Source organism: Sphingomonas sp. GC_Shp_5, from assembly GCF_026540855.1.
Lineage (GTDB): Bacteria > Pseudomonadota > Alphaproteobacteria > Sphingomonadales > Sphingomonadaceae > Sphingomonas.
The window spans coordinates 112,117-160,972 of record NZ_JALNUP010000008.1; the positions used below are offsets into that span (position 1 = coordinate 112,117).

Sequence of the window (48,856 nt, forward strand, 5' to 3'; positions counted from 1 at the left end):
TCGGCCCACCGGGCGCGGCGGCGGCCGGCGTCGCCCAGGCGCAGCTGCTCAACGCGGTGCAGGCCGACCTGCTTGCCCAGGACCGCGCGTCGCGGCCGCTGATCATGGTGCCGACCGAATATTATGATGCCAAGGAAAGCCCGTACAAGGCGGCGCTGCGCGCGCATCTCGATCCGCGGATTGTGGTGCAATGGACCGGCACCGACGTGGTGCCGCCCGCGATCTCGGTGCCCGATGCCAAGGCCGCGACCAAGGCGTTCGGGCGCAAGACGCTGCTGTGGGACAATTATCCGGTCAACGATTACACCCAGTCAGCCGGCCGATTGCTGGTCGCGCCCTATGCGCGGCGCGAGGCGGGCCTGTCGGGCGAACTGACCGGCATCCTGGCGAACCCGATGAACCAGGAAGCGCCAAGCCGCATCGCGGTGACCGGGGTCGCGGCGTTCGCCTGGAACGATCAGGGCTATGATGCCGATCGCACCTGGCGAGCCGCGGCACGGACGATGGCGGGCGGCGACGCGCGGGCGACCGCCGCGCTGCTCACCCTGTTCGATACCCAGCATCTCGCGCCGACCTTCGGCAGCCAGCCGTGGCAGGAACAGGCCCCCGAGCTGAAGGCGCTGCTCGACCGTGTCCGTGGCACGCTTGCCGATGGCGACGAGACCGCGCGCCACGACGCGCTCGCGGCGCTGGGCACCCGCGCCGACGAGATCGCCGGTGCGCCGGACGTCATCCGCGCCGGCGCAGTCGACCCCGCCTTTGCCGACCAGTCACGGCCTTGGCTCGACGCGATGCAGCTGTGGGGCCGCGCGCTGCAGTTGACCGTGGCGGGACTTGGAGCGGCCAATGACGGCAGCCCCGCCGCGACGCGCTATCTCGCCGATGCCCGGCAGCTCGCGGCCAAGGCCGCAGCGGTCCAGACCATCCCCGGCGCGACCCGGTTCGGCGGCCCGGTCAAGCTCGCCGACGGCGTGCTCGACCGGTTCATCGCCGACGCCCCGACGCTGATCGCGGTGGAACACCGCTGAGCCTGGAGCTTTCGCCCATGGAGGCCCGGCGGATCGCGCTGACCGCCGCCGGCTTCAACGGTCGCGAGCGCGAGCGGCCGGTCGATCCGGCACGGCTGCACCGCGCGATCACGCAGCTCGGGCTGCTCCAGATCGACAGCGTCAACGTGCTGGTCCGCGCCCATTACTTGCCGCTGTTCTCGCGGCTCGGCGGCTATGATCGCACGCTGCTCGACGAGATCATGGCCGAGCGGCCGAAGCGGTTCTTCGAATATTGGGGGCATGAGGCATCGCTGTTGCCGGTCACCAGCCAGCCGCTGCTGCGCTGGCGCATGGCCCAGGCCCGCGCCGGCCTGGGGATTTGGCGACAACTCGCGCCCTTTGCCGGCCCTCGCCGCGCCGAAGCCGATGCGCTGCTCGCCCGCATCGCCGCGGACGGGCCGATCGCCGCCTCCGATCTCGCCGGCGCCAGGGCGGCCAAGGGCATGTGGGTGTGGAGCGAGGGCAAGCATGCGCTCGAATGGCTGTTCTGGGCCGGCCTCATTGCCTCGCCGCATCGGCGCAGCACGTTCGAGCGGGTATACGACCTGCCCGAACGGGTGCTGCCGCGCGCCGTCCTCGACACGCCGACGCCGAGCGACAACGATGCCCGTCGCGCGCTACTCGGCCTGGCGGCGGGGGCGCTCGGCATCGCCACCGCCGGCGACCTGCGCGACTATTACCGGCTGTCGCCCGCCGAGGTGCCGCGCCTGATCGAACAGCTCGTCGAGGCCGGGACGATCGTCCCCGCGCGCGTGCGCGGCTGGCGCCAGCCGGCCTATCTGCACCGCGACGCGCGCGCCGGCCGCCGGATCACCGGCGCGGCGCTGCTATCGCCATTCGATCCGTTGGTGTGGCACCGGGAGCGCACCGAGCGGCTGTTCGGCTTCCGCTACCGGCTCGAAATCTACACGCCCGCGGCACAGCGCGAGCACGGCTATTACGTCCTCCCCTTCCTGCTCGACGGGGCGCTGGTGGCGAGGGTCGATCTCAAGGCGGATCGCAAGAGCGCGACGCTGATCGTGCAGCAGGCCAGCATCGAGCCGACCGCGCCGAGCCATACGATAGCGGCGCTCGGCGAGGAACTAGCGCGGATGGCGGGCTGGCTCGGCCTGGTGCTGGACCCGCTATGGGAGCGGAGCCTCGGCAGCTGATCGGCGCCGAGTTGCATCCGCCAGCCTCCACGCGCTAGACAGACGCGCGGCTGCGGCGCTTCACGGCGTTGCTGCCGATAGATCGCGCTGGTGCCCCTGACGGGGCTTAAAAGGGAATGCGGTGCGGGCCTCCATGGCCCAATGCCGCGGCTGTCCCTGCAACTGTAAGCGGTGAGTGCGATACGGATCGCCTGCCTCCAACCGAGAGGCAGGCAGCCACTGGGCCGGACGTCGAATCGGACGAGGCCTGGGAAGGCCCTGTATCGTCATGTCGACCCGTGAGCCAGGAGACCTGCCGGCGTCTGGTCGCTCTTGCTTTGACCCAGGGGATGGTCGGGGCACGGTTTGGCCGTCTGAGCGACGAACGAGCGGCGGGGGTCGCATCGGTTCGTGTCGGCGGGCGCTGAGAGGCGTCGGCCCGCTGACGTGCGCCGGCCGCTAGCAGCGGAGAGCCCTGTCCATGATCGCATGACGCCGGACGGGAACGACCATGAACAATGTAACGATACTACTGGCTTGCCTGGCGGCGAACGGCATCGCCGGGGCCGCGCAGGCGCAAACCACCGACAAGACGCCGCCGCCGGCCGACGACATCGTCGTATTCGGCCGAGGCGAGGCCAAGATCGGCGTCGCCCATGCCGCCAGCGAGGGTACGGTGGCCGGTGCCGACCTGCTGGTGCGACCGCTGCTGCGCGTCGCCGAGCTGATCGAGGCGGTGCCGGGCCTGGTCGCCGCGCAGCATTCGGGCAGCGGCAAGGCCAATCAATATTTCCTACGCGGGTTCAACCTCGATCACGGAACGGACTTCACCACCTATGTCGACGGCGTGCAGATGAACCTGCGCACCCATGGCCATGGCCAGGGCTACCTCGATCTCAACGGACTCATCCCCGAGATCGTCGCCCGCGAGGATTTCCGCAAAGGCCCCTACCGCGCCGACGGCGGAGACTTCGCGCTGGCCGGCGCCGCCTATATGACCACCATCGACCGCTTCGACGCGCCATGGCTGTCGATCGAGGGCGGCTCCTACCATTATGGCCGGATCGCCGCTGGCGGCACGATCGATGGCGTCGGCGACGGCACGCTGACCCTGGTCGGGCAGGCCAAGACCTATGACGGCCCCTGGCAGGAACCGGAGCATCTGCGCCATCTGTCGGGCTTCGCCAAATACACTAGGCCCGCCGGCACCGGGCAGATCGAGGCGTCGCTCAATGCCTATCGCGCGACTTGGCGGCCCACCGAGCAGATTCCCGAGCGGATCATCGGCACGGCGATCTGCCCGGACGTGTTCTGCTCGCCCGATCCGAGCGCGCGCGGCGAGACGACGCGGCTGATAGGCAACCTCTTGGTGCGCCAGCCGAGCTGGACGGCGAATGTCTATGGCCAGTTCTACGACTGGTCGATGTATTCGAACCCCACCTACACCGATCCCGACGGCACCAGTGCGCAGATCCGCCAGTTCGACCGGCGCTGGATCATCGGCGCGCGTGGCGACAAGCAGTGGACGCTGTCGCCGGCGCTGGCGTTCTCGGTCGGTACCGAGGAACGCTATGACCATATCGGCAGCGTCGGCGTCGCGCGGACCAGCGACCGGACGTTCCTCACCTCGCTCGGCCGCTACCATGTCGAGGAAGCCTCGGCGGCGCTGTACGGCGAAGCGACCTGGACGCCGCTCGCCGGGCTTCGCCTGACCGGCGGCGCGCGCGCCGATTATTATCATTATGCGGTGCGCGCGCGGGACGCGGCCGCCGCCGCGGCGGGCACCGGCAGCGGCGGCGACGCCATCCTCTCGCCCAAGGCCTCGGTCGCCTACACGCCGGCGCCGTGGCTCGAGCTGTACGGCAATTGGGGCCGCGGCTTTCATTCCAACGACGTGCGCGGTGCAGTCAACGTCGACACGCCGGTGCCGGTGCTGGTCCGCGGCGACGCCCGGGAGCTTGGCGCGCGCTGGCAGTGGCACGGGCTGTCGCTCACCGCGACCTATTGGTGGCTGGATGTCGACAGCGAGTTGCGCTTCGTCGGCGATTCCAACGCGGTGGAACCGACCGGCGCGAGCAAGCGCCACGGCTACGAGTTGGTGGCGTTCTGGCGACCGCTTCCCTGGCTGGCGCTCGACGGCAATTACACGGCCAGCCACTCGCGCTACGATAATGGCGATCGCATCCCCAATGCATTTGAGAACGCCGCCTCGGCGGGTGTCGCGCTGGTGCAGGGTCCTTGGCAGGCGAGCCTGCGCGTCCGTCATCTCGGCCCCTATCCGCTGATCGAGGACAATAGCGTGCGCGATCCCGGCAGCACCGTCGTCAACCTGCGTGGCGCGCGCAAGATCGGCCGGTTCGAGCTTTACGGCGAAGTGCTCAACCTGCTCGACAGCCGCGACAAGGATATCGCTTATTACTACGAATCCTACATCCCCTCCGTCGACACGGCGGGCCCTGTCGACGGGCGCCTCAGCCGCGTCGTCGAACCGCGCACGGTGCGCGTGGGGGCCCGAGTGAACTTCTAGCCCGAGAGCGGCTGCCGGGCTCGGCATTGGCGATGCCGGCAGCCGCTATTCCGAGCAATGGTTCGTCACAAAACCCGAGGGTGTGCGTTGTTGTTGCTCATCATCAGAGTACCCCCCAATCGTGCCCAGCCCGACCATCGCCGATCGTTCTTCCGTGCTCGAAGCCAACCGTACCCTCAAGATGGCAAGATCAGCCCACGCCTATGTGCGCGGCAACACTGCCCTGTTCTACCAGTGGCTAGCCGCCTCACCGGCGGCGCGCCGGGTGCCGGAGGGGCCACCGATCTGGATCTGCGGCGATTGCCACCTCGGCAATCTCGGGCCGCTGGCGGATGGCGACGGCCGGGTCGAGATCCAGATCCGCGACCTCGATCAGGCCGTGATCGGCAATCCGGCGCATGATCTCATCCGGCTCGGCCTGTCGCTGGCGACCGCGGCGCGCGGCTCGGATCTGCCCGGCGTCACCACCGCGCACATGATCGAGGAGATGGTCGACGGCTATGCCGCGGCGATGATCGATCCGGACGGCGGCACCGGGCCCGAACCCGACGCCGTCAGGGCGGTGCGCCGACGCGCGCTCGGCCGGCGCTGGCGCCACCTGGCGCGCGAGCGGTTGGACGCCGTCGATCCGCGGATCAAGATCGGCCGCAAGTTCTGGGCACTGAGCGAGGACGAGCGCGAGCAGCTCGGCGCGATCTTCGCGGACGCCGAGGTTGGCAGGATGATCCTGTCACTCGATCACAAGGACGCATCCCGCACTGTCCGCCTCGCCGACGCGGCCTATTGGATGAAGGGGTGCAGCTCGCTCGGGCTGCTACGCTATGCCGCGATCGCCCGGCTCGAGAATGCCAAGGGCAGATCCGATTACGCACTGATCGATCTCAAGCAGGCGGTGGCGCCGATCGCACCGAGCGCCAAGGGCGCCGACATGCCCACTGACGGCGCCGAACGCGTGGTCGCGGCGGCGCGAGCGCTGTCGCCGCATCTTGGCGAGCGGATGATGGCGGTGAAGATGCTCGACCGGTCATTGTTCATCCGCGAGCTCGCCCCGCAGGATCTCAAGCTCGAGATCGATCAGTTCAGCGAGAAGCAGGCGGTGCGCGCCGCGCGCTATCTCGCCTTCGTGGTCGGCAAGGCGCACGCCCGGCAGATGGACGACAGCGATCGCCGCGCCTGGGCCGCGGTGCTGGACACCGATCGCCGCGGCCTCATCGATGCCCCGACTTGGCTGTGGGAGAGCGTGGTCTCGCTCGCCGGCAGCCATGAGGCAGGCTATCTCGATCACTGCCGCCGCTATGCGCTGGCCAGCGCCGCGGCCTGATCTCTACCGCGTTGATCGAACGGCAACCGCGCCACTCGGGGGCAAAGCGGAACCGAATGGGTGCTGGGTCGATATAGCCGGGGCGCTGATAGAGCGCATGGGGCCCGATCCATGGGTTGGGCCAAGCAAAGGTGGAGCGAACAATGGCACGATCAGCGGAAAAGCGCGGCAAGGACGAGACCGCCGCGGCGGAGAAGAAGGTCAAGGCGACCGGCAAGCCCGCCGCCGGGGCCCGCGGCGGCATCACCGCACCAGTGACGCCATCGGCCGAGCTTTCCGAAATCGTCGGCAAGAAGGACCTGCCGCGCAGCGAGGTCGTGAAGAAGGTGTGGGAATACATCAAGAAGCATGACCTGCAGGACGCCAAGGACCGCCGCCAGATCAACGCGGACGACAATCTCGAGAAGATCTTTGGCAAGAAGTCGGCGAGCATGTTCGAGATGAACAAGTATCTCAGCGCGCATCTCACCGCCAAGAAGGACTGATCACCTTCGCCCCGCCGCAAGGCGGGACGATGGCGGGGCGCGTGGCGCCTATTGCGGCCGCAGGGCGCCGGGCAACAGCTCGGCGCCCGCTGTCGTGAGTACTATTCACCGCTTCCCGCAGCGGTCGCCAAACCGTGCTAACCTACGGCAACCTCAGGAACTCCGCCCGACTCTGGTGCTTGTAGGACACAGGCAGGGCCGTGGCCGGCGACAAAGCGCTTGTCGTCGCTGCGTGGCCGTCATGATCAGGGAGCGGCACGCATGCTGGCGATGAATTACCGAGGGCCCTATCGCGTTCGGGTGGAGGCGAAGCCGATGCCCACGGTGCAGCATCCCGAAGATGCCATCATCCGCGTGACGCGCTCGTGCATCTGCGGCTCCGACCTGCATCTATACCACGGCATGGTGCCCGATACGCGGGTGGGGACGACCTTCGGCCACGAGTTCTGCGGCATCGTCGAACAGGTCGGCGCCGAGGTGCGCAACCTCAAGCCCGGCGATCACGTGCTGGTGCCGTTCAACATCGCCTGCGGCAAATGTCATTTCTGCCAGCAGGGCCTGTTCGGCAACTGCCATGAATCGAACGCGCAGGCGACCGCGGTGGGCGGCATCTTCGGCTATTCGCACACCGCGGGCGGCTATGACGGCGGCCAGGCGCAATATGTGCGCGTGCCCTATGCCGATGTCGGGCCGATGGTGATCCCCGACTGGATGGACCATGACGATGCGGTGCTGCTTACCGACGTCGTGCCGACCGGCTATCAGGCGGCCGAGATGGGCGGCATCCAGCGCGGCGACACGGTGGTGGTGTTCGGCGCCGGCCCGGTGGGGCTGATGGCGGCGCGCTCGGCCTGGCTGTTCGGCGCCGGCCGGGTAATTGTGATTGACCATATCGATTATCGGCTCGAGTTCGCGCGGACCTTCGGCCCGGCCGAGGTCTACAACTTCCGCGAGATCGACGACATGGTCGTGTTCCTCAAGAAGCAGACCGATGCGCTCGGCCCCGACGTGTGCATCGACGCGGTCGGCGGCGATGCCGCCGGGAGTGCCCTCCAGACGCTGATCGGCACCAAGCTCAAGCTCGAGGCCGGCAACGCGATCGCGCTCCACTGGGCGATCAACTCGGTGAAGAAGGGCGGGATCGTCTCGATCGTCGGCGTCTACGGCCCGACCGGCAACATCATCCCGATCGGCAACGTCGTCAACAAGGGCATCACCATCCGCGCCAACCAGGCCTCGGTGAAGCGCCTGCTGCCGCGCCTGATCGATCACATCAAGGCCGGCCACATCAACCCCAAGGCGATGATCACTCACCGCGTGCCGCTCGCCGATATCGCCGACGCCTATCATCTGTTCTCGGCAAAGCTCGACGGCTGCATCAAGCCGGTGCTGCTGCCCAACGGCGCTTGAAGGAGCAACGACCATGAGCAACCAACTGGTCGATCCCGCCGCCGTCCCCGGCTGGGGCGTCGACGCCGACGCGGGCAACAACCCGACCTATCCGATGCGGCATATCGAGGACCAGACCCGCGGGATGAGCTGGGAGCGCCCGGCGCTGCAGCAGCCCGATGTCGAGATCCTGCGCTCGATCGAATACAACCGGCTGCCCGCGGTGGTCGGCACCTCGACGCCGCCCAAAGGGCTGAGCGGCATGATCCGCCGCTATGCGTTCCGGCGCAGCGAATCCGACTGGTGGCATTGGCTGCTGCTGATGGGTGCGGACCGGATCAACGTGGTGGAAGGCGTGGTGGAGGATCTCGCCGGCGGAACGCTGCCCAACATCCCCGCCGAAATGGGCATCCGGGCCGAGTGGCAGCATAACAAGCAGGGGCTCGCAAAGAAGATCGGCGTCGCCGCTGCGGTGTCGCTCGGCGCCTATCTGCTGCTCCGCCGCAGGCAGCCCGCGACGGTCGAGGCCCCGCAGCCGCTGCTCCGCGGCCCGACCACGACCCGCGGGGTCAGCGAGACCGCGCTCAGCGAACGGTTGCGCGGCGCCGCGCGCGGCCGGACGACCCCGACCACCTTGCCTGGCCGCTGAGCGTAGCGGCGGGCGGGGGCGGCGGGCGAGTCGCGTCGCGCGCGACGACGCGCTACATCGGCGGCCCCATGGCCCCGGCACGTTCGCGACACTCCCGCCCCCGAGGCCGCCATCGCCGCGCGCGCGGGCGAGCATCATCCGAGCATTGGCTGTTGCTGCTCGGGGCGACGATCGCCGCCGCGCTGGTCGCAGGCTCGATCACCCGCCTGCCATGGTCGCCGCATACCGCCGAACGCCACCGCCCGCTGACCATGGCGGAGGCGCGCGCATCCAACGCCCTGGTGCCGATCGTCGCCGATGCGCTCACGCCGGCGAAGCGCTTCCGGTTCGACGGCGGCCACGCGTCACGCGAACAGGCGATCGAGTGCCTCGCGCTCGTCGCCAAATATGAGGCGGGCGACGATCGGGACGGCCAACGCGCGGTGATCCAGGTGGTGCTCAACCGCGTCCGCAGCCCAGGCTTTCCCAAGACGGTGTGCGGCGTGGTCTATCAGGGTTCTGACCGCACCACCGGCTGCCAATTCTCCTTCACCTGCGACGGCTCGTTGGCGCGGCGTCCCGAGCATGACGGCTGGACCCAGGCGCGCCAGGCGGCACGGCGCGCGATCAACGGCTATGTCTATGCGCCGGTAGGACAGGCGACACATTACCACACCGACTGGATGGTGCCCTATTGGCGCCCGTCGCTCGACAAGGTCGCGCAGATCGACTCGCACATCTTCTACCAGCGCCCCGCGTCGCATCCGGCCGCCCCGGCGGCGGCGCCGGGCGGCTCCTGAGCGACCAAGACGATCGCGGCAGCGTCAGCCTACCTTGGGCGGGGTCGGCGGGCGGAAGAAGCGGGGCGGGAATGGCGCCTGCGCGCTGCCCTTGGCGGAGCGTAGCTGGTTGGGATCGCCGGCATCGACGCTCAGCGGGATCTGCATGCCGTCCGACGCCTTGAGCAGCTCGAACAGCTTGGTGCTCAACCGCGCGGCCAGCTCTTCGTGCCCGGGTGTCGCGAGCAGATTGTCGCTCTCATGCGGGTCCGCGGCAAGATCGTAGAGCTCGTCGAGATCCCAGATGCCGTGGAAGTGCATGTATTTGTAGCGATTCTCACGCAGCGCGTGGACGGTGGGGGTTTGCGGGAAATTCCGTTCCCAATAATATTCGTAGAGCAGTTCTTGGCGCCATGGCGTCGCCCCCGGCGTGGCAAGCGGCAGCATGTTGGCGCCCGCCATGGTCGCCGGCGCCTTCAATCCGGCCGCCGCCAGCATCGTCGGCGCGATGTCGATGTTCGCCACCACCTGCTCGATCACCGATCCCGCCGGGAACAGCGACGGGCAGCGCGCCAGCAACGGCACCCGCATCGATTCCTCGTAAGCGGCGCGCTTGTCGATCAGCCCGTGCTCGCCGAACATGAAGCCATTGTCGCCCATGTAGACGATCAGCGTGTCATCGAGCTCGCCACGCTGCTCAAGCAGATCGAGGATCCGCGCGAGGCCTTCGTCGACCGCAAGCAGCGTCTCCATGTAGCGCTTGTAATAGTCGCCGATGTCGAGCGTGCCATGATAGGGATAGTCGACGCCGTGCCAGCTGTTGCGCTGGTTCTCGACCCACATCGGCCGACCGGCGACATCGGCCTTCATGCTCGCGGGGTAGCGGAAGGTTTCCTTGGCATAGCGGCCGGCGTGGCGCGCGGCGGGGATGAATTCGGCGTGCACCGCCTTGTGCGCGAGGTGCATCATCCACGGCCGCTTGCCGTCACGCTGCGCGAGCCAGTCGATCGCATAATCGGTCAGTTCGTCGGTGATATAACCCTTCTGCAGCACGTGCCGGCCATCGACATTGAGCCCGTCGGCGCTCGGCAGGTAGGTCCCCTGCCCCTTGAAGCTCACCCAGCGGTCGAACCCCGGCTGCGGCGCATCGCCTTCCTCGCCCATGTGCCATTTGCCGATGGACGCGGTCTCATAGCCGGCCGCCTGGAGATATTCGGGATAGAAGGTCAGCCCCGGCGGGATCGGGTGGTTGTTGTCGACCACGCGGTGCTGGTGGGCATAGAGGCCGGTGAGGATCGAGGCGCGGCTGGGCGAGCAGAGCGCCGTCGTCACGAAGGCGTTGCGGAAATGGGCGCCTTCTCGTGCCAGCCGATCGAGCGTCGGCGTCTTGCCGAAGCTTTGCGGCTTGAGGAACCCCATCGCGTCGTAGCGATGGTCGTCGGTGAGCACGAACAGGATGTTCTTGCGGCGGGTGGTGGCGAGGTGAGGCAGCTTGAGCGACGTGGGCTTCGCCACCGCTGCGGCACCGGCCGCCCCCGAGTACAGGCCGAAGGCGCCGCCGGTGCCCGCGAGCAAGACGCCGCGGCGATCGATCTGGTCTGTCATGGCTCGCCCTGCATCCTTCAGAAGTCCTTGCGCAGCAGCAGCCCGGCATAGCGCCTGTCGTCACGCGGCACGAAGCGGACGGTGCCCGCGAAGGTACCGGGCGTGAGGAAGCTCGCGTAGGAGGTGTTGGCGATGTTCTTCACATAGGCGCGCAGCTGCCAGCCGTCGCCGGGCCGGATCACCGCGACACTGGCGTTCCAGATCGCATAGGCAGGCTGCACCGTGTTGGGCGTCTCGCTCAGCGAATATTGCACCTTGCTGCTGAAGCTGACGTCGCTCTGCAGCTCCAGCGACAGGCTGTCCGTCACTGGGAAGCGATAGGCGGCATTCTCGTAGAGCTTGACCTTGGGGGCGTAAGGCAGCGGCTGGCCGTTGATGTTGCAGCTCACCGGCGCGCCGGCGGGGCACAGGAAATTGCGCACCTCGGCATCGGTGTAGGCGCCGGACAGATCGATGGTGAAGCCCTTGGTGGGGCGCAGCGTGACATCCGCTTCGACGCCGCGCGAGCGCACCGAACCGGCGTTGATCAGCCGCGATACCTGAGCGCCGCCGACAACATCGTTGAAGTTCGCCTGATAGCCGTCGAAGGTCGTCGTATAGACGGCGAGGCTGTAGCTCAGCGCGCGATCCGCGGTGCTGCCCTTGAGGCCGACCTCATAGGAATTGGACGTTTCTGGGCTCAGCGGCACCTCGTCGAGCGGGGTGGTGGCGTTGAGCGAGCGCATGTTGAAATAGACGTTGTACGCTGGCCCCTTATAGCCGCGCGAATAGGTGAAATAGGTCTGCACATTGGCGCCGAGATCGAGCTGCAGGCCGAGACGATAGCTGTCACCGCGACGATCGGTGCTGCCGCTGGTGTTGTGATAGGCGCGGATGCCCGGCCGATCGAGCGCCGTCGCACCACTGTTGGTGGGATCGTTGCTCGAGGTGCGGACGTGATAATAGGACAGGTCGTCCCACGTCGAGCGGTAGCCGGCGATGGCGCGGAACGCCTTGGTGAAGTTGATGTTCGCCTCGCCGAACAGCGCATAATTATTGTCGGTCACGCCATAATTGGCAACGCCGGTGGTCGACGTCTGGGTGGTGCCGGCGAGCGTGGTGATCGCGCGCTGGTAGCGCTCGTCGGTCGTGCCGTGGAGATAATAGGCCCCGACCACATAATCGATCAGCCCGCCGCGTGGCGAGGCGAGGCGCAGTTCCTGCGAGAATTGCTTGCTGTTGACGGTGCCATCATCGAGCCCCGCCGGGAAGCCGGTGGTGAGCGTCGGCAGGCCATCGTAATCCTGCTGCTGGTGGTTGAGCCACTGGCGCCAGGCAGTGATCGAGGTGACGGTATAGCCGCCGAGCGACAGCTCGCCGGTCAGCGAGCCGCCGTAATTCTCGTCATGGACGTTGACGTCGATATTGGTGGCAGTGAGCCGGTTGGATGGCGAGGCCGTCACCCCCGCCCCCGCCAGCACGGCGGCGAGCGGCGCGGAATTGGTGATCACGCCGGTCGGGAAGGCGATCTGCGCGGTCGAGGCGAAGGTGCCGGTGGTGGTCTCATAGGTGTTGAGATAATCGCCGATCGCGGTGAGCTTCAGCGCATCGAACGGGGTCGCGACGATCTTGGCACGCACGCCGTAGCGGCGCGAGCCGTTGACGTCGTGATCGGTGGTGACGTTGCGGATGTTGCCGTTCCAGTCGCTGTACAGCCCGCCGATCAGCGCCTGCAGCTTGCCCGGGATCAGCGCGCCGGAGACGCCGGCCTTGATCCGATATTCTTCGTCGGTGGTGGCGCCGGCCTCGCCGAACGCGTGGAATTCATCGGTGGGGTTGCGGGTGACGATGTTGACCACGCCGGCCGAGGCGTTCTTGCCGAACAACGTGCCCTGTGGCCCGCGCAGCACCTCAACCCGCTCGACCTCGCCGAGATCGAGCGTCGACTGGCCGGGGCGGCTGAGCACCACGCCGTCGAGCACAGTGGAGACCGACGGCTCGACCCCGGGCGAGGTGGTGATGGTGCCGATGCCGCGGATGAAGATCGTGCGGTCCTTGTTGGACGCGCCGCTGCGGAAACCGACCGAGGGGATCGAGGCGCTGATCGCCTCGACGTTGTTGAGCTGGCGCTCGGCGAGCGAGGTGCCGCTGACCGCGGTGATCGCGATCGGCACCTGCTGGAGCGATTCGTTGCGGAACCGCGCGGTGACGACGATGTCGCCGTCGGCCGCGGTGTTTGCCGCCGGCGCCTGTTGGGTGGAGGGCGGCTGGGTCGAAGGCGGTTGGGTGGCCTCCGCCTGGCCCGCGGGCGCGTCCTGCGCCAGCGCCGGCGCGGCGGCAATCATGCTGGTGGTCGCAAGCAACGCGAACAGGCGTGTGGCAGTCATCGAATTCCCCTATCTCGCCGCCGGTTCTAATTCCCCCTCCCCTGCTCGGGTATAAAGAAGCGGATGGCGGGTCGACAGCGCCGCTTTATACCACGCGGATAGCGTCCGCGTCGTCGCGCAGCGGCCGCAGCCGCGGCAGCAGCAGCTGGATCCAGCCCAGGGCAGCAAGATAGGCAAGGCTCGCGAACAGCAGCAGCGGCAGATAGCCCAGCCCGGCGGCGAGGGTGAGGCCGGCGACCTTGGCGATGCCGATTCCGCCGACGTTGCCGCAGAAGGAGCCGAAGGAGGTGACGCGGCCGACGCGGCGTTGCGGCACGATATCGGCGATCATCGCGAACACATTGGTGGAAAAAGCTTGGTGACCGGCGAGCGCGAGCGCCATCAGCGCGATGGCGAGCGGATAGCTGTGTGTGAGCAACGCCAGCGGGATCGGCAGCACGGCGAGCGCGGCCGCGAGCATGATCCCCTTGCGCACCGCGTTGACGCTGTAGCCGCGCCCGAGCAGCCGGGTGGAGACGCTGCCGCCGAGCAGCGAGCCGATCGCCGCGCCGCCGTAAGCGATCGCGAGCGGCACGCCCAAGGCGACCCCGGCGATGCCGAACTGACGGTGGAAGAAATCGGGCAGCCAGAACAGCAGCAGCCACCAGGTGGCGTCCGACAGGATCTTGGCGCCGGCGACCGCCCAAGTGCGCCGGTCGCGCAGGAGCGGGCCATCGGCGATCGCGCGCGGGGCGTCGGTGGCGGGAGCGGCGGTGAAGGCGACCCCGCGCGCGGTGACCAGCCACACCGCCGCCCAGCCGAGCCCGAACACGCCCGCGGCGGCGAAGGTACCGCGCCAGCCGAGCGTCAGCGCCGCGGCGGGGATCGCCAGCGGGGCGAGGATCGCGCCGAGGCTGCTCGCGGCGTTGCTCGCGCCATAGCCGGTCGAGCGCCAGCGCGCCGCGAGCACCGCGGCGACGGTCTTGGTGCCGGTCGGCGTGCCCATCGCCTCGGTCGCGCCGAGCGCGACGCGGACCGCGGTGAACTCGACCATGGTCCGCGCCCAGCCGTGGAGCAGCGCCGCGATGCTCCACGCCGCGACGCCGAGCGGATTGGCCCATTTGACCCCGAGCTTGTCGGCGATCCAGCCGCTGAACAGGAAGCCGATCGCCGCGCCGGTCTGGAACCAGGCGGCGAGCGTGCCATAATCATTGTCGCTCCAGCCGAGATCGGCGGCGATCACCGGCTTGAGCACGGCGATGATCTGGCGATCGACCAGGTTGAGCACGCCCGCGGTGATCACCAGCGCGAACAGCAACCCGCGGTGGCGGGGACTGAGCTGGGCGACCGTTCTCAACGCGTGTGTCCGTTCATCCCGTGCGCATGGCCGCCGCGGCCCCCTGCCGGCGAGGCAGTTTTTCTACGCCACGGTGGCAGGCCCGGTTCCCCGGCGCCGGCGAGAAACGGGCGGGGGTGGTCACACCGCGAGCGGCGCGTGATCGATCCGCGGCAGCACGTGGCGCGCGAACAGATCGGCCTCGGCGGCATGGGGATAGCCCGAGAGGATGAAGGCATCGATCCCCTCGGCGCGATAGGCGTTGAGCTTGGCGAGCACCTGATCGGGGTTGCCGACGATCGCGGCGCCGCAGCCCGAGCGGGCGCGGCCGATGCCGGTCCATAGATTGGCCTCGGCATAGCCATCCTGGCGCGCAGCTTCTTCGCGCAGCTCGGCCTGGCGGCGAACGCCGGCCGACTGCGAATCGAGCGAGCGCGACCGGATCGCGGCACCGGTGGCGTCATCGAGCTTCGACAGCAGCCGATCGGCGGCGGCGCGCGCCTCCTCCTCAGTGTCGCGGACGATGACGTGGACGCGATAGCCGAACTTGAGGGTGCGACCATGAGCCGCGGCGCGAGCGCGCATGTCGGCGACGATGCCGCGCACGCCCTCCATCGTGTCGGGCCACATCAGATAGACGTCGCAGCCCTGAGCCGCGGCGTCACGCGCCGCATCCGAGAGGCCGCCGAAATAGAGCGGTGGGCAGCGGCCCGAGACGGTCCCGACTCGCGGCGGATCGAGCCTGAGCTGCCAGAACTCGCCCTGATGATCGAGCGGCTGGCCGTCGAGCAGGGTGCGCAGGATGATCATTGCCTCGAGCGTGCGGGCATAGCGCGGACCGCTCGCCAGCGTTTCGCCGGGCAGGTCGCTCGAGATGATGTTGATCGCCAGCCGGGCGAGCCCGCCGGGGCCCGCGCCCATCATCTGGTCTATCGTCGCGATCTGACGCGCGAGCTGCGGCGGCCAGCTTTCGCCGATCCGCACCGCCATCAGCATCCGCATCTGCCGCAGCAGCGGCGCCATGCCGGCGGCAAAGGCGGTGGTATCGATGCCAAGCGCATAGCCCGAAGGCAGCAGGACATTGTCGAAGCCGCCCGTTTCGGCCTGCAGGACGATGTCGCGGCAATGCGCCCAGCTCGATTGCAGCCTGGCATCGGGCTGCCCGAGAAACTCGTAATCGTCGTCGCACAGCGCCGAGAACCAGCTGATCTCGCAGGGCGGCCGCGTCGTCATGGCAGCGTCTCGCCCATGCCCGCCTGCAGCACCTCATACCATTGCGCGCGGGTCCATTCGACCCGGCAGGCATCCGCAGCGGCGCGGATGCGCGAGGGCGTCTGCGAGCCGACGATCGGGATGATCCTCGCCGGATGCGCCATCGCCCAGGCGAGCGCCGCGGTGGCGGCATCGACCTCGTAATGCTGGCCGTGCGCCGCGAGCGCCTGCGCCGCCGGGTGGCTGCCATCGGCCAGCCGGCCACCGCCGAGCGGCGACCAGGCGAGCACGGCAACGTCGAGCCGCATCGCCTGATCGAGCGTGCCGTCGAACAGCGGCGCGCTGTGCAGCGGCGAGAATTCGGGCTGGGTGCTGACGATCGACCGACCGAGGAAGGCCTGCAGCGCATCGAACTCGGCGGGGCTGTAGTTGGAGACGCCGACATGGCGAACCTTGCCGGACGCGACCATCGCATCGAGCGCGGCGGCGACTTCCTGAGGGTGGGTGAGGAAATCGCGGCGATGGATCTGGTAGAGGTCGACCTGCTCGACCTGGAGGCGGGTGAGCGAGTCGTCGAGCGCCCGGGTAAGATAGTCGGTGCCGGAATTGTACGGAATGCCGGGGCGAATGCCGCCCTTGGTGGCGATCACCATGTGCGAGCGCAGGTCCGGCGCCTCGGCCAGCGCCTGGCCGAACAGCACTTCCGCCGAGCCGAACCCGGCGGGGACGTCGCAGCCGTAGATGTCGGCGGTGTCGAACAGGGAAATCCCCGCCTCCAACGCCGCATCGATCAGCGCGCGTACGCCGGGCGTGTCGACGCCGGCGAGTCGCCACATGCCCCAGGCTATGGGCGAGACAAGGAGATCGCTCTTGCCGAGCGGGCGGGGTTCGCGTGAGAGGCGGATCGTCGTCATGGTCGGCGACATGGCATAGGGACTGATGCGATGGTAGCCGCGATACGGTATGGCGTGGTCGGAACGGGGATGATGGGGGTGGAGCACCTCCGCAACATCGCCCTCGTCCCCGGCGCCGAGGTGGTGGCGCTCGCCGATCCGGTCGCGACCTCGCTCGGCTGGGCGCGCGATGCCCTGGCCGACAAGGCTGCCGCGGTCACCAGCTACGACAATGTCGCCGACTTTGCCCGTCACCCCGAGGTCGATGCGATCGTGATCGCCTCGCCCAACCACACCCACCGCGCCGTGCTCGAGCCGTTGTTCGGGATGGATGCCGCGATCCTGTGCGAAAAGCCGCTGGCGACAACGCTGGACGATGCGCGCTGGATCGTCGCCCAGGCGGGCACGCGCGACCGGCCGTTCTGGACGGGGATGGAATATCGCTTCATGCCGCCCGCCGCCGCCTTCATCGACCAGATCCATGGCGGCCGCATCGGACGGCTGCAGATGCTCTCGATCCGCGAGCATCGCTTCCCGTTCCTCGCCAAGGTGGGCGACTGGAACCGGTTCGCGCGCAATACTGGGGGGACGATGGTGGAGAAATGCTGCCATTTCTTCGATCTGATGCGGCTGATCGTCCAGTCGGAGCCGGTGCGCGTCTATTGCTCGGGCGCGATGGACGTGAACCATCTCGATGAACGCTACGATGGCGCGCGGCCCGACATCATCGACAACAGCTTCACCACCGTCGATTTCGCCAACGGGGTGCGCGCGATGCTCGATCTATCGATGTTCGCCGATGGCGCGGAGCATCAGGAGGAGATGAGCGCGACCGGCGATGCCGCGCGGCTCGACGTGCTGATCCCGCCGGGCGATCTGGTGTTCTCGCCGCGGGTCGGCTTTCTCGGCGACAAGCAGGTCGAGCGGACGCGGGTGACGGTGGATGCGACCGCCCACGCCGCCGGCTCGCACGAGGGCGCGACCTATTACCAGCATCTCGCCTTTGCCGCGGCGGTACGCGGCGAGGGGCCGGTGCAGGTGACCGCCGAGGACGGGCTGCGCGCGGTCGCAATCGGCGTCGCGGCGGAGATCAGCGCGCGCGAGCACCGGGTGGTGACGATGAGTGAGCTGGGGTTCTGAGCAAGAGGCTGAGGGGGCGAGGAGCGAGGCAGCTGCTCCAAATCTGTCATCCCAGCGAAGGCTGGGATCTCGTGGTGGCGCGCCAGGCAGAAGCCGCAAGAGATCCCAGCCTTCGCTGGGATGACGGAACATGGCTGGAATGACGCAGGATGGCGGGATGACGTGGCCACCACCACCCCTACCGCGTCACTCCCCCAGCATCTCGCGCAGCTTGGTTGCCAGCGCCTCGATCGCGAACGGCTTGGTCATCATGTCCATGCCCGCGTCGAGGAAGCCGCTGCGCACCGCGGCATTCTGCGCATAGCCGGTGACGAACAGGACCTTGAGATCGGGGCGCGACTGGCGCGCCACCTCGGCCAATTGCCGCCCGTTCATGCCCGGAAGGCCGACGTCGGTGACGAGCAGGTCGATTGCGCGGTCAGAGTTGAGGATCGGGATGGCCGAGGGCGCATCCACCGCCTCGATCGCGCCATAGCCGAGCTCGCCCAGCACCTCGAGCACGGTCATCCGCACCGACGGATCGTCCTCCACCACCAGCACCGTCTCGCCGGCGCCCCGCGGCGCATCCCCTTCGTCGATCAGCCTGGCCTCCACATCGCCGTTGAAGCGCGGCAGGTAGAGTTTCACCGTCGTGCCCTGGCCGAGCTCGCTGTAGATGCGGACATGGCCGCCGGATTGGCGCGCGAAGCCGTAGATCATCGACAGGCCAAGGCCGGTGCCCTGCCCCACCGGCTTGGTGGTGAAGAAGGGTTCGAACACCTTCTCGATCGTCTCGGCGGCCATGCCGGTGCCGGTGTCGGTGACCGACAGCACGACGTAATCGCCCGCGTCGAGATCATGATGCAGGCGGACATAGCGCTCGTCGAGCACGGTGTTGGTGGTCTCGATGATCAGCTTGCCGCCGCCCGGCATCGCGTCGCGCGCGTTGATGCACAGGTTGAGCAAGGCGCTTTCGAGCTGGTTGGCGTCGGTGCGCGCCGCCCAGAGCGATGCGGCCGGGTGGATCTCCAGCGACACCTGCTCGCCCAGCGTGCGGTGAAGCATGTCCGCCATGCCGGCGACCAGCGCGTTGACGTCGGCGGGCTGGAGATCGAGCGACTGGCGGCGCCCGAAGGCGAGCAGCCGCGCCGTCAGCGCCGCCGCGCGCTGCGCCGAGGTGTTGGCCGCCTCGATATAGCGATGGACCGGCTCCATTCGCCCCTTGGCAAGGTTGCGCTGGATCAGATCGAGGCTGCCGATCACCCCGGTGAGCATGTTGTTGAAATCATGCGCGATGCCGCCGGTGAGCTGGCCGACGCTCTCCATCTTCTGCGCCTGGCGGAGCGCCTCTTCGGCCTGCATCAGCTCGGCGGTGCGCTCGGCGACGCGCTGTTCGAGCGTTTCGTTGAGCGCGCGCAGCGCCGTCGTCGCCCGGTCGCGCTCGCGCTCGACGGTGCGCCGCTCCTCGACATCGAGCAGCACGCCCGGGAACATCAGCGGCGTGCCGTCCGGCGCATGATCGACGCGGCCGTTGGCCTCGATCCAGTAATAGCGCCCGTCCGGGCGGAGCACGCGATATTGATGGGCATAGGCGCCGCCGCGCGCGATCACCTCGGCGATCGCGTCGGCCAGCCCTTCCTGGTCGTCGGGGTGGACCGTCTCCACCACCTGGCGCAGGCTCAACCCCTCGCGGCCCAGCGCGGGATCGAGCCCGAAGGCGCGCGCGAAGCCCTCGTCCACCCGGAAGCGGTCGGTCTGCAAATCCCAGAACCAGGTGCCGACGATCGCGCCGGCCGACAGCGCGAGCTGGACGCGATCGATGTTCTCGCGCGCCAGCGCCTCGGCCCGGCGGCGATCCTCGACGTTGCGGAACAGCACCGACACCTGCTGCCGGCTGGCGGGCTCGACCCGCGCCGCGGACACTTCGATGTGCCGCCCCGCCGCCTCGAACCAGCGCTCGAACCGGATCGGCTCGCCGGTGCGCAGCACCTCGCCATAGACCGATACCCAGTCGTCGGCCTCGGTCGGCGCCAGCTCGCGCACCGTGCGGCCGACGATGTTGCCGATCCCGGTGTGGCGCTCGTAGCCGGGATTGGCGTCGACATGGACATAGTCGCTGAGCGGGCCGTCGGGACCGTCGAAGAACTCGATGATGCAGAAGCCATCGTCGATCGCGTTGAACAGCGCGCGATAGCGTTCCTCGCTGCGCGCCAGCGCGTCGCGCGCGACGCGCGCCTCGGTGATGTCGCGCGCGACGCCGGCGAAGCGCACCGGCACGCCCGCGTCATCGCTCAGGATCTCGCCCTTGCGCGCGATCCAGCGCAGCTCGCCGGTATCGGCGCGACGGATCCGATATTCGACGTCGAGCGGTACCGTTCCCTGCCCGCGTGACGCCGCGGTGGAGATCAGATGCCGGTCCTCGGGGATGATCAGCGCCTCGAACACCGCTGCGGGCACGGCGTCGCTTGCCTCGAGCCCGTACAGCCGGAAGAATTCGGGCGTGGCGTGGAGCAGGCCGTCAGCCCCGACGTGGAACACGCCGACGCCGCCGGCGGCCTGCGCGCGGCCGAGATTATGCCGTGCCTCTTCGAGCGCCTGGCCGGCGAGATGCTGCTCGGTGCGGTCGCGCAGGATCTTGACGTAGCCGATGTGGCGGCCCGCCTCGTCGTTGAGCGGCGCCATCTCGCCGCTTGCCCAGAACTGCTCGCCGTCCTTGCGCAGATGCCAGCGCTCGTCGATCGCGCGGCCCTCCTCGCGCGCGGCGCGCATCTCGCTGGCAGGAACACCGGCCGCGCGATCGGCCTCGGTGAAGAACAGCGCGGCGCTGGCGCCGACCGCTTCCGCCTCGCTCCAGCCGAGCACCGCTTCGGCGCCCTGGCTCCACTCGGCAATGATCCCGTCGAGATCGGTGGCGACGATCGCGAAGTCGCGCGCGCTGTCGACGATCGCGCGCTGCCGCGCCTCGGCGATCGCGGTGCGCTGCAGGGTCAGGCGCTGATCGAGCTGCGCCATCACTTGCCGCGCGAGCACCCGCAGCGCGCGTTGCTGCAGCTCGGTCAGCGTCCGGGGTTGCTGGTCGAGCACGCACAAGGTGCCGATCGGCACGCCATCGGCGGTCTTGAGCAACGCGCCGGCATAGAAGCGGATGTGCGGGTCGCCGGTGACCAGCGGGTTGCAGGCGAAGCGCGGATCGTTGCTGGTGTCGGCCACCAGCAGGAAATCGTTCTGCAGCAGCGCATGGGCGCAGAAAGAGGTTTCCAGCGGCGTGCAGTCGACGCCCAGCCCGACCTCCGCCTTGAAGAACTGGCGATCGCCGTCAATGAAATTGACCACGGCCATCGGCACGTCGCAGATCGCGGCGATCAGCTCGACGATCTCGTCGAACGCCGCTTCGCGGGGGCTGTCCATCACCTGGTAGCGCGCCAGCGCCGCCATCCGCTGCGCGTCGCGATCGTCGGTGTGTGTCATGATGCTCAACTAATTGCCCGCTGTGGCTGAGATTGCAGCACGCTCCCATAGCGCAATGGTTGCAACTGGCGCTCGGCGACTCCGTCCGCCCCCGCTCGATCATCGCCCACCATCCTCGGCCTATGAGACATCGAACGCGCGATCTGCAAGATTATCCAGTTACTTAGGTTAGGATCGACAAACTTTCTCGCCCTTTGCCCATTTTTGGAAAAGCCATGGACCTGCTGCGGGGTTGACGTCACGTCATCGACGCGTACGGCAGACCCTGGTCAAAGGAGCAAACGATGACTGAAGATAACACCGACCTAAACGCCGTAGAGCTAGCAACCGAATTGACGATTGCTTGGCTCGGCAACCCCAACACCCGTACTTCGGCCGAAGAGGTTCCCGCCTTTCTCGGCAAGATGCACGACACGGTGTCGGCGCTGCTTGGCGCCACCGATGCGGCCCCGGAGGCGCAGCCTGTTACCGAGTACACGCCCGCTGTATCGGTACGTAAATCCTTGGCATCCAAAGATCATATCATCTCGATGATCGACGGCAAGCCGTACAAGACCTTGCGCCGCCATCTCGCCACTCATGGCATGACGCCTGCGGAATATCGCGACCGTTATGGACTGAAGTCGGACTATCCGATGGTCGCCGAGAACTATTCGGAGAGCCGTCGCGCGATGGCCAAGAAGATCGGTCTCGGCCGCAAGCCTGGCGCGCGGACCAAGACCGATGCGCCGGCCGCCGCTGCTGCCCCCCGCCGCGCCCGCAAGGGCGAGGGTGAAGAAGCCTGATCCTGTCATCGGACCTGCCTCGGCGAGGCAGGTCCCCTGATCGCCTGATCGGCCGGCCGCTCAGCTGCCGAAACTGCCCTTGCGATAGAGCAAGGTGATCGCGACCCGGCGATTGCGCGGATCCATGGCGTTGCTGGTGATCAGCGGCTCGCGGTCCGCCACCCCTTCGATCCGCTCGAACCGCTGCTCGGGGATACCGCCCGACGCCAGGCGGCGGCGCGTCGCCTCGGCGCGGCCCGACGATAGCATCCAATTGTTCATCGCCCGCGGATCGCCATAAGGCACGCTGTCGGTATGGCCGCGGATCATGATGGTGTTGGGCGTGTTGGCGATCGTGCCGGCGATCATCCCGATCAGCTCGGACGCACGGCCATCCAGCGCGGTGGTGCCGAGCGCAAACATCGAATAATCGGCATCGTCGACCAGATCGATCCGCAGCCCGTCCTGGGTCGGCACGAAGCGCACGTGGCTCGCGAGCTTCGACAATCGCGCCGAACCCGCGATCTGCGCCTCGAGCTTGCGCCTGATCGCCCCGAACGCCTTCATGTCGGCTTCCTGGAACGCCTTGGGATTGCGCAGCGACCCCTTGTCGCCGGTGCCGCTCTGCTGGCCGCCGGCATTCTGGGTGGGGATGCCCATCGAGGCGATCGGCGCGCTCGCCGCCTTGGGACCAAGCTTGTTGTTGCTGAGCACGGACTCACCGCCAAGCACGCCGCTGCCGCCAAGGCCGAGCGACTTCTTGTCGAGGATAGTCGGCGCGAAATAATCGGCGATGCCCTTGCGCTGCTTCTCGTTGGTGGCGCCGAGCAGCCACAGCAGCAGGAAGAAGGCCATCATCGCCGTCACGAAATCGGCATAAGCGACCTTCCAGGCGCCGCCGTGATGGCCGGCATGGCCGCCCTGGATGATCTTCTTGACGATGACGATCTTGGGCGGCTGGTTGGCCCCATGGGGAGCGGCGCGCGCCATTTAACGAGCCCCCATCTTACTTGCCGCGCAGGCCATCGAACACCTCGGCGAAGCCGGGCTGGTTCTTGTGGGCGATGCCGGAGCGCGCGGCCTCGATCACCAGCGGCTGCGGGTGGCCGTGAAGCGAGGCGATGATGATCTGCTTGACCACGTCATAGATTGCGCCGTCGGCATCGATCACCTGCTTGAGGCGGCCGGCGAGCGGCGAGACGATGCCGTAAGCGAGCAGCACGCCCATGAAGGTACCGACCAGCGCCGAGCCGATCATGCCGCCGAGAATCGCCGGCGGCTTGTCGATCGAGCCCATCGTCTTGACGATGCCGAGCACCGCGGCGACGATGCCGAGCGCGGGCAGCGAATCGGCCAGGCTGTTGAGCGTGGTGTGCGGCCCTTCCACCTCGTGATGGTGGGTCTTGATCGAGTGATCCATCACTTCCTCGACGGCATGGACATCGAGCGTGCCGGACGAAACGACCACCAGCCGCAGCGTATCGGCGATCAGGTTGATCAGCGTCGAATCGGCGAGCAGGCGCGGATATTCGGCGAATACCGCGGACGATTTGGGATCCTCGACATGCGGCTCGAGCGCGATCGGGCCGTCCATCCGCAGCATCTTCATCAGCTTGCTGACGAGGAAGATGACGTCGAGATAGTCCTGCTTCTTATACTTGGGGCCCTTGAACACCTTGCCCAGGCCCTTGCCCATTGCTTTCAGCTCGGTGCCCGAATTGCCGATGATCAGCGCCCCGGCAGCGGCGCCGCCGATGATCAGCATCTCGTGCGGGATAGCCTCCATGACGGGGCCGAGCGCGCCGCCGGTGATGGCGAAACCGCCGAACACCATGGCGAGAAGAACAACCAGACCGATCGCAGGAAACACGCAAAAACCCCCGTTAGGCCAGCCAGATGATGGCTTTGCTCAACCCGGGCTTAACCGGATTATCTGGACAAGTGGTTACCGGCTCGGGCCGGTTTCGACCGAATGTGACGGCCTGTATCGAACGCAGCGCAACAGCTGCGTCGACAAGCCGTGCGGCAGGTTCGAGCAACGGCACAAGGCGCCGGCCGAGCTTGCCCGACGGCGCCAGTTGTGGGCGGAAAGGCCGAGCTACTTGATGTAGTCGAACAGCGACAGGCTGGAGAGCTTGGAGAAGCTCGCCTGGGTCGCCGACAGCGCCGTCATCATCTGCTGGAGCTGCACCACCGCGTCGGTGACGTCGACATCCTCGAGGCTCGAGCGCAGGTCCTCGCGATCGGTGTTGGCGGTGGTCAGCAGCGTCTGCTGCAGATCCACCCGCGCGGCGCGCGCGCCGACCGAGGCCTGGACGTTGGCGACCTGATCGGTCGCCTTGGTGAGATCGTCGAGCGACGAGGAGATGGTGTCGCTCGCACCGGCGCCGCCGTCGGTCAGCGCCGCGGCAAGCGTGCTGAGCATGGTCAGCGTATCCTTGCCGCCGCCGATGTCGAAGATCCGCGAGGCGCTTTCGGTCGCCTGCACCGTCTGCCCATCAGCAATCGGGATTTCGGATACGTTGGTGGTGGCATAGCTGATCGCGCCGGTGGTGGCATCGCGGGTCACGGCGGCGGTGCCATCAGGCGTGCCGAACAGCGGCTGGCCGCGCACGTTCTTGGTGTTGGCGAGGCTGACGATCGAATCGACGATCGAGCTGAGCTCGGTGCCGATCAGCTTGCGGCTGGCATCGGTCTGGGTGCCGGTCGCGGCCTGGGTGGTGAGTTCCACCGCGCGCTGCAGCTGGGTGTTGATCTGCCCGAGCACGCTATCCGCCTGCGTCAGCAGCGAATCGGCGGTGGTGAGATTGGTGCCGTAGACGGCGGCGTCGGCGTCCTTGCGGTTGAGCTCGGCGATCTGCTGCGCGGCGGCGGGATCGTCGGACGCGTTGATCACCTTCTTGCCGGTCGCGATCTGGGTCTGCAGCAGCGTCGCCTTCTCCGTCATCGCCGACAGGCGACGCGACGTCGAATCGTAGAACAGGCTGGTGGAGATCTGCATGGCCGTTACCTGATATCGAGGATCGACTGGAAGGTATCGCGGGCGACCTGGATGATCCGGCTCGAGGCCGAATACGCCTGCTGGAAGCGCATCAGATCGACCGCCTCCGAATCCAGGTTGACGCCGGTCTTGGACGACAGGGTGCTCTCGGCGCCGTCGCGGATCGCGCTCTGCGCATCGGCGATGGTGTTCTTCTGCTTGTAGGCAGTGGCATTGTCGGTGACGAGCGCGGTCAACGTGGCTTCATAGCCCTTGGTCGTCCGCGACGTCTGCAGCTTGGCGAGGTTGCTCGCATCGCGCGTGCCGCCGCCGGTGGCCGCGGCGGCGATGTCGCTGCCGTTGGTGAGCAGCACCGACATGTCGGTCGGCGAGGTGCCGGCGGCGAACAGCGCCTTGCCCTGCGTGCCGGTCTGATCGTCGCCGGCCGCCTGATTGTCGTTGACCGTCCTGACGAAATCGGTGGCAACGTCGTTGAGGTTCTGGCGGATCGTCGCAACCCGCTGGGCGCCGTCGATCATGCCCGCCGTGGAGCCGCCGTTGGGGCTGAGCACGTTGACCACGCCGTTGACGGCGACGTTGAACCCGACGGTGCCGTCATTGTTGCGCTGATAGCTGACGGTGCCGGCCTGATTGCCTTTCACGAACGCATCGCCCGCAGCGCCGCCGATACCGACGGTGACCCGGCCGAAAGTGTCGGTCTGGACGTTGACGTCGACGAGCTGGCTCATCTGGCCGAGGATGACGTCGCGCTGGTCCATCAGCTGCGCCGCAGCGGTGCTGCCGGGCAACGAGCGGCCGAGGCCGTCGTTGATCTGGGCGAGCGAGGCGCCGAGCGAATTGAGATCGGTCGCCGCCTGGGTGCCGGCGGTATCCATGTCGGCGTTGATCTGGTCGAATGCCTGGCCGGTCGCAGTGAAGGCGACTGCGGCCGACTGCGCGGCACTGACCACGCCGGTGCGCAGCGCCGACGAATCGGGCTCCGCGGCGAGGCTCTGCGCCGAGGCGAAGAAGGAGGTGACGCGGGTGGTGAGTTCGTTGCCGGTGAGCGCGCTCTGGATCTTATCGAGCCAGGTCGCACCGCTGGTGGTCCGCGACAGATCGGCAGTGGTCGCGCGCAGCGCGGTGCTCGCATAGGTATCGGACGAGCGGTTGACCGCCGAGAGGAGGACGCCGTTGCCGGCGCCGAACTGGCTGATCGATCCGGTGCCCGGCACCTCGGAAAGGCTGACGGTGCGACGGGTATAGCCCGTCGTTCCCACATTGGCGATATTCTCGCCGATGGTGGAGAGCGCCGTCTGATAGGCGCGGACGCCCGAGGCGCCGATCGAGAGCAAGTCGCTCATTTGGGCGGATCTGCCGTATTTGTCTTAAGATCAGCTTGAGATTTCGACAGGAAATCGGTCATCGCCTTGCCGATGCCGATTGGAGTGTGCTCCGCCATCGACTGGGCGAGGCGGGTATCCTGCATCTCGGAAAAGGTATCCAGCGCCTTCGAATCGAACAGCGGATCGGCCAGTTTCGCCTGGCGCATGCTCTTGAGCATCATCCCGTTGAACACCGCCTCGAACTGCTGGCCGGCCTTTTTGAGGTTGTCGGCGCTCTTGAGGCGCGCGGTATCGGTCGAGATACCGGTGGTCGGAACCGCCGGAGTCGCGCTCGCCAGGGCCGGGATGTCGCTCACAGGACGATCAGCTCCGCGCGCAGCGCGCCTGCTTCCTTGAGGGCTTCGAGGATCGCGACCAGATCGGCCGGCGACGCACCGATCGCGTTCACGGCCTTGACCACGTCGGCCAGCTTGGGGCCGGGATTGAGCAGGAACATCGGTTTCTTCTCCTCCTCGACAGACACGTTGGAGCGCTGCTCCACCGCGGTCTTGCCCTGGCTGAACGGCGCCGGCTGGCTGACCCGCTGGTTTTCATCGATGCGCACGGTCAGCTTGCCGTGCGTCACCGCGGCGGGGCTCACCCTCACCGCACTGTTGATAACGACCGTTCCGGTGCGCGCATTTACAATTACTTTTGCCGGCGCCTCCGCGGAGGTGACATCGAGGTTCTCGATCGTGCTCATCAGCGTCGCGCGGACGTCGGCGCCCTGCGGCGCGCGCACCGCCACCGATACCGCGTCCACCGCCTGGGCGGTGCCGAAGCCGAGCTTCTGGTTGATCGCGGTGGCGACGTTCTGCGCGGTGGTGAAATCGGCCCGGGCGAGGTTGAAGGTGAGGTTCGGCGCGGTGTCGAAGCCGGTCGCGACCGCGCGCTCGACGGTGGCGCCTTCGGGAATGCGACCGGTGGAGGGAATGTTGACGACGATCTTGGAGCCGTCGGCGCCTTCGGCGCCGAGCCCGCCGACCGCGAGGTTGCCCTGCGCCATCGCGTAGATCTGGTTGTCGGCGCCGAGCAGCGGGCTCAGCACCAGACTGCCGCCGCGCAGGCTCTTGGCCTTGCCCATCGAGGCGACGGTGATGTCGAGCCGCTGACCCGGCTTGGCGAAGGGCGGCAGCTCGGCGGTGATCATCACCACCGCGGCGTTCTTCATTCCCGGGTTGGCCGATGCCGGCAGCTGCAGGCCGAAGCGCGAAGCGACGGCTTTGAGCGACTGGACGGTATATTCGAGATTGTCGTCGCCGGTGCCGGGCAGGCCAACAACCACGCCATAGCCGGTGAGCTGGTTGGCGCGGATGCCCTGGAAGCCGCCGAGATCCTTGATCCGGTCGGCGGACGCGGGGCTCGCGATCACGAGCGCGGCGAGGAACGAGAGGAGAAAGCGCATGGGTGCGGGCCTCAAAACGGGCTGACGACGGAGAAGAAGCGGCCGAGCCAGCCCTGGCGGCTCGCGCGGGCGACATCGCCCTTGCCGGTGTAGGAAATCTGCGCGTCCGCCACCCGGGTGGAGGGGACGCGATTGTCGGCGCCGACATCGGCGGTGCGGACGATGCCCTTGATGCGGACGAACTCGTCGCCGCGGTTGAGCGTCACCCGCTTCTGGCCCTGCACCAGCATGGTGCCATTGGCATAGACTTCGGCGACGGTGACCGAGACCTCGCCCGAGAGCGAATTCGCCTGGTCGGTCGCGCCCTTGCCATCGAAGTTCCGCGCGCCGCTGATCGAGGCGTCGGTGCCCTTGAACAGGCTGAGCGCGCCGGTGGCGGGCGGGGTGATGCTGCCCGACCCCGACGAATCAAGCTTGGAGCTTGCCGACTTGGACGCGGCGGTGCGCTCCACCAGCACGATCGTCAGCGGATCGCCTACCTTGCGGGCGCGCCAGCCCTCGTAGAGCGCGGCATAGCCGTCGCTTACCTGGAAGATCGAGCCGTTGGCGGGCGCCGCCACCGGCACCGCCGGCGCGCGCACCGCGGTGAAATCCTCGGGCGGCTTCTTCTTGCCGAACACGCCGGCATCGGCCGGGGCGGCAACAGCGAGCAGGCCCACGAGAGCGGCCGCGGAACGGAACGAGAGGGCAAGGCGCATGGTGCTGATCACAGGTTCTGGTTCAGGTTCTTGAGCATGTCGTCGCTTGCCGAGATCATCTTCGAATTGACCTCATAGGCGCGCTGGCATTCGATCATGTCGACCAGCTCCTCGACGACGTTGACGTTGGACGCCTCGAGCGAGCCCTGGCGAACCTGGCCGCGGCCATCCTCGCCGGCGATGCCGAGGTTGGCGGCGCCGCTCGACGCGGTCTCGGTGAGGTAATTGTCGCCGGTCGACTGCAACCCGGTGGGGTTGGGGAAGCTCGCGACCTGGATCTGGCCCAGCGTGGTGCCCTCGGTCTGCCCCGGGATCTGCGCGGTGACGGTACCGTCGGTACCGATCGTCACTGAGGTGGCGTTGGTCGGCACGGTGATGCCGGGCATTACCTGATAGCCCTCGGAGGTGACCATCAGGCCCTCCGGCGAGCGCGAGAAGTTGCCGGCGCGGGTGTAGCCGAGGTTGCCGCCGGGCAGCTGGACCTGGAAATAGCCGTCGCCGTCGAGCGCGAGATCGAAGCTGTTGCCGGTCTGCTGGAGCGAACCCTGGGTATCGATCCGCGAGGTGCCCTGGATGCGCACGCCGGTGCCGAGGTTGAGCCCGGTGGCGTATTTCGTCTCCGACGTCGACTGCGCGCCGGGCGCGGTGATCGTCTGGTACGACAGCGTCTCGAACGCGGCGCGATCCTTCTTGAACCCCGTCGTGTTGACGTTGGCGAGGTTGTTCGAGATGACCCGCATGCGCGTATCCTGAGCATCAAGCCCGGTGCGCGCGATGTGCATGGCGGAGGAGGACATCGTGTCTTTTCCTTAGCTCGGGAGACGCATCACGGAGGTGCTGCTCTCGTCCATATCCTTGGCCGATTTCATGAGGTTCGCCTGAACCTCATAGCCGCGCTGGTTTTCGATCATGTCGACCAGCGCTTGCGTCATGTTGACGTTGGAGCCTTCCAGCGCCCCCGCCTGGACGGTGGCGTCCATATTCTCCGGCAGGGTGCCGCCGCCGCGCACGCGCAGCAGATTGTCGAGCCCCTTCACCGTGTCGGTGCCCTTGGCGCTGACCAGCTTGAGCCGGTCGAGCACCTGCGGGTTCTTGGGATCACCGCCCTGGGGGACGATGGTGACGGTGCCGTCGCCGGCGATCGTCAGGGAATCATGCGGGGGCACGGTGATCGGGCCGCCGCTGCCCTGGACGATATAGCCGTCGCCGGTCTGGAGCACGCCCGAGGGCGCGACCTCCATGTCCCCGCGGCGGGTGTAGGCCTCGCTGCCGTCCGCCGCCTGCACCGCGAGCCAGTCGTTGTTACCGGTGACGGCGACATCGAGGCTGCGGCCGGTGGTCTGGATCGTGCCGGGGTTGCGATCGGCGTCGGTGACCTCTTCGCTGGTGGGCATGCGTGCCTCCAGCTGGGTGCCGCCGCCCTTCAGCTCGATCCGGTCGAACATCACGCGGTCGGCGCGAAAGCCGGTGGTGGACACGTTCGCCATGTTGTTGGCGATCGCTGCCTGCGCCGCCATGTGCGCCCGCAGCCCCGTCGCCGCCGTATAGACCAACTTGTCCATCTAAGCCTCCGCGCCGCCGCTGGTGATCAGTTGCGGATGTTGAAGATGGTCTGCGAGACCTGGCTCGCGGTATCCAGCGCCTTGGCGTTCGCCTGGAAGTTGCGCTGTGCTGCGATCAGGTTGACCAGCTCTTCGGTGATGTCGACGTTCGAGCCCTCGATGGTGCCCGACATCAGCGAACCGAAGCCGTCCGCGCTCGCCGAGCCGAGCACCGCGGTGCCCGACACGCCCGTGGCGGCCCAATAGCTGTTGCCGATCTGGCGCAGGCCCGAGGGCGTCGAGAACTTGGCCAGCGCGACCTTGCCGAGCGGCACCACGTCGCCGTTGGAGAAGCTCGCCTGGATCAGGCCGGCATCGGTGACGGTGACGCCGGCGAGCTGGCCGACGGCAACGCCGTCCTGGCTCTTCGAGTTGACCGAGAAGGCCGACGACAGCTGGGTGGAGTTGGCGAGGTTGAGCGACAGGTTCTGCGCCGCGGCGCCCGAGGTCGGCACGAACTGCTCGAAGTCGATCGACGAGCCAGCCGGCGAGGCGAGCGCGCCCTTGTTGTCGAAGGTCAGCGTGACCGGGCCGGGCGTGGTCTGGCCCTTGGGGGTCATCTGCTGGTCGCCGACATAGGTGTAGACGTTCCAGGTACCGGTGGTCGGCGGCGTCGCGGCGGCATCGCCGCCGGCGGTGCGCACGTAATAGTTGGTCATCGTCATCGGGTTGCCGTTGGCATCGTAGATGCGGGTCGCGACCGAGTTGTTGTAAGTCGTCGTGTCGGTGCGATCAAAGGTGCTGGCGCCCTTGACGGTCGAGGTCGACGACATCTGCACCGCGGTGGCGACATCGGCGGTCGCCTTGGGCGTGCCGCTGGTCTGCTGGATCTGCAGGTTGGTGAGGCCGTCCGAACCGGTAGCGGTGACGTTGCCGTCGCTGTCGACCGGATAGACCATCAGATAGCTGCCCTGGGCATCGACGACGTTGTTGTTGGAATCGACCGAGAAGCTGCCGTTGCGGGTATAGGTGGTCGAGTCCGAGACACCGGTGGTCTTCATGGTGAAGAAGCCCTCGCCGACCAGCGCGAGGTCGAGCGCGTTGCTGGTGGTGGTGAGGTTACCCTCGGCGAATTGCTGGGTCGTCGACTTCACGACCACGCCCGAGCCGACCATCTTGCGCGGATCGGTCGAGACGCTCGAGGCGATCACGTCGGCAAAGTCGGTGCGGCTCTTCTTGAAGCCGGTGGTGGAGACGTTGGCCAGATTGTGGCTGATCGTCGACATATCGGTTTGCGAGGCCTGGAGGCCGGACAGCGAGGTGTAGAAGGACATCGGGGTAGCTCCTGGGACGAAGGGGTGGGTTAGGCGACCGAGCGGATCGCGGAGGGATCGACCGAGCCGAGGCCGGTGACGTTGAGGGTCGGGGTACCGTTGGCAGGCAACGAGGCGGATTCGACCGGCGCCCAGACCAGGTTGGTCGCGGTGACGGTCTTGGAGCCGTTGGCGGCATCGGCGGTGACGGTGTAGGGACCGCCATCCACGGTGTTGCCGGCGTCATCCTTGCCATCCCAGTCATAGGTGGCGGTCCCGGCATCCTGCTTGCCGAGCTGGATGGTCTTGACGACGTTGCCGGTGCTGTCCGCGATCGTCACCTGGACGTCGGTGGCGGCGGCGCCGAGCTCGACCGCGCCGGCAATGCCGCCGCTGGTGCGCTCATAAGCGGTCTTGCCTGCGGTAAGCACGGTCTTGCCGACATAGTTCATCGCGTCCGATGCGCTGGTGGTGCCGAGCTTGGTGGCGATGCCGGTGAGCGTCGCGTTCATCGCGCTGATGCCGGCGGTGCTCGACATCTGCGCCATCTGCGCGACCATCTGGGTGTTATCGACCGGCGCGAACGGATCCTGGTTCTTGAGCTGCGCGGTCATCAGCTGCAGGAAGTCGCTCTGGTCGAGCGTGGTCTTGGTGCCGGTGGTCGAGACGTTGGCGGCGGCGGCCGACGCGGTGGTCTTGATGCCCAGTGCGGCATAATCGGTGGTGCTTGTGATATCGGTCATGATCAGCGGCCCAGCTTGAGGGTATCGATGGTGAGCTGCTTGGCAGTGTTCATCACCTCGACGTTGTTCTGGTAGGAGCGGGCCGTCTCCATCATGTCGACGAGCTCACGGCTCTCGTCGACGGCGGCCTCGTAGATATTGCCGTCTTTGTCCGCCATCGGATTGGACGGGTCGTAGCGCTTGGTGGGCGCCTCGCCGGCGGTGACGATCTTCTCGACATCGACGGTGGAGAGCCCGCTGGCGGCATCGAAGCTGGTGCGGAACACCGGCTTCATCGTCTTGTAGGCGGCATCCGCCGAGCCGGCGGTGCCGCCGACATTGGCGAGGTTGGACGCGGTGGTGTTCATCCGCAGCAGCTGCGCGCTCATCGCGCGGCCGGCGACCTGGAAGATGTTCATCGGATCGGCCATGACTTATTCGCCCTTCAGCGCGCGGCTGATCTGGCCGATGCGCCCGTTCAGGAACGACAGCGTCGTCTGATACTGGACGGCGTTCTCGGCGAAGGCGGTCTGCTCCTCGTTGAGCTCGACGGTGTTGCCATCCATCGAGGTCTGCAGCGGCACGCGATATTTGGTCGCAGCGCTGATCCCCTGATCGCCGCCATCGTTTTCGGCCGACGCGAGCGCCTGCTTGAAATCGATGTCGCGGGCCTTGAACCCGGGGGTGGAAGCGTTGGCGATGTTCGACGCGAGCACACCCATACGCTGCGAGCGTACTTCCAGTGCGGCCCCGTGAACCCCGAACAAGCTATCTGCGGCCATCGGCCCCAATCTCCAGCGCACCATTGCGCAACCGAGACTAAGCAACCGCCGTGCCAGTTTTCGATTCCTGAGGCAGAGAACTTCGATTTTTGTGGATTCCGGCGCGGCGGCAGGTCGCCGGCAGCGAAAGCGGCAAGCCGTTGCCGGTCGGCGGCAAGCGCTGCCGGAGAGCGGCAAGATGGCTGCCGGTGGGCGGCAAGTTATGGGTGCAGGCCCGCTATATATGCCTCGTGCGCCTCCATGAGATCCCAGCTTTCGCTGGATGACGGTTGTGGGGATGCGCCCATTGGGAAGGCCTTTCTGCACAGCTACCCGGAACCTCCTCGCCACCTCTCACCTCCCGGTTGGTAAACTGGCCCGTTACTTGCTGTGTACCCGCGCATGATGATCGCTCAGCTCTTCGACCCGCTTGCGCTCGCCATCGTCGGTGGCGGCACGGCCGTTGCCACCATGCTGCGGACGCCCTCGCGTGATCTCGGTCGCGCGCTGCGCGCGCTGCGCACGCTCGGCCGTAAGCCGTTCAGTGCCGAGCCGCTGCTCGACCAGATCACCGCGCAGGCGCGGATCGCCAAGCGCCATGGCGTGGTCGCGCTTGACCGCGTGGTGAATGCCGATCCCGACATTGCCGCCGCGGTCGCGCTGATCGTCGATGGCGCCAGCGCCAGTGACGTCGAGGCGCTGCTCCAGCATCGCCGCCGCGCCCGCATCGAGCGCCATGTCGCCGCCGCCGATGTATGGTCCGGCGCCGCCGAGGCCGCGCCGGCGATGGGCATGGTCGGCACGCTGGTGGGCCTTGCCACGATGTTCGCGACGATGAACGATCCGCGCGCGATCGGTGCGGCGATGGCGATCGCGCTGCTCGCAACTCTATATGGTGCGCTGTTTGCCAACCTGCTGCTGATGCCGGTGTGCAACCGCCTGCGCGCGGCCGGCCGCGTCGAGGCGTTCGAGCGCACCCGGATCGAGGCGCCACTCGTCGCCCTCGCGCTGCGCGAAACCCCGCGTGAGGCGATCCGCCGCCCGTGGCAGAGCGTCGCATGAACGAGAGCGGCTATCCCTCGCCCGCCCCGGGCAAGCCCTTGTGGCTGATCACGCTCGCCGATCTGGCGCTGCTGCTGGTCGGCTTCTTCGTCCTGCTCCAGGCCGGCCAGCACAGCGACCCGCGCGCGCTCGCCGCTAGCCTGCGCCAGCGCTTCGCAACCGCCGCCGAAGCGGCGGCACCGATCCCGGTGATGGCGGCGGGCATGCTCGATTTCGCGCCCGGCTCGGCCGCGCTGCCGGAGGATCCGGCGGCCCTGATCGCCTGGGCGCGCGAGGCCGTCCGTGATCCTCGGGTCAGCCTTACCATCACTGGCTCGGTCGACGGCTCGGCCGCCGATGTCGATCGCGCCACCGCCAGCGCCGCCATCCTCGCCGCCGACCGCGCGCGTGCGGTAGCCGCCGTGCTCGTTGCCGTGGCCCCGCGCCGCATCGTCATCACCACCGCCACCCGTCCCGGCCGCCGCGCCGCGATGGTCACCCTCGCCTTCGCCGGCGAGACCAAGGAAGCGCCATGATCTTCGCCCTCACTCTCCTGCTCGCCGGTGCGGGCACCGTGAACAGCTTTCAGGACACCGCCGGGCTCGACCGCGCGGTGACCGCCTTCACCAGCAAGCCGGTCGGCGCCGAAGGCGGGGCTCGTACCCCGATCGATCCGCGGCTGCGGCTCGCCACCTGTCCGACGATATCACTGTCGTGGCGCACCGAGGCGCATGACGCGGTGGTGGTGTCGTGCGCGGGGCCAAGCTGGCGCATCTTCGTGCCGGTGATGCGCCCGGCCACCCCGCCGACGGCCGCCGCGCCGCTGGCGGTGATCGCCCAGCCCAAGGCGCTGCCGGTGATCCGCCGCGGCGATCCGGTGGTGATCGAGGCGGGATCCGAAGGTTTCTCGATCAGCCGCGAAGGCGTGGCGATGGGCGATGCACCGCCCGGCGGCCGCTTCATGGTCAAGGTGGATGACGCCAAGAATCCCGTGCAAGCAATCGCCGTCGAGACCGGCCACGCGACCTTGCCGGGCTGGGCCGACTGATTTCCCGCCGCCTTGCGGGCATTACGGCCTGCACCGTGCGGAATCTTTTTTTCTAAACTTGCCCAGAAGGCGACCGTTTATGCTCATGTCAGCCAGAACAAAAAGGTGCGGACATGGTGGAATCGATCGGCTCATTGCTCAGTGGAAGTGGAAGCGTCACGCGCGTCGCCGCGCCTGCGGCCACGCCGGTCGTGGAGACCGTGGTCCAGCAGGGCGAGCAGGGTTCGACGCCGACCAGCGTCGCGGCGGATATCCAGCTGAGCGGGATCGCCAAGGCGCTGGCCGCCGAGCCGCCAGTCAATTCGGATCGAGTCGCCGAGATCAAAAAGGCGATCGCCAACGGCTCTTTTCCGATCCTGCCGGCAACCATCGCCGACCGGCTGATCGCGCTCAGCATGAACTGGGACGGCCATGAATAGACGCGACGCGCTGATCCGGGTGATCGACGCCCTCCACGCGGAAATCGACGCGCTCAAGGCCAATGACGTCAACGGCCTCGAGCGCGCGACGCGTGACAAGCTGAGCGGCATAGAGGCGATCGCCTCGCTCGGCACCGGCCCCGCCGGCCCCGAGATCCGCGAATTGGCCGAAGAGGCCAACCGCCTCAACGAGACCTGCCGGATCTACGTCAATCTGATGGCGGCAAATGTTCGCCGCCGCCTGCAAACCTTGACCGGCGATGCCGCTGCCGGCTTCCGCCCGATGCTGGTGAAGGCCTACGCCTGACCGCGATTGTGACGGCCGCGACTGCCGGGATCGTTGCCGGCTAGGATTGCCGGCTCGCTGAGGGCCTGGCCGTCCGGGCGTTGCCGGCAAACCGGCAATGGCCCGGCAACTTGCCGGCAACCACCGGCAAACCCCGGCAATTCCACGACTTGGCACGGCTCTTGCTGATATAGCCGGCATGACCGTCAACGCCATTTCTGCCAGCCGGGTCCAGTCCGCGATTGCTCTTGCCAGCAGCAAGACCGGCGTCGACTTCGACTATCTGCTCGGCCAGGCCAAGGTGGAGAGTGGGCTTAACGCCAATGCCAAGGCCGGCACCTCCTCGGCCTCGGGCCTGTACCAGTTCGTCGAGCAGAGCTGGCTGGCGGTAGTCAAGAAGCATGGCGCCGAGCATGGCCTCGGCTGGGCTGCCGACAGCATCGGCCAGACCTCGGGCGGCCGCTACACCGTCGGCGACAGCGGCACCCGCAGCGCCATCCTCGCGCTGCGCAACGATCCCGGCGCCGCCTCGATGATGGCCGCCGAGCACGCCTCGGACAATAAGGACGCGCTCGAGGGCACGCTTGGTCGCGCCGCGACCGGCACCGACCTCTACATGGCGCACTTCCTCGGCCTCGGCGGCGCCAAGAAGTTCCTGTCGGCGATGCAGAGCAATCCGCAGGCCGGCGCCGCCTCGCTGTTCCCCGGCGCGGCGAACGCCAACCGCGGTATCTTCTACACCGCGGGTGGCCAGCAGCGCTCGCTTGCCGACATCTACGACAAGTTCAGCGACAAGCTCGGCGCGGCGGCCAGCAGCGTCTCCGAAACGCGCGCCGCCAACCTGTCCTTCGCCGCCCAATCGCTCAACATGGACGGCTCCACCGTCGTCACCGGCGGCAACGAGAGCGCCGCCGATGCCCTCGCCTGGGCGACGACGGCGATGAGCCGCTTCGGGGCCAAGGGCAATCAGGCCGCAACCAACCTTCTTCGTCCGACGCCGAACAACGCCCGGCTCGCCTACATGATGCTCGCGAGCATGGGAGCCAACATCAAGTGAACAAGCTCTTCGCCAGCGGCCGCCAGGCCGCGCTGCCGCTTGCCATCCTGCTGCTCGTCGTCGTCATGGTCGTGCCGATCCCCAAGATGCTGCTCGACGTGTTCTTCGTCGCCAACATTGCGATCAGCCTTGCCGTGCTCATGGTCGCGCTCAATGCGCAGAAGCCGCTCGATTTCTCGGCCTTCCCGACGGTGCTGCTGTTCGCGACCCTGTTCCGCCTCGGCCTCAACGTGGCGTCGACCCGCATTGTGCTGGTCCATGGCCATGAAGGCGAGAGCGCCGCCGGCCATGTCATCGAGGCGTTCGGCACCTTCCTGATCGGCGGCGATTATGTCGTCGGCATCTTCGTGTTCGCGATCCTGATGATCATCAACCTGATCGTCGTCACCAAGGGCGCCGGGCGCGTCTCCGAAGTCTCGGCGCGCTTCACCCTCGATGCGCTGCCCGGCAAGCAGATGGCGATCGACGCCGATCTCAACGCCGGCCTGATCACCCCCGACGACGCCAAGAAGCGCCGCGTCGAGGTCTCCACCGAGGCCGATTTCTACGGCTCGATGGATGGTTCGTCGAAGTTCGTGAAGGGCGACGCGGTCGCCGCGATGCTGATCCTCGCCGCCAACGTCGTCGGCGGGCTGATCCTCGGCCCGGTCAGCCATGGCATGACCATCGCCGCCGCCGCCAAGAGCTACATCCTGCTCGCGATCGGCGACGCGCTGGTCGCGCAGCTGCCCTCGCTGATGCTGTCGATCGCCGCCGCCGCGATCGTCACCCGGGTGAGTTCCGACAAGGATCTCGCCGGCCAGATCGGCGGCCAGTTCGGATCTCCGCGCACCTGGACCCCGGTGGCGGTGATCCTCGGGCTGCTCGGCATCCTGCCCGGCATGCCGCATTTCATCATCCTGCCCGCCGCCGCCATCGCCGGTTTTGCCGCCTGGAAGCTGCGCCAGATCGAGCGCCGCCCGGTCATCGCCACCGTCGAGGCGGTCGCCGCCGAGCCGGTCGATCCGTCGCGGATCGGCTGGGAAGAGGTCAACGACGGCATGCAGGTCAACCTCGACATCGGCTATGGCCTGGTGCCGCTGGTCGACGAGCGCCGCGGCGCGCCGCTGATGGGCCGGATCACCGGCGTGCGTCGCCAGCTCTCCAAAGAATTGGGCTTCGTTGTGCCGCAGTGCCGGGTGCGCGACGACATCAACCTTGCCCCCTTCACCTATCGGATCATGGTCAACGGCGTCTGCGTCGGCGAGGACCAGGTATCGCCCGACGAGATGCTCGCGCTCGATACCGGCCAGGCCTACGGTGCGCTCCACGGCAAGAAGGCCAAGGACCCGACCTTCGGGCTCGACGCCACCTGGATCCCGTCGGGCGATGCCGACGCCGCGACCGGCGCGGGCTTCCTCGTCGTCGACGCCGGCACGGTGATGGCGACCCACCTCAACCACCTGCTCGGCCAGAGCGCGAGCGAGCTGCTCGGCCCCGATGAGGTCCAGGCGCTGCTCGACGGCCTCAAGGAACGCGCCGGCCAGCTGGTCGCCTCGCTGACCCCGCAGCCGCTGTCGCTCACCACCCTCACCCAGGTCCTCAAAGGCCTGCTCGCGGAGAACATCCCGTTGAAGGAGTTCCGTCGTATCGCCGGCGCCATCTCGGTCGCCGCCTATCGCACCCAGGATGCCGAGGAGATCATCGAGCTGATCCGTCCCGAGCTCGGCCCGCTGATCATCCAGAAGCTGTGCGGCGTGCGCGAGCCGCTGCGGGTGATGACTCTGGAAGGCCAGCTCGAGGGGCTGCTCGGCCAGGCCGCGCGCGCCGACAGCTCGCGCCGCCACGTGATCGAGCCCGATCTCGGACGCCGCATCGTCGATGCCCTGCAGCAGGCGGCTCAGCCGCTGATCGCCGAGGCCAAGCCGTTCGCGTTGGTCGTCCAGCCCGCGATCCGCCTCGCCATCCGCAAGCTGGTCAAGACCTGCCTGCCCGATACGCCGGTGCTGTCCTTCTTCGAGGTGCCTGAAGAGAAGGCCGTCGAGGTGGTCGCCGTGATCGGCGCGCCGCAGGCGCTCGCCGCATGAGCGCCGAACCGATGAAGCAGATGTTCGCAAGCGCGCAGCCCGCGCCCGCGCACCTCGTGCCGGAGCAGCCGCTGACCTATTCGCCGCGCCGCGCCGCCGCCAACACCGAGGCGCTGGTCCGCCAGCATCTGCCGCTGGTGCGGCGCATCGCCTGGCATGTCCATGGCTCGATGAGCAGCCTGATCGAGGTCGAGGATCTCGTCCAGGTCGGTCTCGTCGCGCTGGTCGAGGCCGCAGGCCAGGCTGCCGAACAGGGCGCGCAGTTCCGCGCCTATCTGCAGACCCGGCTGCGCGGCGCGATGATCGACGAGCTGCGCCGCCAGGCAACCACCACCCGCGGCGCGATGCGCCGCCGCCGGCAGTATGCCGCCGCCGTTTCCACCCTCACCGCACAGACGGGGCATGCCCCGGGAGAAGCCATGATCGCCGAGCATCTGGGTATCAGCGTCGACAAGCTGCGCGCCGATTACGAGACCGCCGCGGCGGTGCGCTTCGAATCGATCGACGATGTTTACCAGGACGATCTCCCCTGGTTCGCCGACGACACCCCCGACGCCTTCGAGCAACTCGCCACCAGCGACCTGCGCGACACGCTGATCGCCGCAATCTCCGGCCTGCCCGAGCGCGAGGCGATGGTGATCCAGCTCTATTATGTCGAGGAGCTCAACCTCGAGGAGATCGGCCAGGTGCTCGACATCGGCGCCGCGCGGGTTTGCCAGATCAAGGCGGCCGCGCACGCCAAGCTCAAGCGGGCGCTCGCGAAGAAGGTGTAGCGCCGCCGCACGCGGTTCCACGCGCAGCATGCAGGACCCAGGTCGCCGAGATGTCGGCGGCCTGGGTTTTTCATGTCCAGCTATAAGGCCGGCCGCGTGCGTCGAGGATACGTCGCAATGCGCCTTGCCGAGCTGAGTCTCGCCATCGAACGAACCATGAGCACGAACCAGTGTTCGCTTGGCCGCCGGCCGATGAAGGCTTGATCACCTCGACTAGTTATCGGCCGCCGGCTGTACCGTCACCTCAGCGAAAGCTGAGGTCTTGCCGTAGCGTTATCCCACCCTTGCGGGCAGATCCCAGCTTCCGCTGGAATGACGGCGTGGGCCGCCGGACCTGCTGGTCGCCAACGATCCGTATCGCCGCGGGCGTGACCTCCATCCGCCAACGCCAAAAACCCCGGTGGCATGGAGCCACCGGGGTAATGGTGCCCTTTCTCGCGAAAGGACCCGGTCGGCGCCGGCACCCTCTTGGGGGGCCGGTGCCGGCGCCGATACGCGGTTACTGGAGGAGCTTGAGGACGCCCTGCTGGCTCTGGTTGGCCTGGGCCAGCATCGCGGTGGAGGCCTGGCTCAGGATCTGGGCCTTGGCGAGCGCCGTGGTCTCGGTCGAGAAGTCGGCGTCCTCGATCCGGCTCTTGGCGTCCGTCAGGTTGGTGACGTTGGTGGTCAGCGAGTTGACCGCCGACTGCAGGCGGCTTTCGCCGGCGCCGATCGAGGCGCGGGTGGTAGCCACGGCCTGGAGCGCGGTGTCGAGCAGGCCCATCGCCGCTTCCGCACCAGCCTTGCTGCCTATGTCGATGCCGCCCGTGGCGGTGCCCGTCGTGGCCGCTTCCTCATACACCTGGTCACCGGCCGCCAGCGTCACCGTGGTGCCGATCTGAGCCGTGGTGGCATCCGCCTGGGTCGTGCCGGTGCCCTTGATCTGGGCACCGTAGGCGACGTCCTCGGCGGAAATCACGTGGGTGGTGCCGACCTTCGGATCACCCGCGAGCAGCGCGGTGCCGAGCTGACCCGTGGTGGTGGTGGCGGTGGCCGCAGAGCCGCTGACGTTGGTCAGGTTGAGCCCGCTGATCTTGAGCCCCACCTTGTCGGTCGAGTCCGCACCGGTCTGGATGTTGATGACGTTGTCGGTCGACTTGAACAGGTCGACACCGTTGAACTGCGAGCCCATGATGCTGACGAGCTGCTGCTTGAGCTCCTTGACCTCGACCTGCATGTTGGCGCGGTCGGTGTCCTGGTAGGTGCCCGAAGCCGACTGGACCGAGAGTTCGCGCATCCGCTGCAGGATGTTGCTGGCTTCGTCGAGCGCGCCGTCGGCGGTCTGGGCGAGGGCGATGCCGTCGTTGGCGTTGCGGATCGCCTGGGTCATGCCCTTGATCGACGCCGTCATCGACGACGAGATGGCGAGGCCGGCGGCATCGTCCGACGCGTTGTTGATGCGCTTGCCGGTCGACAGGCGCTCCATCGCGGTGGACAGCTGGCTGTTGGCTGCGGTGGAAGCATTCGACGAGCGAAGTGCGGCGACGTTGGTACCGATGACAGTCATGAGAATATCTCCATTTGCTACGGCTTCACCGCCGCCCCCAGAGCGGAGGGCCGAGCCGTCAAATGGAGTAACGGCCGGTTACGGGGCGGCTTTAGCGAAAATATCGCAGCCTCCGGATCCCTTCCCCAGCCCCCTCCTACGCGTACGCGTACGCGCGCAAGCGCAGGCCGCTGGCGCGTAACGCGCGCGCGGACGCACCCGGAAAAGTTTTGCCGCCTGCAACCGATTTTAACAGGGCTTTAACCGAACTTGCCGCATTGAGAGCCTGTCCTTGGGGGTAACCAATGCGCTCGATTTTTCCTTCTGCTGCAGTCACTTCCCGCAAATACGCGCTGCTCTCGAGCCTCCGGGCTCAGGGTTTCGGCATTGGTTCCTTCGAATCGGTCCAGCCTGGACCGGCTGATCTGTTTCTGATCGCCGAAGGCGAGGCCCCGCCCGCCCCGGCGCGAACGGTGATCATCGGCGAGGATGGCCGCTACATTGTGCCGTCAAGCAACGGAAATCCCGCGCGAATCGCGTTCGGCCCGGCAGACGCTGCGGTCGGCAATGGCTTCGCTCGCGCGCTCGTCGCCGGCCCCAACCAGCCCACCGCTGCCGATCCCGAGAGCCTGGCGCTGCTCGCGCTCGCCGAACGGGTCGCGCAGGCGGACATTACGGTATTGATCAACGGCCCCACCGGCACCGGCAAGGAAGTGCTGGCGCGCGCGATCCACAACAATTCGGCGCGCAAGGATGGCCCGTTCATCGCCATCAACTGCGCCGCTTTGCCCGAGACGATGCTCGAGGCCTTGCTGTTCGGCCACCAGAAGGGCGCGTTCACCGGCGCCTCGAGCGGCGGCGAAGGCTTCTTCCGCGCGGCGGACGGCGGCACCATCCTGCTCGACGAGATCGCCGAGATGCCGCTGCAGCTGCAGGCCAAGCTGCTGCGCGTCCTCCAGGAGCGCGAAGTGGTGCCGATCGGCGCCTCGGTGCCCCAGTCGATCGACGTCCGCGTCGTCGCCTGCGCCAACCGCGATCTCCAGGCCGAGGTGGCCGCGGGCCGGTTCCGCGCCGATCTTTATTACCGCCTGTCGGTGTTCCCGCTGTCCACCAAGCCGCTCGCCGAGCGCACCCAGGACATTCCCGCGCTCGCCGCGACGATGATCCTGCGCCACGCCGGCAATCGCGCGGTGGTGCCGTGGCCGACCGCCGAGGCAGTGCAGGCGCTGGTCGATTATGATTGGCCCGGCAACGTCCGCGAGCTCGAGAATGTGATCCAGCGCGCGCTGCTGTTCGCCGGCGGCGACACCATCGAGCTTGCCCATATCGTGTTCGATCGCCCGATCAGCTTCACCTTCCAGCGCACCGAGGCCCCCGTTGTCGCGATCAACGCGCCGGCGCCGCCGCCGGTGTTCCTCCCCGCCGATACGGCAACACTCGGTAACGTCGTGCAGATGAGCGAATTCCAGGCGATCCGTGAAACCCTCGCCGCCTGCGGCGGCAGCCGGATCGAAACTGCCAAGCGGCTCGGCATTTCGGAGCGCACCTTGCGCTACCGGCTCGCCAAGGCACGCGAACAGGGTGAGGATCTCGCCCGCACCAACATGGCGGCCCGGGCATGAGCGGCGTCGCAGGGATCGGCGGTGCGATGAGCATCGACCGGGTGATGGCGATGCGCTCGCAGATCCTGGAGCGCAACCAGGCGCTGAGCCGCGCCAGCGCGAGCGGGTCGGTCGACAGCGCCGCCGCCACGAGCGCGGCCAAGCCGGTCAGCTTCGCCGACACGATGCAGGACGCGCTGAAGGGGGTCAACGAGACCCAGAACCAGGCCTCCACGCTGTCGGAAAGCTACGAACGCGGCGAGACCGTGGACATCGCCAAGGTGATGCTCGCGCGCCAACAGGCCTCGGTGGGCTTCGAAGCCACGCTGCAGGTCCGCAACAAACTCCTGTCCGCCTATAAGGACATCATGAGCATGCCGGTCTGATATGAACACCGCCCTCGCCACCACCACGTCGGCGCTGCCCGAGAAGTTCGCCAACCCTTTGCTCCAGATCAAGGGCATGCTCGCGCAGCCCGCGGTGCGCCGCGCGCTGCCGATGACGCTGCTCGTCGGACTGATCGGCGCCGCCGCGCTCGCCTGGATGATGCTCGCCACGCCGACGCAGAAGACGCTGTTCACCGGCCTTACCGATGCCGACAAGCAGGCGGTCACCTCCGCGCTGACCCAGGCGAGCATCGCCAGCCACATCGACGACGGTACCGGCTCGCTGACCGTCAACGAGGACGATTTCAACAAGGCGCGGATGCTGCTCGCCGGCCAGGGCCTGCCCAAGGCGGCGCCCGGCGGCTACGCGATCCTCGATTCGCTCCCCATGGGTGTCAGCCGCGCCGTCGAGGGCGAGCGCCTTCGCCAGGCCCGCGAGACCGAACTCGCCCGCTCGATCGAGGAGATCGACGCGGTCGCCGAGGCACGCGTCCACCTCGCCATGCCCGAGGCATCGGTGTTCGTGCGCGACAATGCCGCGCCGTCCGCCTCCGTGGTGCTGAAGCTGCAGGGTGGCCGCTCGCTGAGCGCCGCGCAGGTCCAGTCGATCATCAACCTCACCGCGTCGTCGGTGCCGGGCATGAAGCCCGAGGGCGTCACCGTAGTGGACCAGCTCGGCGCGTTGCTGTCGAAGCCCGGCGGCAACGGCGATCCCGCGGGCGACCAGCGGCTCGAGGTGCAGCGTCACGTCGAGGACAAGTATCGCCAGCAGCTGATCCAGCTGCTCACGCCGCTGGTCGGCGCGGGCAATTTCACCACCGAGGTGCAGGCCGACGTCAATCTCGACGAGACCCAGGCGACCCGCGAGAGCTACGAGAAGCAGGGCGCGCTGCGCGCCGAGACCGGCAACTGGACCGGTAATCAGGCCGCTACCGCCGCCGCGGCGCCCGGTGGCATCCCCGGTGCGCTCTCCAACACGCCGCCGCCCGCCAGCCAGCTGCAGACCCCGCAGGCCGCCAACGGCGCCAGCGGTGCGGCACCCGGCACCGATCCGCAGCCGGTCGCCGGCGGTGCTGCACCGAATGCGGCCAAGCAGTCCGACGCGTTCCAGCGCGCTTATGATCTCGGCAAGGAAGTGTCGGTGACGCGAAACGCGCCCGGCGCCATCAAGCGCCTGTCGGTCGCGGTGTTGCTCCGCGATCCCGACAAGACCCGGCGCACCGCGATGGAGATCAACCAGATCACCGATCTGGTGAAGAGCGCGGTCGGCTTCGACCAGGCCCGCCAGGACCAAGTCACCGTGATCAGCCGCAAGTTCGCCGATGCCTCGGCCGACGTCGCCGGTGGGCCGAAATGGTATGACAATGCCTGGCTGCCGGTGCTCGCCCGCAACGCTACCGCGATCGTCATCGCCTTGCTGGTGCTGCTGCTCGGTGTCCGCCCGCTCGCCAAGGGGCTGATGAAGAAGCGCGACGATGCCAATCCGGTGCTCGGCGCCCCGATCGGCGGCGCCGATGGCGCGCTCGCCAACACCGACGGCATCACCGTCGCCGACCCGGTCAGCCTCGATCGCCTCGAGCAGAGCCGCGGCACCGATGAGCGCATCGGCGCGGTTCGCGGCTTCACCCGTGACAATCCGGCGCGTGCCGCCCTGGCGGTCCGCGACATGATCAAGGCCGAAGCCAAGTGAGCACCGCCGTTGCTCCCCGTACCTACACCGGCGTCGAGCGCGCCGCGGTACTGATGATGCTCGTCGGCGAGGAGGAGGCTGCCGCCATCCTCCAGAAGCTCGAGCCCGAGGAAGTCCGCCAGCTCGGCACCGCGATGTTCGCGGTCGCCGATGTCTCCGAACAGGAAGTGGAGGACGTGCTCGACGATTTCGTCGGCCGCGCCCGCGAGCGCACCGGGATCAGCTTCGATCCCCGCCCTAAGATCGAGGCGGTAATGCACCGCGCGCTCGGGCCGGAAAAAGCCGACAGCGTGCTCGCGCGCATCACTCCGGCCGAGGCCGCCTGCGAGCTCGAGCTGCTCGACTGGATGGAGGCGCCCGAGATCGCCGCGATGGTCGAGAAGGAGCATCCGCAGATCGCCGCGGTGCTGATCGCCAACCTCGATCCCGCGATCGGTGGCCAGGTGCTCGAGCTGCTGCCCGACGCGATCCAGCCCGATATTCTCCACCGCATCGCCCGGCTCGGCCCGATCAACCCCGAGGCCGTCGAGACGCTGCGCACCATGCTCGCCAACCGCCGCGGCGGCGGCTCGTCATCGGCGAGCGTGCTGCTCGGCGGCACGCGCGAGGCCGCCAAGATCCTGCAGGGCGCGCGCAAGGCGACCGAACAGCGGGTGATGCCCAAGCTGTTCAAGATCGACAAGGATGTCGCCAAGGCGATCGAGGAGGCGATGTTCGTCTTCGACAATCTGCTCGACATGGACGACAAGAACCTTGGCACGCTCATTCGCAACGTCGACGGCGACATCCTGTCGCGCGCGCTCAAGGGCGTGGACGAGACGGCGCGCAGCCGCTTCCTCGGCTGCATGTCCGCGCGCGCTGCCGACGGCATCCGCGACGAGATGGAGGCGCGCGGGCCGATGAAGCTCGCCGAGGTGCTTGAAGCGCAGAAGGCGATGATCGGCATCGCGCGCAACCTCGCCAAGGACGGCACCATCGTGATGGGCGCAGGCGACGACGATTATGTCTGAGTTCGTCGCCGGCTTCGCCGCTCGCCACGACACCGCGGCGCACATCCTTCAGGCCGCGTTCGCGCCGCCGATGGGCTTTGCCGCGCGCGAGACCTGGACGCGCGAGGCGCGCGAGCCCGCCGCGGCCCGCCCGCGCCACTTCAGCCCCGCCGATCCGGCAACCAGGCCCACCGAGGGCTGGGACCCGCTCGATGCCGAAGCGGAGCCGAGCAGCTTCATCAACCCGGTCGAGACCGCGCATGCCGCCGGCTATGCCGAAGGGCTGGCCGCCGCCGCCGCCGCGGCGCGCGAGACCGGCGATCGTGATCGGGCGCTGCTGACCGAGCTCACCGCCGCGCTCGCCAACGGCCACCAGCTCGATCGCGAGCGGATCGCCGGGCAGTTGCGCCAGACCGTGATGTTCCTGGTCGCGCAATTGGTCGGCGAGGTCGGCGTCTCGCCCGAATGGCTGACCAGCCGGATCGAGGCAGCCGCCGAACTGCTCGCGGAATCGAGCGAATCCGCGCTGCTCCGCCTCAACCCGGCCGATGTGCCCATGATCGAGAGCGGCCTGCCCAAATCGATCTTCGCCGCCGGCGATGCGACGATCTCGCGCGGCAGCTTCGTGCTCGAGAGTGCCTCGACGGTGGTGGAGGACGGCCCGGCGCTGTGGCTCGACCAGCTCGCCCAGGTGATCGACCGGATCCCGGTGCCGAGCGCATGCTGAACCGCTTCACCGCCGATTATCTGGAGACGCTCGGCGCCGCCCAGTTCCGCCCCAGCCCCAAGGTATCGGGGCGGCTGTCGTCCTATGACGGCCTGCTGATGGAAGCGGTGGGGCTGTCGCTCCCGGTCGGCACCGTATGCCAGATCGGTGGCGACCATGACGCCAAGGTGGAGGCCGAGGTGATCGGCTTCCGCAACGGCCGCACGCTGATGATGAACCTCGGCGGCCCCGCCGCCCTGCTCCCCAACGCGCCGGTCCGCCCGGTCGGCCCTCCCGGCGAGGCCGAGGTCGGCGCGGCGTTACTTGGCCGCGTCGTCGACGGCGCCGGCAAGCCGATCGACGGCCTCGGCCCGATACGCGGCGCTGCAAAATGGCCGCTCGCGGGCAAGCTCCAGTCGCCGCTCGATCGCGGCCGCGTGCTCGAGCCGATGGATGTCGGCGTGCGCGCGATCAACGGCCTGCTCACCATCGGCCAGGGCCAGCGCGTCGGCATCATGGCCGGCTCGGGCGTCGGCAAGTCGGTGCTGCTCGGCATGATGGTCCGCGCCGCCAAGGCCGATGTCATCGTCATCGGGCTGATCGGCGAGCGCAGCCGCGAGGTGGCCGATTTCCTCGAGACCAAGGTCGCCGGCGCCGCGCGTCAGCGCTCGGTGGTGGTCGCCGTGCCCGCCAACCATTCGCCGGTGCTGCGCATCCGCGGCGCGCTGCGCGCCACCGCGATCGCCGAAGCCTTTCGCGACGAGGGCAAGAAGGTGCTGCTGATCATGGATTCGCTCACCCGCGTCGCCCATGCCGGCCGCGAGATCGGCCTTGCGCTCGGCGAGCCCGCCTCGGCGCGCGGCTATCCGCCGAGCGCGATCGCGATGCTGCCCAACCTCATCGAGCGCGCCGGCACCGACGTGCGCACCGGCGGCTCGATCACCGCGATCTACACCGTGCTCGCCGACGGCGACGACGGCAACGATCCCGTGGTCGATTCCGCCCGCTCGATCCTTGATGGCCATATCGTGCTCAACCGCCACCTTGCCGAGCGCGGCGTCTATCCGGCGATCGACATCGGCCCCTCGGTCAGCCGTGTGATGACCGACATCGCCGATTACGAGCATCTCCAGGCCGCGCGCGTGCTGCGCCGCCATCTCGCCACCTATGAGGAAAACCGCGACCTGGTGCTGATGGGCGCCTATCGCGCCGGCGCCGATCCGCAGATCGACAATGCGATCGCCGCGCATCCCGCGGTGATGGAATATATCAAGCAGGATGCCGACCAGAATGTCTCGCTGGCCGATTCGGTCGCCGAGCTGACCGGCGTGTTCGGTGGCTGATCCGAAGAAGCTGGCGCGGATCCACCGCGTCCGCACGCTCCAGCTCAACCTCAAGCATGCCGACGAGGCGCGCGCGCGCGAGAAGTTCGCCAGCGAAGCGACGCTTGCCCAGCGCATCGGCGCGCTCGCCGATGCCGTCTCGCCGACCCCCGAAAACGCGCTCGGCGCGTCACTCGGTGCAGCCGCGCATTTCCGCGAGCGTCTCCACCAGTCCGCCGCCGCGGCGCAGAATCGCGTGCTCAACGCCGAGGTCTTCGTCAGCCGCGCCGCTGAGGCGACCCGCGCCGCCAAGCGCGACCAGACCGCGGTGGAGAAACTGATCGACCGTGCCCGCGCCCAGATCGCGCTCAAGGACATGCGCAAGCTGGAAGAAGCGCCACCCGCCCGGAGCAAACGGCACGATCCTTGCTGAGTGACGGACGAACAGTCCGTTCCACGTGAGAAGCCGCATGATCAACGCCGCCACTGCCATCACCCCCACCCTCGCGGGCCAGCCGGCGGCAGGGGTATCGGGCGCGGGCGGCGATCTGTTCTCCCTGTCCTTGCTGGCGATCACCGCGCTGCCCACCGCCGACACCGCGAACGCCGACCCTGCGGCTGCCATGGCCGTCGCCGGGCAGGATGCTGCCGCGGGCGGCAAGATCTTGCCGACCGAGGCGGCGACGCTCGATCCCGCGCTCGCCTGGCTTCCCGCGGTCAACATCGCGGTGCCCGCCCCGATGGCAGTGGCCGTGCCGGTCGACGATCAGCCGACCATGCCGGTGCGCCTTGCCGACACGGCCGTGCCCGGCAAGCCAGCCGTCGATCCTGGCGCCCGGTTTCGCGGCAAGCCAGCGCCGGGCGCCGGCGAACAGCCTGCCCCGGGCCCCGAGGACGACACGCAGTCCGAATACGCGCAGACCGACCCGTCGCTACCGACGCCGACACCCATCATCGTCGCGGCGCCGGTCACGCCCATCGCCCCCCTGCCGGCGCAGACGACCGCCGACGCCACGGTCGCGACGCCGCCGGAGCAGACCGTCGACGCCCCGGCGGGGACGAAAGGCCGATCCGGCAAGGCGCGCCGCGCCG

At 68.0% G+C, this 48,856-nt stretch carries 45 protein-coding genes, 1 pseudogene and 1 riboswitch (1 of these 47 cut by a window edge); of the genes and pseudogenes, 26 read left to right on the forward strand and 20 right to left on the reverse strand.

The annotated features are described in order from the left end of the window. The 8 genes from OXR60_RS08540 to OXR60_RS19995 all read left to right on the forward strand — a co-directional run. On the forward strand, nt 1–1,028 hold the 3' portion of the coding sequence (locus tag OXR60_RS08540; protein ID WP_267395442.1) for a beta-N-acetylglucosaminidase domain-containing protein. Its footprint begins 928 nt before the window's first position; only the last 1,028 of its 1,956 coding nucleotides appear in the window; the start codon falls outside the window, past its left edge; it ends in the stop codon at nt 1,026–1,028. 17 nt (nt 1,029–1,045) lie between these two features. Beyond that, the gene (locus OXR60_RS08545) at nt 1,046–2,200 is read left to right on the forward strand and encodes a crosslink repair DNA glycosylase YcaQ family protein (protein WP_267395443.1); all 1,155 of its coding nucleotides are present in this window, start codon (nt 1,046–1,048) and stop codon (nt 2,198–2,200) included. Nucleotides 2,201–2,271: 71 nt separating this feature from the next. Then, nucleotides 2,272–2,515: riboswitch (cobalamin riboswitch) on the forward strand. A gap of 175 nt (nt 2,516–2,690) precedes the next feature. Beyond that, a complete protein-coding gene (locus OXR60_RS08550) occupies nt 2,691–4,706 on the forward strand; it encodes a TonB-dependent receptor (protein WP_267395445.1) in 2,016 nt (671 codons plus the stop codon). Between the two features lie 121 nt (nt 4,707–4,827). After that, on the forward strand, nt 4,828–6,027 hold the full coding sequence (locus OXR60_RS08555) for a DUF2252 family protein (protein ID WP_267395446.1): 1,200 nt from the start codon (nt 4,828–4,830) through the stop codon (nt 6,025–6,027). Nucleotides 6,028–6,170: 143 nt separating this feature from the next. Beyond that, on the forward strand, nt 6,171–6,512 hold the full coding sequence (locus tag OXR60_RS08560; protein WP_267395447.1) for an SWIB/MDM2 domain-containing protein: 342 nt from the start codon (nt 6,171–6,173) through the stop codon (nt 6,510–6,512). A gap of 261 nt (nt 6,513–6,773) precedes the next feature. Then, nucleotides 6,774–7,922: a zinc-dependent alcohol dehydrogenase gene (locus tag OXR60_RS08565; RefSeq protein WP_267395448.1), complete on the forward strand. Its 1,149-nt coding sequence runs from the start codon at nt 6,774–6,776 to the stop codon at nt 7,920–7,922. Between the two features lie 13 nt (nt 7,923–7,935). After that, nucleotides 7,936–8,550, forward strand: a complete 615-nt coding sequence (locus tag OXR60_RS08570; protein ID WP_267395449.1) for a hypothetical protein — start codon at nt 7,936–7,938, stop codon at nt 8,548–8,550. A gap of 152 nt (nt 8,551–8,702) precedes the next feature. Further along, complete coding sequence (locus OXR60_RS19995; protein WP_346015418.1) at nt 8,703–9,329, forward strand: cell wall hydrolase; 627 nt, start codon at nt 8,703–8,705, stop codon at nt 9,327–9,329. A 24-nt stretch (nt 9,330–9,353) separates the two neighbouring features. Here OXR60_RS19995 and OXR60_RS08580 read toward each other — a convergent pair whose 3' ends face one another. From OXR60_RS08580 to OXR60_RS08600, 5 genes are all read right to left on the reverse strand, one after another. Further along, nucleotides 9,354–10,913, reverse strand: a complete 1,560-nt coding sequence (locus tag OXR60_RS08580; protein WP_267395450.1) for a sulfatase — start codon at nt 10,911–10,913, stop codon at nt 9,354–9,356. Nucleotides 10,914–10,930: 17 nt separating this feature from the next. Then, nucleotides 10,931–13,279 (reverse strand): TonB-dependent receptor, encoded by a 2,349-nt coding sequence (locus tag OXR60_RS08585; protein WP_267395451.1) that lies wholly within the window; start codon nt 13,277–13,279, stop codon nt 10,931–10,933. Between the two features lie 85 nt (nt 13,280–13,364). Then, on the reverse strand, nt 13,365–14,615 hold the full coding sequence (locus tag OXR60_RS08590) for an MFS transporter (RefSeq protein WP_267395453.1): 1,251 nt from the start codon (nt 14,613–14,615) through the stop codon (nt 13,365–13,367). A gap of 120 nt (nt 14,616–14,735) precedes the next feature. Next, entirely contained in the window at nt 14,736–15,827 is a 1,092-nt protein-coding gene (locus OXR60_RS08595) for an LLM class flavin-dependent oxidoreductase (RefSeq protein ID WP_267395455.1), read from the reverse strand. After that, complete coding sequence (locus OXR60_RS08600; protein WP_267395457.1) at nt 15,824–16,720, reverse strand: aldo/keto reductase; 897 nt, start codon at nt 16,718–16,720, stop codon at nt 15,824–15,826. Before OXR60_RS08600 ends, OXR60_RS08595 begins: the two co-directional genes overlap by 4 nt. A gap of 30 nt (nt 16,721–16,750) precedes the next feature. Here OXR60_RS08600 and OXR60_RS08605 point away from each other — a divergent pair, with 30 nt between their 5' ends. Further along, entirely contained in the window at nt 16,751–17,839 is a 1,089-nt protein-coding gene (locus OXR60_RS08605) for a Gfo/Idh/MocA family oxidoreductase (RefSeq protein WP_267395458.1), read from the forward strand. A gap of 186 nt (nt 17,840–18,025) precedes the next feature. Here OXR60_RS08605 and OXR60_RS08610 read toward each other — a convergent pair whose 3' ends face one another. After that, nucleotides 18,026–21,286 carry a PAS domain S-box protein gene (locus OXR60_RS08610; protein ID WP_267395459.1) on the reverse strand — a complete coding sequence of 1,087 codons (3,261 nt, stop codon included), beginning with the start codon at nt 21,284–21,286 and terminating at the stop codon, nt 18,026–18,028. Between the two features lie 284 nt (nt 21,287–21,570). Between OXR60_RS08610 and OXR60_RS08615 the strand changes: the two genes are divergently transcribed. Beyond that, nucleotides 21,571–22,071, forward strand: a complete 501-nt coding sequence (locus OXR60_RS08615; protein ID WP_267395460.1) for a MucR family transcriptional regulator — start codon at nt 21,571–21,573, stop codon at nt 22,069–22,071. A 60-nt stretch (nt 22,072–22,131) separates the two neighbouring features. Here the strand turns inward: OXR60_RS08615 and OXR60_RS08620 are convergent, their stop codons facing one another. The 13 genes from OXR60_RS08620 to flgB all read right to left on the reverse strand — a co-directional run bounded on the left by OXR60_RS08620 (nt 22,132) and on the right by flgB (nt 32,876). After that, nucleotides 22,132–23,040 (reverse strand): flagellar motor protein MotB, encoded by a 909-nt coding sequence (locus tag OXR60_RS08620; RefSeq protein ID WP_267395461.1) that lies wholly within the window; start codon nt 23,038–23,040, stop codon nt 22,132–22,134. Nucleotides 23,041–23,056: 16 nt separating this feature from the next. Then, the gene (gene motA, locus OXR60_RS08625) at nt 23,057–23,920 is read right to left on the reverse strand and encodes a flagellar motor stator protein MotA (RefSeq protein WP_267395463.1); all 864 of its coding nucleotides are present in this window, start codon (nt 23,918–23,920) and stop codon (nt 23,057–23,059) included. Nucleotides 23,921–24,148: 228 nt separating this feature from the next. After that, nucleotides 24,149–25,051 (reverse strand): flagellin, encoded by a 903-nt coding sequence (locus OXR60_RS08630; protein ID WP_267395464.1) that lies wholly within the window; start codon nt 25,049–25,051, stop codon nt 24,149–24,151. A gap of 5 nt (nt 25,052–25,056) precedes the next feature. Continuing rightward, complete coding sequence (gene flgK, locus OXR60_RS08635) at nt 25,057–26,394, reverse strand: flagellar hook-associated protein FlgK (RefSeq protein WP_267395465.1); 1,338 nt, start codon at nt 26,392–26,394, stop codon at nt 25,057–25,059. Next, on the reverse strand, nt 26,391–26,732 hold the full coding sequence (locus OXR60_RS08640; protein ID WP_267395466.1) for a rod-binding protein: 342 nt from the start codon (nt 26,730–26,732) through the stop codon (nt 26,391–26,393). Before OXR60_RS08640 ends, flgK begins: the two co-directional genes overlap by 4 nt. Then, a complete protein-coding gene (locus OXR60_RS08645; protein ID WP_267395467.1) occupies nt 26,729–27,820 on the reverse strand; it encodes a flagellar basal body P-ring protein FlgI in 1,092 nt (363 codons plus the stop codon). Before OXR60_RS08645 ends, OXR60_RS08640 begins: the two co-directional genes overlap by 4 nt. Nucleotides 27,821–27,831: 11 nt before the next feature. Further along, nucleotides 27,832–28,518: a flagellar basal body L-ring protein FlgH gene (locus OXR60_RS08650; RefSeq protein WP_267395468.1), complete on the reverse strand. Its 687-nt coding sequence runs from the start codon at nt 28,516–28,518 to the stop codon at nt 27,832–27,834. A gap of 8 nt (nt 28,519–28,526) precedes the next feature. Beyond that, complete coding sequence (flgG, locus tag OXR60_RS08655) at nt 28,527–29,315, reverse strand: flagellar basal-body rod protein FlgG (protein WP_267395469.1); 789 nt, start codon at nt 29,313–29,315, stop codon at nt 28,527–28,529. Nucleotides 29,316–29,327: 12 nt separating this feature from the next. Beyond that, nucleotides 29,328–30,080, reverse strand: a complete 753-nt coding sequence (flgF, locus tag OXR60_RS08660; RefSeq protein WP_267395471.1) for a flagellar basal body rod protein FlgF — start codon at nt 30,078–30,080, stop codon at nt 29,328–29,330. 26 nt (nt 30,081–30,106) lie between these two features. Beyond that, complete coding sequence (locus OXR60_RS08665) at nt 30,107–31,393, reverse strand: flagellar hook protein FlgE (protein ID WP_267395472.1); 1,287 nt, start codon at nt 31,391–31,393, stop codon at nt 30,107–30,109. Nucleotides 31,394–31,422: 29 nt separating this feature from the next. Further along, nucleotides 31,423–32,115, reverse strand: a complete 693-nt coding sequence (locus OXR60_RS08670; protein ID WP_267395473.1) for a flagellar hook capping FlgD N-terminal domain-containing protein — start codon at nt 32,113–32,115, stop codon at nt 31,423–31,425. Nucleotides 32,116–32,117: 2 nt separating this feature from the next. Beyond that, nucleotides 32,118–32,525, reverse strand: coding sequence for a flagellar basal body rod protein FlgC (gene flgC / locus OXR60_RS08675; protein WP_267395474.1), 408 nt, complete (start codon nt 32,523–32,525; stop codon nt 32,118–32,120). Nucleotides 32,526–32,528: 3 nt separating this feature from the next. Beyond that, a complete protein-coding gene (gene flgB / locus OXR60_RS08680; protein ID WP_267395497.1) occupies nt 32,529–32,876 on the reverse strand; it encodes a flagellar basal body rod protein FlgB in 348 nt (115 codons plus the stop codon). A gap of 384 nt (nt 32,877–33,260) precedes the next feature. Here flgB and OXR60_RS08685 point away from each other — a divergent pair, with 384 nt between their 5' ends. From OXR60_RS08685 to fliA, 8 genes are all read left to right on the forward strand, one after another. Next, nucleotides 33,261–33,917, forward strand: a complete 657-nt coding sequence (locus OXR60_RS08685; protein WP_267395476.1) for a MotA/TolQ/ExbB proton channel family protein — start codon at nt 33,261–33,263, stop codon at nt 33,915–33,917. Beyond that, nucleotides 33,899–34,432 (forward strand): flagellar motor protein MotB, encoded by a 534-nt coding sequence (locus OXR60_RS08690; RefSeq protein WP_267395477.1) that lies wholly within the window; start codon nt 33,899–33,901, stop codon nt 34,430–34,432. Before OXR60_RS08685 ends, OXR60_RS08690 begins: the two co-directional genes overlap by 19 nt. Beyond that, complete coding sequence (locus OXR60_RS08695; protein ID WP_267395478.1) at nt 34,429–34,944, forward strand: flagella basal body P-ring formation protein FlgA; 516 nt, start codon at nt 34,429–34,431, stop codon at nt 34,942–34,944. Before OXR60_RS08690 ends, OXR60_RS08695 begins: the two co-directional genes overlap by 4 nt. Nucleotides 34,945–35,057: 113 nt before the next feature. Then, nucleotides 35,058–35,363, forward strand: coding sequence for a flagellar biosynthesis anti-sigma factor FlgM (gene flgM, locus OXR60_RS08700; protein WP_267395479.1), 306 nt, complete (start codon nt 35,058–35,060; stop codon nt 35,361–35,363). Then, complete coding sequence (locus tag OXR60_RS08705; protein WP_267395480.1) at nt 35,356–35,670, forward strand: flagellar protein FlgN; 315 nt, start codon at nt 35,356–35,358, stop codon at nt 35,668–35,670. Before flgM ends, OXR60_RS08705 begins: the two co-directional genes overlap by 8 nt. Before the next feature lie 178 nt (nt 35,671–35,848). After that, a complete protein-coding gene (locus tag OXR60_RS08710) occupies nt 35,849–36,706 on the forward strand; it encodes a lytic transglycosylase domain-containing protein (RefSeq protein ID WP_267395481.1) in 858 nt (285 codons plus the stop codon). Further along, complete coding sequence (flhA, locus tag OXR60_RS08715; protein ID WP_267395483.1) at nt 36,703–38,772, forward strand: flagellar biosynthesis protein FlhA; 2,070 nt, start codon at nt 36,703–36,705, stop codon at nt 38,770–38,772. Before OXR60_RS08710 ends, flhA begins: the two co-directional genes overlap by 4 nt. Continuing rightward, nucleotides 38,769–39,545 carry an RNA polymerase sigma factor FliA gene (gene fliA / locus OXR60_RS08720; protein ID WP_267395485.1) on the forward strand — a complete coding sequence of 259 codons (777 nt, stop codon included), beginning with the start codon at nt 38,769–38,771 and terminating at the stop codon, nt 39,543–39,545. Before flhA ends, fliA begins: the two co-directional genes overlap by 4 nt. A gap of 499 nt (nt 39,546–40,044) precedes the next feature. Here fliA and OXR60_RS08725 read toward each other — a convergent pair whose 3' ends face one another. Next, entirely contained in the window at nt 40,045–41,091 is a 1,047-nt protein-coding gene (locus OXR60_RS08725; protein WP_267395487.1) for a flagellin, read from the reverse strand. Between the two features lie 284 nt (nt 41,092–41,375). Here OXR60_RS08725 and OXR60_RS08730 point away from each other — a divergent pair, with 284 nt between their 5' ends. The 8 genes and pseudogenes from OXR60_RS08730 to OXR60_RS08765 all read left to right on the forward strand — a co-directional run. Further along, a complete protein-coding gene (locus tag OXR60_RS08730) occupies nt 41,376–42,692 on the forward strand; it encodes a sigma 54-interacting transcriptional regulator (RefSeq protein ID WP_267395489.1) in 1,317 nt (438 codons plus the stop codon). After that, on the forward strand, nt 42,689–43,057 hold the full coding sequence (fliE, locus tag OXR60_RS08735; RefSeq protein ID WP_267395490.1) for a flagellar hook-basal body complex protein FliE: 369 nt from the start codon (nt 42,689–42,691) through the stop codon (nt 43,055–43,057). Before OXR60_RS08730 ends, fliE begins: the two co-directional genes overlap by 4 nt. 1 nt (nt 43,058) lies before the next feature. Then, the gene (gene fliF, locus OXR60_RS08740; RefSeq protein ID WP_267395491.1) at nt 43,059–44,747 is read left to right on the forward strand and encodes a flagellar basal-body MS-ring/collar protein FliF; all 1,689 of its coding nucleotides are present in this window, start codon (nt 43,059–43,061) and stop codon (nt 44,745–44,747) included. Next, the gene (fliG, locus tag OXR60_RS08745) at nt 44,744–45,757 is read left to right on the forward strand and encodes a flagellar motor switch protein FliG (protein ID WP_267395492.1); all 1,014 of its coding nucleotides are present in this window, start codon (nt 44,744–44,746) and stop codon (nt 45,755–45,757) included. Before fliF ends, fliG begins: the two co-directional genes overlap by 4 nt. Then, the gene (locus OXR60_RS08750) at nt 45,750–46,463 is read left to right on the forward strand and encodes a FliH/SctL family protein (RefSeq protein WP_267395493.1); all 714 of its coding nucleotides are present in this window, start codon (nt 45,750–45,752) and stop codon (nt 46,461–46,463) included. The genes fliG and OXR60_RS08750 overlap by 8 nt, the downstream gene beginning before the upstream one ends. After that, complete coding sequence (locus tag OXR60_RS08755) at nt 46,457–47,785, forward strand: FliI/YscN family ATPase (RefSeq protein WP_267395494.1); 1,329 nt, start codon at nt 46,457–46,459, stop codon at nt 47,783–47,785. Before OXR60_RS08750 ends, OXR60_RS08755 begins: the two co-directional genes overlap by 7 nt. Further along, complete coding sequence (locus OXR60_RS08760) at nt 47,778–48,197, forward strand: hypothetical protein (RefSeq protein WP_267395495.1); 420 nt, start codon at nt 47,778–47,780, stop codon at nt 48,195–48,197. The genes OXR60_RS08755 and OXR60_RS08760 overlap by 8 nt, the downstream gene beginning before the upstream one ends. Before the next feature lie 37 nt (nt 48,198–48,234). Continuing rightward, a pseudogene (locus tag OXR60_RS08765) lies at nt 48,235–48,856 on the forward strand (hypothetical protein); the annotation flags it as partial.

What these genes read in the sequence shown, in the direction of transcription:
- OXR60_RS08545 (WP_267395443.1), top strand. Translation starts at nt 1,046, where the DNA reads ATGGAGGCCCGGCGGATCGCGCTGACCGCCGCCGGCTTCAACGGTCGC.
- OXR60_RS08550 (WP_267395445.1), top strand. Translation starts at nt 2,691, where the DNA reads ATGAACAATGTAACGATACTACTGGCTTGCCTGGCGGCGAACGGCATC.
- OXR60_RS08560 (WP_267395447.1), top strand. Translation starts at nt 6,171, where the DNA reads ATGGCACGATCAGCGGAAAAGCGCGGCAAGGACGAGACCGCCGCGGCG.
- OXR60_RS08565 (WP_267395448.1), top strand. Translation starts at nt 6,774, where the DNA reads ATGCTGGCGATGAATTACCGAGGGCCCTATCGCGTTCGGGTGGAGGCG.
- OXR60_RS08570 (WP_267395449.1), top strand. Translation starts at nt 7,936, where the DNA reads ATGAGCAACCAACTGGTCGATCCCGCCGCCGTCCCCGGCTGGGGCGTC.
- OXR60_RS08580 (WP_267395450.1), bottom strand. Translation starts at nt 10,913, where the DNA reads ATGACAGACCAGATCGATCGCCGCGGCGTCTTGCTCGCGGGCACCGGC.
- OXR60_RS08585 (WP_267395451.1), bottom strand. Translation starts at nt 13,279, where the DNA reads ATGACTGCCACACGCCTGTTCGCGTTGCTTGCGACCACCAGCATGATT.
- OXR60_RS08595 (WP_267395455.1), bottom strand. Translation starts at nt 15,827, where the DNA reads ATGACGACGCGGCCGCCCTGCGAGATCAGCTGGTTCTCGGCGCTGTGC.
- OXR60_RS08600 (WP_267395457.1), bottom strand. Translation starts at nt 16,720, where the DNA reads ATGACGACGATCCGCCTCTCACGCGAACCCCGCCCGCTCGGCAAGAGC.
- OXR60_RS08605 (WP_267395458.1), top strand. Translation starts at nt 16,751, where the DNA reads ATGGTAGCCGCGATACGGTATGGCGTGGTCGGAACGGGGATGATGGGG.
- OXR60_RS08610 (WP_267395459.1), bottom strand. Translation starts at nt 21,286, where the DNA reads ATGACACACACCGACGATCGCGACGCGCAGCGGATGGCGGCGCTGGCG.
- OXR60_RS08615 (WP_267395460.1), top strand. Translation starts at nt 21,571, where the DNA reads ATGACTGAAGATAACACCGACCTAAACGCCGTAGAGCTAGCAACCGAA.
- OXR60_RS08620 (WP_267395461.1), bottom strand. Translation starts at nt 23,040, where the DNA reads ATGGCGCGCGCCGCTCCCCATGGGGCCAACCAGCCGCCCAAGATCGTC.
- OXR60_RS08630 (WP_267395464.1), bottom strand. Translation starts at nt 25,051, where the DNA reads ATGCAGATCTCCACCAGCCTGTTCTACGATTCGACGTCGCGTCGCCTG.
- flgK (WP_267395465.1), bottom strand. Translation starts at nt 26,394, where the DNA reads ATGAGCGACTTGCTCTCGATCGGCGCCTCGGGCGTCCGCGCCTATCAG.
- OXR60_RS08645 (WP_267395467.1), bottom strand. Translation starts at nt 27,820, where the DNA reads ATGCGCTTTCTCCTCTCGTTCCTCGCCGCGCTCGTGATCGCGAGCCCC.
- OXR60_RS08650 (WP_267395468.1), bottom strand. Translation starts at nt 28,518, where the DNA reads ATGCGCCTTGCCCTCTCGTTCCGTTCCGCGGCCGCTCTCGTGGGCCTG.
- flgG (WP_267395469.1), bottom strand. Translation starts at nt 29,315, where the DNA reads ATGTCCTCCTCCGCCATGCACATCGCGCGCACCGGGCTTGATGCTCAG.
- flgF (WP_267395471.1), bottom strand. Translation starts at nt 30,080, where the DNA reads ATGGACAAGTTGGTCTATACGGCGGCGACGGGGCTGCGGGCGCACATG.
- OXR60_RS08665 (WP_267395472.1), bottom strand. Translation starts at nt 31,393, where the DNA reads ATGTCCTTCTACACCTCGCTGTCCGGCCTCCAGGCCTCGCAAACCGAT.
- OXR60_RS08670 (WP_267395473.1), bottom strand. Translation starts at nt 32,115, where the DNA reads ATGACCGATATCACAAGCACCACCGATTATGCCGCACTGGGCATCAAG.
- flgC (WP_267395474.1), bottom strand. Translation starts at nt 32,525, where the DNA reads ATGGCCGATCCGATGAACATCTTCCAGGTCGCCGGCCGCGCGATGAGC.
- flgB (WP_267395497.1), bottom strand. Translation starts at nt 32,876, where the DNA reads ATGGCCGCAGATAGCTTGTTCGGGGTTCACGGGGCCGCACTGGAAGTA.
- OXR60_RS08685 (WP_267395476.1), top strand. Translation starts at nt 33,261, where the DNA reads ATGATCGCTCAGCTCTTCGACCCGCTTGCGCTCGCCATCGTCGGTGGC.
- OXR60_RS08695 (WP_267395478.1), top strand. Translation starts at nt 34,429, where the DNA reads ATGATCTTCGCCCTCACTCTCCTGCTCGCCGGTGCGGGCACCGTGAAC.
- flgM (WP_267395479.1), top strand. Translation starts at nt 35,058, where the DNA reads ATGGTGGAATCGATCGGCTCATTGCTCAGTGGAAGTGGAAGCGTCACG.
- OXR60_RS08705 (WP_267395480.1), top strand. Translation starts at nt 35,356, where the DNA reads ATGAATAGACGCGACGCGCTGATCCGGGTGATCGACGCCCTCCACGCG.
- OXR60_RS08710 (WP_267395481.1), top strand. Translation starts at nt 35,849, where the DNA reads ATGACCGTCAACGCCATTTCTGCCAGCCGGGTCCAGTCCGCGATTGCT.
- fliA (WP_267395485.1), top strand. Translation starts at nt 38,769, where the DNA reads ATGAGCGCCGAACCGATGAAGCAGATGTTCGCAAGCGCGCAGCCCGCG.
- OXR60_RS08725 (WP_267395487.1), bottom strand. Translation starts at nt 41,091, where the DNA reads ATGACTGTCATCGGTACCAACGTCGCCGCACTTCGCTCGTCGAATGCT.
- OXR60_RS08730 (WP_267395489.1), top strand. Translation starts at nt 41,376, where the DNA reads ATGCGCTCGATTTTTCCTTCTGCTGCAGTCACTTCCCGCAAATACGCG.
- fliE (WP_267395490.1), top strand. Translation starts at nt 42,689, where the DNA reads ATGAGCGGCGTCGCAGGGATCGGCGGTGCGATGAGCATCGACCGGGTG.
- fliF (WP_267395491.1), top strand. Translation starts at nt 43,059, where the DNA reads ATGAACACCGCCCTCGCCACCACCACGTCGGCGCTGCCCGAGAAGTTC.
- OXR60_RS08750 (WP_267395493.1), top strand. Translation starts at nt 45,750, where the DNA reads ATGTCTGAGTTCGTCGCCGGCTTCGCCGCTCGCCACGACACCGCGGCG.
- OXR60_RS08755 (WP_267395494.1), top strand. Translation starts at nt 46,457, where the DNA reads ATGCTGAACCGCTTCACCGCCGATTATCTGGAGACGCTCGGCGCCGCC.